This window comes from Burkholderia crassaminum, from assembly GCF_964265005.1.
GTDB lineage: Bacteria > Pseudomonadota > Gammaproteobacteria > Burkholderiales > Burkholderiaceae > Burkholderia.
The window spans coordinates 3,129,814-3,185,626 of sequence record NZ_OZ183799.1 but is presented as its reverse complement, the minus strand read 5'-3'; the positions used below and the strand labels follow the sequence as shown (position 1 = coordinate 3,185,626).

The following is a 55,813-nucleotide window of genomic DNA, read 5'->3' as shown; positions in this document are numbered from 1 at the left end:
CGCCGAGCGCGAAGTCACCGGCCGGGTGGAACGGCGGGTTCGGCACCATCACGAGGTGCATCGCCGGCGAGTCGAGCGCGGCCATCCGGGCAGCGCGCGGCGCGAGCGTCCGGTAGTCGAACGCGCAGTACACGTCGCCGCTGACCGCCGCGAACACGACCGGTTGCCCGTCGCGCTCGAGCCGCGGCAACGCCTGCGCGATGCCGCCCGCGGTTTCCAGTGCCTCGCCCTCGGCCGAATACGCAAGCCGCACGCCCCAGCGCGAACCGTCGCCGAGCGCGGCCTCGATCTGTTCGCCGAGCCATGCATGGTTGATCACGATCGTCTCGATGCCCGCGCGCGCGAGCGCTTCGATCTGCCACACGATCAGCGGCTTGCCGCCCGCTTCGAGGAGCGGCTTCGGGCGGGTGTCGGTGAGCGGGCGCATCCGTTCGCCGCGCCCGGCGGCGAAAATCATCGCCGTGGTCAGGGTAGTGCTCATGTTCGGCCGGGTATCAGGGCGCTATGGGGCAGTCAGAACGTATAGCCGACGTCGGCCGGCGCGTTGCCCTCGAGCTCGTCGAGCAGCTTCGCGAACGGCACGAGCGGGCGGTAGCGCAGCGCGACCTTGCGCGCATACGTGATGAAGCGCGGCAGGTCGTTCAGGTAATGCGGCTTGCCGTCGCGGTAGTTGATCCGCGCGAACAGGCCGAGCACCTTGATGTGGCGCTGCAGCCCGATCCATTCGAGCTGGCGGTAGAACTCGCCGAAATCGGGATCGACCGGCAGGCCGGCCTTTTTCGCCTTTTCCCAGTAGTACGCGAAGCAGTCGAGCTCGAACTCCTCGTCCCAGCTGATGAAGGCGTCGCGCAGCAGCGACACGACGTCGTACGTCAGCGGCCCGTAGACGGCGTCCTGGAAATCGAGGATGCCCGGATTCGGCTCGCACACCATCAGGTTGCGCGGCATGAAGTCGCGCAGCATGAAACCCTGCGGCTGCGCGTGCGCGCTGGCGACCAGCAGCGCGAAGGTGCGGTCGAGCGTGCCGCGCATCGCGTCGGTGACGGGCTTGCCGAGGTGGCGGCCGACGAACCATTCGGGCATCAGCTCCATCTCGCGGCGCAGGAAGGCCTCGTCGAACGGCGGCAGCACGTCGGGCAACGACCTGAGCTGGAAGCGGATCAGCGCGTCGAGCGCCGCGCGCATCAGCGGCTTTGCGGCGGCCGGGTCGGCCGGATCGAGCACCGAGATGTACGACGTGCGGCCGAGATCGGTCACGAGCATGAAGCCCGCGTCGAAATCGTGGGCCAGAACTTCCGGCACGTGGTCGCCGGCCGCGTCGAGCAGCTGCGCGACCTGGACGAATTCACGGCACTTCTCGGGCGGCGGCGCGTCGACGGCGATCAGCGTGCCGCCGGCGCTCGTGGCCGATGCGATACGGAAATAGCGGCGGAAACTGGCGTCCGACGACGCGGGCGCGAGGGTCGACAGGTCGAGCGCGTAGCGTTCGGCAAGCGGGTGCAGCCACGCGGTGAGCGCTTCGAGGCGGGCGTCGGGCTGGGATGCGGCGGATGGGGGCGTCATGAAACTCGGAGGAGGGGGGAACGTCTTGCCATATAATACCCCACGACTTTTTTGACGCGCCCCGCGTCAGCTTTCCGCCGTGCAGGCCCGCCGCCTGTCGCGCCGTCACCCGATCGCCTCCCCGGTTTGCGCTCAGCCGCAGTCGCGGTGCGACGGCGCGGCCCGCCGTGCGCGAATGTGCCGCGACGGCGCGGTTGACAAGGGGCGATTCGCCAAACGATAGATGCCGCCCAAACCGCTATTCCCGAATGTTTTCCCCGGTGACGGGGCGCCGCGCAAACGGCGGCTCGCGCTCGCGCTCCTGGCCGTGCCCGGCCTCGTGCCGGCCGTGTCGTACGCGCAGCTGTCGGGCGCGGCCGCGCAGCCGCAGCCGCTCGACTCGCCGTGGGATCTGCGTCTCGCGCCCCAGCTCGAGGATCGTCCGCTGAAGGACGGCGCGAAGCCGGCCACCTTCGTGATCGCCGACCACACGAGCGGCACGGCCGAGCAGGATCTTGCCGCGAAGGGCTCCGCCGAGTTGCGGCGTGGCGACGCCGTCGTGAAGGCCGACGCGATCCACTACGATCAGGATACCGACATGGCCGATGCGTACGGCCAGGTCCGGGTGAACAATTCCGGCACGTCGTTCGTGGGCCCCGAGGCGCACCTGAAGATCGAGGCGAACCAGGGCTTCATGACGGCGCCGAAGTACCACTTCAACATGACGGGCGGCTCGGGCAGCGCCGAGCGCGTCGACATGGTCGACAACGAGCGCTCGGTGTTCGTCAACGGCACCTACACCGCGTGCCAGTGCTCGACGAACCCCGCGTGGTACATCAAGGGCAGCCGCTTCGACTTCGACACGGGCGCCGACGAAGGCACCGCGCGCAACGGCGTGCTGTTCTTCCAGGGCGTGCCGATCTTCGCGAGCCCGTGGATGACGTTCCCGCTGTCGGGCGACCGGCGCAGCGGCCTGCTGCCGCCGACGTTCTCGATGAACTCGAGCAACGGCTTCGAGCTGACGCTGCCGTACTACTTCAACATTGCGCCGAACCGCGACCTGACGCTCACGCCGCGCATCATCTCGCGGCGCGGCGCGATGATGGAAGCGACGTTCCGCTACCTGTCGCCGTCGTATTCGGGCACGTTTACGGCCAATTACCTGCCGGATGACCGGCTTGCGCACCGCAACCGCTACGCGATCTACTGGCAGCACCAGCAGAACTTCGGCGGCGGCTTCGGCGGCTACGTCTACTACAACAAGGTCTCGGACAATCTGTATCCCGAAGACCTTGGGTCGATGAACCAGTTCATCAACGGGACGCAGACGCTGTACCAGCAGGAAGCGGGCCTCACGTACAACAACGGCCCGTGGTCGGTGCTCGCGCGCTACCAGCACTGGCAGACGCTGCCGCCGTCGATCGCGCCGTACAGCCGCGAGCCGCAGTTGAACGTGAAGTACACGAAGTACAACGTCGGCGGCTTCGACTTCGGCGCGGAAGCCGACTATTCGCGGTTCCGCATCACGACGGCCGATGCGACCCAGGGCGACCGGATCGTCTTCAACCCGTATATCGCGTACGGCGTGTACGGCCCCGGCTACTTCGTCGTGCCGAAGGTCCAGTACCACTTCGCGTCGTACGACCTGAACTACCTGTCGTCGACCACGCCGAACAGCCCGAAGCGCTTCACCGAGTCGATCCCGACCGTGAGCTTCGATTCGGGCCTGATCTTCGACCGCTCGGTGCGCCTGTTCGGGCAGGACTTCATCCAGACCCTCGAGCCGCGCCTGTACTACGTGTACACGCCGTATCGCGACCAGTCGAACGCACCGCTGTTCGACACCGCGGAATCGGACTTCGGCCTTGCGGAGATCTACCAGCCGAACACGTTCGTCGGCAACGACCGGATCGCCGATGCGAACCGGATCACGGCCGGCCTGACGTCGCGCTTCATCGATCCGCGCACCGGCGACGAGCGCGCGCGTTTCGTGATCGCGCAGCAGTACTACTTCGCCGATCAGCGCGTCACGCTGAATTCCGGCCAGAGCGCCGTGCTGGCGCGCCACTCGGACCTGATCGTCGGCGCCGCGCTGAAGCTCGGCTCGGGTTTCATGTCCGAGACGGCGTTCCAGTACAACCAGAACAACAACCAGCTCGTGAAGTCGAGCGTCGGTTTCGGCTACAGCCCGGGCGAGCGCCGCGTGATCAACGTCGGCTACCGCTATACGCGTTCGAACACCACGCTCGACAACCAGCCGATCAACCAGTTCCTGGTGTCCGCGCAATGGCCGCTCACGCGCCGCCTGTATGCGATCGGCCGCTTCAACTACGACCTCGCCGGCGATCGCGTGGTCGACGGTCTGGTCGGCTTACAATACGACGCGGATTGCTGGGCGCTCGGGGTCGGGGTGCAGCGGGCTGCGAACGGCATCAATTCGTCGGGACAGCAGAACTCGTCGACGCGCTTCATGATGCAGTTGACGCTCAAGGGCCTGTCGACCGTCGACAACGGCCTCGTGTCCGCATTCCGCGCCGGGGTGCCGGGCTACACGCCGCTGCCGCCGCCGCCGCCGCCGATGTCCCGCTTCAGCAACTACGAGTAACGCCGGCTTGTCTGCACCGGTCAGCACGATTTCAATGGAGTTCCAGTGGCAATGAAGAAAACCCTTCGTTTCGCGGCAGTCGTGTCCAGTCTCGCTGCGGCCGCCGCGCTGCTCGCCGCCGCGCCGGCCGCGGCGCAGGCGCTCGGTTCGCAAGGTGCGCAGCTCGCCGACGAAGTCGTCGCGGTCGTCAACAACGACGTGATCACGGGCCGCGAACTCGACCAGCGCGCCGGCCTGATCGCGCGCCGGCTGCAGCAGCAGAACGCACCCGTGCCGCCGACCGACCAGCTTCGCGCGCAGGTGCTGAACCAGATGGTGCTCGAGCGTATCCAGGTGCAGAAGGCCAAGGACGACGGGATCCGCATCGACGATGCGACGGTGCAGTCCACGCTGCAGCGTCTCGCGCAGGCGAACGGCATGACGCTCGACCAGTACCGCGCACGTCTCGAGGCGCAAGGCGTGCCCTGGAGCATCTTCACGAGCGACGCACGCACCGAACTGATGCTGTCGAAGCTGCGCGAGCGCGAGGTCGACGGCAAGATCACCGTGTCGGACGCCGAGGTCGCGAACTACATCGCGAGCCAGCGCGGGCCGAGCGCGTCGCAGCAGCAGGATCTGCGCTTCCAGCACATCTTCATCAAGGCACCGACCAACGCGCCGCAGGCCGACATCGAAGCCGCGCAGAAGAAGGCTGACGCGTTGCTGCAGCAGGCGAAGTCGGGTGCCGATTTCGAGAAGCTCGCGAAGAACAATTCGGAAGCGAACGACGCAAAGAAGGGCGGTGACCTCGGCTTCAAGTCGCCGAGCGCGCTGCCGGCCGACGTCGTCGACGCCGCATCGAAGCTGCGTCCGGGCCAGGTCAACCCGACGCTGATCCGCGTGCCGGACGGCTTCGAGATCGTGCGTCTCGTCGATCGTCGCCAGAGCCAGGGCGCGTCCGCCGCGGCACCGAAGATCGTCCAGACGCACGTGCGCCACATCCTGTTGCGCGTGGGCGAAGGCAAGTCGGAAGGCCAGGCGCGCCAGCAACTCGCCGATATCCGCAGCCAGGTCGAGGCCGGCGGCGATTTCGCGAAGTTCGCGCGCACCTACTCGCAGGACGGTTCTGCGTCGCAGGGCGGCGATCTCGGCTGGATCAGCCCGGGCGAGACCGTGCCGGAATTCGAGCGCGCAATGAACAACCTGCAGGACGGCCAGATCAGCCAGCCGATCCGTACCGAGTACGGCTATCACCTGATCCAGGTGCTGAGCCGCCGCGACGCGGAAGGTTCGGTGCAGCAGCAGATGGATATCGCGCGTCAGGCGATCGGCCAGCGCAAGGCCGAGCAGGCTTATGCCGACTGGCTGCGCGAGCTGCGTGATTCGTCGTACGTGCAGTACAAGATCGGCGGCGTCGGCCCGGCGAACTGAGCGAGCTTCAGATGACCACGCCCGCGCTGCAGATCGCGATCACGACCGGCGAACCCGCAGGGGTCGGCCCGGAACTGACCGTGCAGGCGCTGCGTGATGCCGCGCAGCGTTGGCCCGACGCGCATTTCACCGTGCTCGGCGATGCGGCGCTGCTTGACGCGCGTGCGGCGGCCGTCGGCGCCGACCGGGCCACGCTGGCCGGCAGCGGGCCGGTGTCGGTCGCGCATCACGCGCTCGCCGTGCCCGCGCAGGCGGGCAAGCTGGACGCGGCGAACGGCCCGTACGTGCTCGGGCTGCTCGACGCGGCGATCGACGGCGCGTTGGCCGGCCGGTACGACGCGATCGTCACCGCGCCGCTGCAGAAGAGCACGATCAACGATGCGGGCGTGCCGTTCACCGGCCATACCGAATACCTGGCGGAGCGCACGCATACGCCGCGTGTCGTGATGATGCTGGCCGGTACCGGCCACCAGCCGCTGCGCGTCGCGCTCGCGACCACGCACCTGCCGCTGAAGGACGTGTCGGCCGCGCTGACGATCGACGGGCTCGTCGAGACGCTCGCGATCATCGATCGCGACCTGCGGCGCGACTTCGGTCTGGCCGCGCCGCGCATTCTCGTGACGGGCCTGAACCCGCACGCGGGCGAGAACGGTTATCTCGGCCGCGAGGAGATCGACGTGATCTCGCCGGCGCTGGCCCGCGCGAACGCGCAGGGCATCGACGCGCGCGGCCCGTATCCGGCCGACACGCTGTTCCAGCCGCGCCATCTCGCCGATGCCGATTGCGTGCTCGCGATGTTCCATGACCAGGGTCTGCCCGTGCTGAAGTATGCGACGTTCGGCGAGGGCATCAACGTGACGCTCGGGCTGCCGATCATTCGCACGTCGGTCGATCACGGCACGGCACTCGATCTGGCCGGCACGGGCCGCGCTGATCCGGGCAGCATGATCGCGGCGCTCGACACGGCCGTCACGATGGCGCGCCACCGCCGCACGGCCTGACGCGGCCCGGCTTCCCCTCATTCGTCGTATTTTTCGTTTTACTCAGTCGATGTCGAACAGCAGACAGCACCAAGGCCATTTCGCGCGCAAGCGCTTCGGGCAGAACTTCCTCGTCGATCACGGCGTGATCGACTCGATCGTCTCGACGATCGGCCCCGCGCGCGGCCAGCGCATGGTCGAGATCGGCCCCGGGCTCGGCGCGCTGACCGGGCCGCTGATCGAGCGTCTCGCGACGCCCGAGGCGCCGCTGCATGCGGTCGAGCTCGACCGTGACCTGATCGGGCGCCTGCAGCAACGCTTCGGCGCGCTGCTTGAACTGCACGCAGGCGACGCGCTCGCGTTCGACTTCCGTTCGCTCGCGGCACCCGGCGACAAGCCGTCGCTGCGGATCGTCGGCAACCTGCCGTACAACATTTCAAGCCCGCTGCTGTTTCACCTGATGACGTTCGCCGATGCGGTCATCGACCAGCATTTCATGCTGCAGAACGAAGTCGTCGAACGGATGGTCGCGGAGCCGGGCACGAAGGCGTTTTCGCGTCTGTCGGTGATGCTGCAGTATCGCTACGTGATGGAAAAGATGCTCGACGTGCCGCCGGAATCGTTCCAGCCGCCGCCGAAGGTCGATTCGGCGATCGTCCGGATGATTCCGTACGAGCCGCACGAACTGCCGGATGTCGATCCCGTGCTGCTCGGCGAAGTCGTCACCGCCGCGTTTTCGCAGCGCCGCAAGATGCTGCGCAATACGCTCGGCGACTATCGCGAGACGATCGATTTCGACGCGCTCGGCTTCGATCTAGCGCGCCGTGCGGAGGATGTGAGCGTGGCCGAATACGTCGGCGTGGCGCAGGCGCTGGCGAAGGTGCGCAAGGCCGCAGAGTAACGGCAGCGCGCGCGTCATGCGCGTGTCGCACGCCGGCTCGAGGTTCACAAGGCTGCCCAGGCGGGCGGCCTTTTTCATTTTCCCCGCGCCGTTTTCGTCGATGTCGGATCGCGACCGGGCGGCGTTACGCGCGCCTGCGTGGCGGCGCGTTGACGAGTGCGATGCCGGTCAGCACGAGCGCGGCCGCGGACATGAAGCGCCAGCCGACCGATTCGCCGAGCAGCAGCACGCCGAACGCGACGCCGAAGAGCGGCGACAGGAACGTGAAGACGGACAACCGCGACGCGCTGTAGCGCGTCAGCAGCCAGAACCACGACAGGTAGCTGACGAACGCGACGATCACCGACTGGTACGCGAGGCTCGCTACCGCGACCGGCGTGACGTGTGCGAACGATACCTGGCCGAACAGTGCGGCAAGTGCGATCAGCACGACCGCCGATACCGCGAGCTGGTAGAACAGCGTCTTGCTCGCGCTCGCCCGCGCGAGCGCCGTCGAGCGCACGACGACGGTCGTCGCGGCCCACATCGCGCCGCCGAGGATTCCGAGCGCGTCGCCGGCGAGCCCGGCCAGCACGGATGCGCCGGGGGTGCGCGGCTTCAGGAAGCCGTCCGCGAACGCGAGGGCGATGCCGGCGAACGCGAGGCCGACACCGGCCCACTGCGTACGCTGCAGCCGTTCGCCCGGTGCGAACAGGTGCAGGCCGAGCGCGGTGAAGCACGGTGCCGTGTACAGGAAGATCGCCATGTGCGACGCGCTCGTCAGCGTCAGCCCGAAGAACACGCAGATGAATTCGCCGGCGAACAGCGCACCGGCCGCGAGGCCCGCACCGAACGTGCCGTCCGCCTGAAACAGCGGCGTACCGCGCGAGCGGGCCCAGCCCCACAGCAGCACCGCCGCGATCACCGAGCGCAGCCCGGCCTGGAACATCGGCGCGATCGCGGCGTTCGTGCTCTTGATCGCGACCTGCTGGAAGCCCCAGATCGCGCACAGCAGCAGCATCAGGCCGACAGCGCGCATGTCGAGCGCGCGGCGCACGGGGGCAGCGGCGAGCGTGCTCATCGGCGAACCTCGCCGGTTCGGTACGGCGGCTGCGAGATCGGGAGGGTGGCGCATCCGGCGCGCTCGAATCGGCGGTTTCGCACGGCAGTGTGGCGGTAGGGAAGAGTGGGTGGTCGCGTTCGGGCGGTGTGTCGCATGCCCGCTTTTGGTGCGAGGTGGAAGGATGTTACCCGATCGGCACGGTAGCCGGGCGAGCCGGATCGTGCTGTTTTGCGCCGTTGCGCCTGCACCGGTCGGTGCCGATGGGCCGTATAGGCCGGGCTCCGGCCAGACGCCCCCGGCTGGGCGCCCCCGGCTAGGCGCCCCCGGCTAGGCGCCCCCGGCTAGGCGCCCCCGGCGAAGTTCACCCGACTCTGGTAGAGTTCCCGGTTCTGGAAAGTCCCCACAGGAGTACAACACATGCGATTGCTGCATACGATGCTGCGAGTCGGCGATCTCGACCGCTCGATCAAGTTCTACACCGAATTGCTCGGCATGAAGGTGCTGCGCCGCGACGACTATCCGGAAGGCAAGTTCACGCTCGCATTCGTCGGCTACGAGGACGAAAGCACGGGCACCGTGATCGAGCTGACCCATAACTGGGATACGCCGGCCTACGATCTCGGCAACGGCTTCGGCCACCTCGCGCTGGAAGTCGACGACGCGTACGCGGCCTGCGACAAGATCAAGGCGCAAGGCGGCAAGGTCACGCGCGAAGCGGGCCCGATGAAGCACGGCACGACCGTGATCGCGTTCGTCGAGGATCCGGATGGCTACAAGATCGAGTTCATCCAGAAGAAGGCGCACTGAGCGCCGGATGAACCGGGCCGCGGCGTGCGATGTGCGCCGCGGCCGCAAAAAAGGGCGGTGCGGGTTACCCGCATCGCCCTTTTTCGTTGGCGGCGAAGCCGTGCGCGTCAAAGCGACGGCAGCAGCTCGGGCGGGTGATGCTTGAGCGTGTGACGCGCTTCGCGGAACTCGGGGAAGATCGATTCGACGGTCTGCCAGAAGGCCGGGCTGTGGTTCATTTCGCGCAGGTGCGACAGCTCGTGCGCGACGACGTAGTCGACGATCGACATCGGGAAATGGATCAGCCGCCAGTTCAGGCGGATCTTGCCGTCGCTGGAGCAGCTGCCCCAACGCGTCGCGGCCGACGACAGCGCGTACATCGCATACGTGACGCCGAGCTTCTCCGCGTAGACCGCGAGGCGTTCACCGAAGATCCGCCTGGCTTCGCCCTGCAGCCAGCCCTGCACGCGATCCTTGATCTGCTGCATGTCGGCCTGCACGGGCAGCGGCAGCGAGAGCCGCAGCGCATCGGCATCGAATGCGACGGCGCCTGCGCCGAGCGCGATCGTCACCGTCTTGCCGAGATACGGTAGCTGCGCGCCGTCGCGCCAGTCGATCTGCGGCAGCGCACGCTGTTCGGTGCGCGTCTTCCACTCCGCGAGCTTCGCGAAGATCCAGCGTTGTTTCTCGGAGATCGCGGCTTCGATGTCGGCGAGCGTGACCCAGCGCGGCGCGGTGATCGACAGCCCGCTGCCGTCGATCGTGAAGCCGATCGTGCGGCGCGCCGAGCGCTTCAGGCGGTATTCGAGCACACGGCTGTCGAGTGCGAACGTCCGCACGCGCGAGCGGTCGGGCGCCGGGCCCGGATCGAGCGGCGCGGCCGGTGCCGCTTCGGTCGGTGCGGGCGGGGTGGCGGGCGCCGACGGTGCGGCGGCCGGCCCGTCGAAGAGCGGCAGATCCATCTGGCGATGATCGAGGGCCACGACGGCAGGCCGTGGCCGCGGACGCTGTTTCATCAGTTCGCTTCTTTTTGTCGTACGCAACGGCTGCAACCTGGGGGCGTCAGACACGCGCGGCATCGCGCGTGCCGGCGTTGCCCGCCTGGCGATACGAATCCGGATCGATCCGGCGCATTTCCGCTTCGATCCACGCTTCGACCTGCGAGTTCAATGCATCGGGCGTCAGCCCCTCGCTGGGAATCGGTTTGCCGATCGACACGGTGACGACGCCCGGGAATTTCGTGAACGAGTTGCGCGGCCACACCCGACCTGCATTGTGCGCGATCGGCACGACGGGTGCGCCGGTTTCGATCGCGAAGCGCGCGCCACCCGTCTTGTACTTGCCTTGCTTGCCGACCGGCGTGCGCGTGCCTTCCGGGAACATGATCATCCATGCGCCTTCCGACAGGCGCTTCTTGCCCTGGCGGATCACCGACACGAACGCGTTCTTGCCTTCCTTGCGGTTGATGTTGACCATGTGCAGCAGCCCGAGCGCCCAGCCGAAGAACGGCACGTACAGCAGCTCGCGCTTGAACACGTAGCAGAGCGGCTTGGGCATCAGCGCCGGAAACGCGAGCGTCTCCCACGCGGACTGGTGCTTCGACAGCAGCACGGCCGGGCCGTCGGGCAGGTTCTCGTAGCCTTCGATCCGGTAGCGGATGCCGTTCAGCCAGCGCACGACCCACAGCGTGGACTTGCACCAGCCGGCCGCCATCCAGTAGCGCGCGTCGGGGCGCATGAACGGAAAGGCGATGAAGCACGCGGTGGCGTACGGCACCGTGTACAGGATGAAGTAGATCAGCAGCAGCAGGGAGCGGACGAAGCGCATCGGCGTAAGTCTGGCGTTAGGGAGGATGCGCGCGGTGGCTGCATCACTCGTGTTCGTGTGAAAGGAAATCGAGCGCGAAGGCGCGCAGGTCATCGTGGACCTTCGTGCCGGGCGGCAGGTTGCCGGCGGCGAGCGTCTTCTTGCCCTTGCCGGTGAGCACGAGGTGCGGCCGGAAACCGACCGCGACGCCGGCCTGCAGGTCGCGTAGCGAATCGCCGACGACCGGCGTGTGATCGGGATCGATCTCGAAGCGCTCGGCGATCATCTGCATCATGCCGGGTTTCGGCTTGCGGCAGTCGCAGTGATCCTCGGCCGTGTGCGGGCAGAAGAACACGGCGTCGATACGTGCGCCGACCGCGGCCGCTGCGCGATGCATCTTCAGATGCATCTCGTTGAGCGTGGCCATGTCGAACAGCCCGCGACCGATGCCGGACTGGTTGGTCGCGACGACCACGCGATAACCCGCGTGGTTGAGCCGGGCGATCGCCTCGAGGGCGCCGGGCAGCGCGATCCATTCGTCGGGCGTCTTGATGAACGCATCCGAATCGACGTTGATCACGCCGTCCCGGTCGAGGACGACGAGCTTTCGGTTGGGGCTGGTCGGCATCGTGCGGCCCTTATGCGGCGAGCTTCGAGATGTCGGCGACGCAGTTCATCTGCTGGTGCAGCGCGGACAGCAGCGCGAGACGGTTCGCGCGCAGTGCCGGATCTTCCGCGTTGACCATCACGTCGTTGAAGAACGTGTCGACCGGTGCGCGCAGTGCGGCGAGCGCCGACAGCGCGCCCGTGTACGCACGCGCCTCGAGCTGCGACTGCACGTGCGGCGTCACGGCCGTGAGCTGTTCGTGCAGCGCCTTCTCGGCGGCCTCGACGAGCAGCGCCGGCTGCACCGTGCCGTTCGCGCCGCCTTCCGACTTCTTCAGGATGTTCGAGATCCGCTTGTTCGCGGCCGCGAGCGCTTCGGCTTCCGCGAGGCGCGTGAATTCGCGCACCGCGTCGAGGCGTGCGACGAGATCGTCGACGCGCGTCGGGTTCAGGCTCAGCACCGCATCGATTTCGCCGGCCGAATAGCCGCGCTCGCGCAGCAGGCCGCGCAGGCGATCCATGAAGAACGCGAAGATCGCATCGGTCGACTCGGCGACGCCCGGCACGCCCTCGAAGCGCGCGTGGGCCGTGCGCAGCAGCGACACGAGATCGACCGGCAACTGCTTCTCGAGCAGCAGGCGCAGCACGCCGAGTGCGTGGCGGCGCAGCGCGAACGGATCCTTCTCGCCGGTCGGCGCGAGGCCGATGCCCCAGATGCCGACGATCGTTTCGAGCTTGTCGGCGAGCGCGACGGCGGTCGACACGGGCGTGGTCGGCAGTGCGTCGCCCGAGAAGCGCGGCTGGTAGTGCTCGGCGCAGGCGAGCGCGACGTCGTCGGCTTCGCCGTCGTGGCGCGCGTAGTACGTGCCCATCGTGCCCTGCAGTTCCGGGAACTCGCCGACCATGTCGGTCAGCAGGTCGGCCTTCGCGAGGCGCGCGGCGCGCTTCGCGAGCGCGGCATCGGCGCCGATCGCGGGCGCGATCTCGCCGGCCAGCGCCTCGAGGCGCTCGACGCGCGCGAGCGCCGAACCGAGCTTGTTGTGATACACGACGTTCGCGAGCTGCGGCACGCGGTCGGCGAGCGGCTTCTTCTTGTCCTGCTCGAAGAAGAACTTCGCATCGGCGAGGCGCGGGCGCACGACGCGCTCGTTGCCTTCGATGATCTCGCCCGGCGTCTTCGTCTCGATGTTCGACACGATCAGGAAGCGCGAGCGCAGCTTGCCGGCGACGTCGGTCAGCGCGAAATACTTCTGGTTCGTCTGCATCGTGAGGATCAGGCATTCCTGCGGAACCTGCAGGAATTCGTCCTCGAAGCGGCACGGGTAGACGACTGGCCATTCGACCAGCGACGTCACTTCGTCGAGCAGCGCTTCGGGCATCACGACGGTATCGCCGTTCGCGTGTTCGTTCAGCTGCGTGCGGATCGTTTCACGGCGATCGACGAAATGCGCGATCACGCGGCCTTTGTCGCGCAGCGTGTCGGCGTACGTGCGCGCATGCTGGATCGCGACGAGGCCGTCGGACAGGAAGCGGTGGCCGAGCGTCGTGTCGCCGGCGTCGACGCCGAATGCGGTGACGGGCACGATGCGATCGTCGTGCAGCACCGTCAGGCGATGCACCGGGCGCACGAACTTCACGTCGGAGCCGTCCGGGCGCTGGTAGGTCATCACCTTCGGGATCGGCAGCTTCTCGAGCGTTTCGTCGAGCGCGGCCTGCAGGCCGTCGGCGAGCGTCGCACCGGCTGCCGAATAGTTGATGAAGAACGCTTCGGCTTTGCCGTCCTGCGCGCGCTCGAGATCGGCGATCGACAGGTTCGGGTGGCCGAGCGCCGCGAGCTTCTTCGCGAGCGGGGCGGTCGGCTTGCCTTCGGCGTCGAGCGCGACCGATACGGGCAGGACCTTTTCGCGGACCTGTTTTTCAGGTGCGACGGCGCGCACGTTCTGCACGACGACAGCGAGGCGGCGCGGCGTGGCATAGCGTTCGAACACGAGTTCGCCTTCGACGAGGTCGCGTGCCGCGAGGCGTTGCGCGAGGCCTTCGGCGAATGCGTCGCCGAGGCGCGCGAGGGCCTTCGGCGGCAGCTCTTCGGTCAGCAGTTCGACGAGCAGGGGGGCGGGATGATTGTGCGTCATGATTGGAATGAGTCTCGTCTCGTCAGTCCTGATCGATCTTGCGTTCGACCTTGAGCGGCGGCGCCCACGCCGGCTGTGCGGCGTCCTGGGCGTCGGTGGTGAGGCCCGGCACGCCCGGCGGGTTGCCGAGCATCGGGAAGCCGAGCTTCTCGCGCGAGTCGTAGTAAGCCTGTGCGACGAGACGCGACAGCGCGCGGATGCGGCCGATGTACGCCGCGCGTTCGGTGACCGAGATCGCGCCGCGCGCATCGAGCAGGTTGAACGTGTGGCCGGCCTTGAGCACGAGTTCGTACGCGGGCAGCGCAAGCTGCGCGTCGATCATCTTCTTCGCTTCCGCTTCGTAGCTGTTGAAGAACGTGAACAGCAGGTCGACGTTCGCGTGCTCGAAGTTGTAGGTCGACTGCTCGACCTCGTTCTGGTGATAGACGTCGCCATACGACAGGCGGCGCAGCTCGGGGCCGTTCGGGCCTTGCTCTTCCCACTCCGTCCACACGAGGTCGTACACGTTCTCGACCTTCTGCAGGTACATCGCGAGGCGCTCGAGGCCGTACGTGATCTCGCCGAGCACCGGCTTGCAGTCGAGGCCGCCGACCTGCTGGAAATACGTGAACTGCGTGACTTCCATCCCGTTCAGCCACACTTCCCAGCCGAGGCCCCACGCGCCGAGCGTCGGGTTTTCCCAGTCGTCCTCGACGAAGCGCACGTCGTTCTGCTGCAGGTCGAAGCCGAGCGCCGCGAGCGAGCCGAGGTACAGGTCGAGGATGTTTTCCGGTGCCGGCTTGAGCACGACCTGGTACTGGTAGTAGTGCTGCAGGCGGTTCGGGTTCTCGCCGTAGCGGCCGTCCTTCGGGCGGCGCGACGGCTGCACGTACGCGGCGCGCCACGGCTCGGGGCCGATCGCGCGCAGGAATGTGTGGACGTGCGACGTGCCTGCGCCGACTTCCATGTCGATGGGCTGGAGCAGGGCGCAACCCTGCTTGTCCCAGTAGGACTGCAGCGTCAGGATGATTTGCTGAAACGTAAGCATGAAGAGCCTTCGTGGCGCTGGCGCTCCGTTGCGGGCGGCGCTCCGGGCGGGGCCCGGAGGGTCGGCTCGCGCGGCGGCGCGGCTTGTTAGTGTGCTGAAACGCGTAATTTTACCGGATCGGCGAGCGGATGCGGCCGGAACGCGGGCAGGCGCACCGTCGGCCCCGTCCGAGTGGCCTGCGCGGGCGTGGCCGGCGCGCGCCCGGCGGCCGCGCGCGGGATGTCGCGACGCGCGTGCCGCACGGCTTCGCACGGGCGTTAAGATGCGCGTATTGCGGTGCGCGCGACGCGTGCCGCGCCACCGCTTGCCGATCCCGACCGCATGGACGATCCGACCGACATCCTCATTCCGCTGCTTCCGCCCTTCCTCGCGCTGCTCGGGCAGGCTGCCGATGCGCAGGCGCGCGGCGAGCGCGCCGCGCACGATCTGTGGCTTGCCGCCGCCGCGCACCTGCATGCGGTCGACGCCGATGCGCTCGCGCAGCTCACCGGCGCGCTCGTCGCGCGGCAGCGCACGGCCGATGCGGTCGCGCTCGCCGAATGCGCGGCGCGCGTGCAGCCGGGCGCGACCGCGTATTTCAATCACGGCTACGCGCTGCAGATGGCGGGGCGTCACGCGGACGCCGTGGCGCCGTATCGCGCGGCGCTGGCGCTCGAAGCCGGGCGGCCGTCGCTGCGCAACAACCTCGCGATCGCGCTGCGGCTGTCGGGCAGCGACCGCGCGGAGGAGATCGCGCTGCTCGACGCGGCCGTGCGCGCCGATCCGCGCGACGTGCAGGCATGGATCAACCTCGTCGTCGCGCGGCTCGCGACGCACGACCTGGACGGCGCGCTCGCGTGCACCGCGCGGCTCGTCGAGCTCGCGCCCGACAACGCGCTCGCGATGAACAACGTCGCGATGGCGATGAAGGAGGCGCAGCGCTGGGACGACGCCGAACGCTTCGCGGCGCGCGCGTGCGAGCTGGCGCCCGACGACGCGTCCTACCGTTTCAACCTGGCGATCATCCAGCTCGTGCGCGGCAACTACGCGGCCGGCTGGCGCGGCCACGAGGCGCGCTGGGACGGCGCGGGCGAGTTGCGCGGCCGCCGCCCGGTGCTGCCGGGCCCGCGCTGGCAGGGCGAGCCGCTCGCCGGCAAGACGCTGCTCGTGTGGGGCGAGCAGGGGCTCGGCGACGTGCTGCAGTTCTGCCGCTTCGTCGCGCCGCTCGCCGAGCGAGTGCATCGCGAAGGCGGCCGGCTCGTATGGAATACGTTCCCGCAGGTGGGCACGCTGATGCAGCGCAGCCTCGGCGCGCATGTGGATGCGTTCAGCGCGGGCGGCGGCGTCGACGTGCTGCCTGCCTTCGATTACGAAGTACCGCTGATTGGCCTGCCGCTGATGCTCGGCATGGAGAACGACACGCTCGCGTCGTCGGTGCCGTATTTGCGTGCCGATCCGCCCGCGCGCGACGCGTGGCGCGCGCGGCTTGCGGGCGACAGCCGGCTGAAGGTCGGGCTCGTGTGGACGGGCAGTGCGGGGCACCAGCGCAATCCGTTCCGGCGCGTCGGGCTCGAGCGCTATGCCGATGCGTTCCGCGGGATCGACGGCGTCGCGTTTCATTCGCTGCAGCCGGGTGCGCAGGCGGAGGTCGCGGCGGCGCGCGCGGCCGGCTTCGCGATCGAGGATTTCACCGCGGAACTGACGAGCTTCGACGATACGGCCGCGTTCATCGGCGCACTGGATCTCGTGATCACCGTGTGCACGTCGGTCGCGCACCTGGCGGGCGCGCTCGGCGCGCGCACCTGGGTGCTGCTCGACGTGAATCCGCACTGGCCGTGGTTGCTCGAACGCAAGGACAGCCCGTGGTACCCGAGCGCCACGCTGTACCGGCAACCGGCGTTCGGCGCGTGGGAGCCGGTGATGGAGGACGTGAGCCGCGACCTGCGGCGCCTGGCTGCGCAGCCGGTTCAATCGGCGGAGTCGGCCGGGCAGGTCTGAGAGGCCAGGGCGGCCAGAGCGGCCGGCCGGTTCGCGGTCGAAGGCCGCTGCATGCGGCGGCGGCCGCCACGCACTGCGCAGCGGCGGCCTGTTGCGTCATTTCGGCGGGGCGTCGCCGTTGTTCCTGCTGTTGTTCCGGCCGTTGCGTCGGCGCAGCCCGGGGCCGAACGTGAAGCCGAACGCGAGCAGGACGAACGACACCGCGAGCACGATGTTGTTGCCGCTCGTCACGTAAGGCGTGAAGCCGCTCGTGCCTTCGATCCGCACGTCGAGCGAGCCGATCGTGAACGGCTTCAGCTGGCCGAGCACGCGGCCGTGCGCATCGATCGCGGCCGTCATCCCGGTGTTCGTCGAGCGCAGCATCGGCCGGCCCGTTTCGAGCGAGCGCATCCGCGCGATCTGCAGGTGCTGGTCGAGCGCGATCGTGTCGCCGAACCACGCGAGGTTCGTCACGTTGACGAGCACGCCCGGCGGCTGCGGGTTGTCGCGGATCGTCGCGGCGATTTCCTCGCCGAACAAGTCCTCGTAGCAGATGTCGGCCATCACGGGCTGGTTGTGCACGAGGAACGGTTTCTGCACCGGCGCGCCGCGCGCGAAGTCGCCGAGCGGCATCTTCATCAGGTCGACGAACCACCGGAAGCCCCACGGAATGAATTCGCCGAAGGGCACGAGGTGGTGCTTGTCGTAGTGATAGATGTCGCGCGAATTCGGCGTCACGCCGTACAGGCTGTTCGTATAGTCGACGTAGTGGCCGTCCTCGGTCACCGATGCACCGACCGCGCCGAACAGCACGGCCGAGCCCGTCGTGTCGCTGAACTTGCGGATCGCGACCGCGAACGGCTCGGGCAACTCCTGGATCATCACCGCGATCGCGGTTTCGGGCGTGACGATCAGGTCGGCCGGCTTCTCGACGATCATCTGCGTGTACATCTTGATCGCCGCGTCGATGCCCGCTTCCTCGAACTTGATGTCCTGCTTCACGTTGCCCTGCAGCAGCCGCACGGTGAGCGGCGCGTTCGCGGGCACGGTCCACGTGACCTGCGACAGCCCGAGACCGGCCGCGATCAGCGCGACCGCGATGCCGGCGGGCGCGGCGATGCGCACGCGCGCATTGCCGGCACGGGGTTCGGCGAGCGGCGACGGCCGGGCGGCGGCGAGCGCCTGCACGACGAGCGCGGCGAACAGCGCGAGCACCCATGCGATCCCGTACACGCCGGCGACCGGCGCGAAGCCCGCGAACGGGCCGTCGACCTGCGGATAGCCGCTGGCGAGCCACGGGAAGCCGGTGAATACGGTGCCGCGCAGCCATTCACCGAGTGCCCATGCGCTCGCGAACGCGAATGCGCCGTGCCAGGTCGGCGAGAACGGCCGCGGGTCGGGCGCGCGGCGATGCCACGCGTGACCTGCGCAGAACGACCACAGCCCGGCGGAGAACGCCGGGTACAGCGACAGGTACAGCGAGAACAGCACGAGCGCGCCGCCCGCGAGCGGCGCGGCCATCTCGCCGTACACGTGCATGCTGATGTAGAGCCACCAGATGCCGCTGATGAAGTTGCCGAAGCCGAACGCGCCGCCGGTGAGCGCGGCGCTGCGCCAGCTCGCGGTGCGCGTGAGCTGCGCGAAAAACCAGACGAATACGACGAGTTGCAGCCAGCCGCCATGCGGCGTGGGCGCGAAGCTGAGCGTATTGGCCGCGCCGGCGAGCAGCGCGGCCGGGTAGTGCCAGCGCGGCAGCGCGCGGCCGGGTGTCGGCGCGAGAAGACCGCCAGCCGGGCGGGACAGGATCGGATCGTCCATGTGAAGCGAAAGTGGGCGAGCGGTTGTGGAACGCGCGGCTGGCGCGCGACGGTCAGTCCTCGTGCGAGGTTTCGGCGCGACGGCTGGCGAGCGGGTTGCGGCGCACCAGCAGCACGTGCACCTGGCGCGCATCGCCGCGCTGGATCTCGAATACGAGGTTGCCGAGCTGCAGCTTCTCGCCGCGATGCGGGACGCGGCCGAAATGATGCGTGATCAGCCCGCCGATCGTATCGACTTCGTCGTCGGGGAAATCGGTGCCGAACGTCTCGTTGAACTGTTCGATCTCGGTGAGCGCGCGCACGCGGTAGCGGCCGTCGGGCCCCGAGATGATGTTGCCGGCTTCCTCGTCGAAATCGTATTCGTCCTCGATGTCGCCGACGATCTGCTCGAGCACGTCCTCGATCGTGATCAGGCCCGCGACGCCGCCGTATTCGTCGACGACGATCGCGAGGTGGTTGCGATTCACGCGGAAGTCGTGCAGCAGCACGTTCAGGCGCTTCGATTCGGGAATGAACACGGCCGGGCGCAGCATCCCGCGCACGTCGAATTCCTCTTCGGCGTAGAAGCGCAGCAGATCCTTCGCGAGCAGCACGCCAATGACGTTGTCGCGGTTCTCCTCGTACACGGGGTAGCGCGAGTGCGCCTTTTCGAGCACGAACGGGATGAAATCCTCAGGCTTGTCGGCGATGTTGATCGCGTCCATCTGTGCGCGCGGCACCATGATGTCGCGCGCGCACAGGTCGGATACCTGGAACACGCCTTCGATCATCGACAGCGAATCGGCGTCGATCAGGTTGCGTTCGTGGGCGTCCTGGAGGATTTCCAGCAGCTCGCCGCGGGATTCGGGCTCGGGCGAGATGAAGTCGGTCAGGCGCTCGAGCAGCGAGCGCTTTTCTTGCGGTTTGTCGGTTGGCTTACGACTGGGATACGAATCGTTCATGGTGGTGCGCCCGGGTCATGCCGGAGCGCGCTGTCACGGAGTAGGCAAGGATACACCAAGGGCACGACGCGACCGTGTCACACCAGCCGCATGGCCAGGGTGGGCAGCGCGCGCGGGCCCCGCTCGCGGACGGCCGCGCCGGGCGCGGCATCGTCCTCGTGTCCATCCTATCTCAGAAAAGGGCGGCGGGGCAGCGGCGGCAAAAACGGGTGTGGAACGGGAGGGGAGCCGTGACGCGGAAAAACGTCCGGCGGAGGCGGTGAGCGGCGGCATTCTGCCGCACGCGGGCCGCGCCCGGTCACGGTTCAGAACCGCATGCCGGCCGAGCAGCCGCCGCCGGCCGCGCCGTTGGTCGCGGCGCCGCCGCAGCCGAGTATTCCGCAGCCGGACAGCGCGACGCTCGCGGCGACGATCAGCGCGGCAACCTTGCATCGCGACCAGCATGACGGTTTCATCGGTCTTGCCCTCGTTCGAATGCGCACACGGCGCGGCAGCGCGTGACGGCAAGCCGGGCGCCGTGCCGCGTCACCGGCATCGCGCGAGCAGCCCTTCCAGTGCGCGATCGGGAATGCCGCTCGCGCGCAGCGCGTCGACCGTGCGGCTGACGTAGTCGAGCGTCGTGCCGTAGCGGCCGGCCGCGCAACCGAACACTTCCTTCACGACGGGATCGGACAGCTTGCCCGTATAGGTCGGCGCGTCGCGGCGCATCACGAACGCGAGTGCGTTCACGCGCTCGCCGTTCTCGAGCGAGCACGGCAGCCACGCAGGCCGGTACGAACCCATCGGCATCTCGCGTTTCCACAACGTTTCGAGGTGCGGCTGCGCGGTCGGGCCGGCGAGCCGGAACGCGATGCCCGAGCACGAGCCGCCGCGATCGAGCGCGAGCACGAGGCCCGGGCGTTCGGGCGTGCCGCGGTTCACTCGCGACCACAGGTAGAGCCCGCGATGATAGCCGTGCACCTTGCCGCGCACGGCGGCGACGGTCGGCAGCCCCGGGTTCCAGATCAGCGAGCCATAGCCGAACAGCCAGAGATCCTGCTGGCCGTCCCAGTCGCGCATCGTGTGCGCGAGCGACGCCGCGAGCTCGTCTTCCGTCAGCAGGCGCCCGTCGCCGATCGACGGCGGGTAGGCGGGCGGGAGCGTCGCGGCGTTGCGCATCGTGCGGACGGCTTACTGGTACGGGTTCGGGAAGCCCAGCTTCGCGAGGATGTCGACTTCGAGCGCTTCCATTTCGGCCGCGTCCTCGTCGCTCGTCTCGTGGTCGTAGCCCTGCGCGTGCAGCGCGCCGTGCACCAGCAGGTGCGCGTAATGGGCCGTGAGCGGCTTGCCCTGGTCGTGCGCTTCCTTCTCGACGACCGGGCAGCACAGCACGAGGTCGCCGATCACGGTGCCGTCGGGCGCCGCGTCGTACGCGAAGGTCAGCACGTTGGTCGGGTAATCCTTGTGGCGGTAGCCGGCGTTCAGCGTGCGGCCTTCGTTTTCGCCGACGAAGCGTACGGTGAGCTGCGCGCTGGCGAACAGCGCCGGTTCGATCCATTCGGCGATCAGCTTGCGCTTGGGCAGCGTCTTGCGCACGTCGCTCGTGATCTCGTCGCCGTACTGCACGGACAGGTCGAGTTCCGGCTCGCGCAGTGCGTCTTCGGTGTCGTCTTCGCGCGGTGCGGGCTCGGCACCCACGTGCAGCGTCACGCTGTCGTAGTGCTCGGGTTGCAGCGCGAGCTTCGCGCGCATGGCCGGATCGTTGTGCTGCGCGACGATCGCGACGGCTGCTTCCCCGGAACTGCCCGACAGGTCGAACATCAGGCTGCGGCCGTCCGGGAAGTCGATTCGCAGCCCTTGCGCGTTGACGGTGCGGGCCTTGCCCTTCGCGTCGAACAGCGAAAGGCGGGGGGAGGCGGGCGCGGCGGACTGGGCGCGCCCGGACTTGCGGGAACGGGAAGATTTCATGACGCGTGCGGCGATTAGGACGCGTTGAGGATACACCAAACGGCCGATCGCACCCGAATTCACGCAGGCGAAAAAAAGCCCGGCGCGCCGTCTGGCGGGCCGGGCCGGGATGTCGGGCCGGTCAGCCGTCCTGGTGCTGCGCGTGGAATTCGTCGTACGCCTCGACGATGCGCGCGACGAGCGGATGGCGCACGACGTCCGCGCTCGTGAAGCGCGTGAGCGCGATGCCGCGTACGCCGTTGAGCACCTGCTGCGCCTCGACGAGGCCGCTCTTGTGGCCGCGCGGCAGGTCGACCTGGCTCGTGTCGCCGGTCACGACCGCCTTCGAGCCGAAGCCGATCCGCGTGAGGAACATCTTCATCTGCTCGGGCGTCGTGTTCTGCGCCTCGTCGAGGATGATGAACGCGTGGTTCAGCGTGCGGCCGCGCATGTACGCGAGCGGCGCGATCTCGATCATCTGGCGTTCGAACATCTTCGCCGTCTTGTCGAAGCCGAGCAGGTCGTACAGCGCGTCGTACAGCGGACGCAGGTACGGGTCGACCTTCTGCGCGAGATCGCCCGGCAGGAAGCCGAGCCGCTCGCCGGCCTCGACGGCCGGGCGCGTCAGCACGATCCGCTTGACCTGGTCGCGCTCGAGCGCGTCGACCGCGCAGGCGACCGCAAGGTAGGTCTTGCCGGTGCCGGCCGGCCCGATGCCGAGCGTCACGTCGTGCGACAGGATCTGCTTCAGGTATTCGCGCTGCGCCGGCGTGCGGCCGCGCAGGTCGGCTCGCCGCGTGTAGAGCTTCGGCGCGGGCTCCTCGTCCGGCTCGCTGGCGTCGAGCTGGACGACGGGGTCGTCGAACGGATGGTCGGGGTCGCCGCGAAAGCGCACATCGAGCGTGTCCTGGCGGCCGTTGCCGGCCGTGTGGCGCACTTCGACCAGCGCGAGCTGGATGTCGTCGACCGACAGCGCATCGCGCGCGCGGTTGTAGAAGTTCTCGAGTGCGGCGAGCGCGAGCTTGGCGCCGCGCCCGCGGATCGCGATCCGGTGGCCGCGTCGTGACAGCGTGACGTCGAGCGCCTGTTCGATCTGCCGCAGGTTCTCGTCGAGCGGGCCGCAGAGGTTGGCGAGGCGCGCGTTGTCGTCGCGCGGCGCGACGAATTCCAGTGCTTGGGTCGGCTTCAAAGTGGCGTCGGGCTCCGGTGGAACGTCAGTGCGTGGCCGCGCTCGCGTCGTCGCTCACGAGCACGAGCTCGCCGCGCAGCGAATGCGGGTATGCGTGGTTGATCTTCACGTCGATCATCTGGCCGATCAGGCGCGGGTGCGATGCGAGCGGTGCCGGGAAATTCACGACCCGGTTGTTCTCGGTGCGGCCCGCGAGCTCGTTCGGGTCCTTGCGCGACGGGCCCTCGACGAGGATCCGCTCGACCTTCCCGACCATCGACTGGCTGATGCGCGCGACGTTTTCCTCGATGGTAGCCTGCAGATGTTGCAGGCGTTTGAGCTTCACATCGCGCGGCGTGTCGTCGTGCAGGTTCGCGGCCGGCGTGCCCGGGCGCGGGCTGTAGATGAACGAGAAGCTGGTGTCGTAGCTCATCTCGTGCACGAGCGCCATCATCTTGTCGAAATCCTCCTCGGTCTCGCCGGGGAAGCCGACGATCATGTCGGTGGACAGCGACAGGTCCGGGCGGATCGCGCGCAGCTTGCGGATCACCGACTTGTATTCGAGCACCGTGTAGCCGCGCTTCATCGCCATCAGGATGCGGTCGGAGCCGTGCTGGACGGGCAGGTGCAGGTGGCTCACGAGCTTCGGCACCTTCGCGTAGGTGTCGATCAGGCGCTGCGTGAATTCCTTCGGGTGCGACGTCGTATAGCGGATCCGCTCGATGCCGGGGATGTCGGCGACGTATTCGATCAGCGTCGCGAAATCGGCGATCTCGGTGGAACCGGCCGTCAGCGCGCCACGATACGCGTTCACGTTCTGGCCGAGCAGCGTGACTTCGCGCACGCCCTGGTCGGCGAGGCCGGCCACTTCGGTCAGCACGTCGTCGAGCGGGCGCGACACTTCATCGCCGCGCGTGTACGGCACCACGCAGTAGCTGCAGTACTTCGAGCAGCCTTCCATGATCGACACGAACGCGCTCGGCCCCTCGACGCGCGCGGGCGGCAGGTGGTCGAACTTCTCGATTTCGGGGAACGAGATGTCGACCTGCGCGCGGCCGCTCTCGCGGCGCGCGTCGATCATCTGCGGCAGGCGGTGCAGGGTTTGCGGGCCGAACACGAGGTCGACGTACGGGGCGCGCGACACGATCGATGCGCCTTCCTGGCTCGCGACGCAGCCGCCGACGCCGATCAGCAGGCCGGGCTTCGCTTCCTTCAGCTCGCGCACGCGGCCGAGATCGGAGAACACCTTCTCCTGCGCCTTTTCACGCACCGAGCACGTGTTGAACAGGATGATGTCCGCGTCTTCCGGCGTATCGGTCTTTTCGAGGCCTTCGGCCGCATTCAGCACGTCCACCATCTTGTCCGAGTCGTACTCGTTCATCTGGCAGCCGAAGGTCTTTACGTAAACTTTCTTGGTCATGGGGGTTCGCCGTTCGCAGTGGTTGACCTGGGGGCGTCGTCAAGAGTGAATCGGGACGGCCCATGCGCCGCACGCGGATGGCGCGCAGCCAGCATGAAAAGCCGTCGGGAAAGCCTTCCATTATAGCTTTTCATGGTGCCCGGGACGGGCCGCGGGTTGCGGTCGTGCGACGCCGCCCGCCGCGTTCCGGCCCCTGAACGGCGGCGCGCCGGCCGTCAGCGGCACGCATTCAGCAGGTCGTCGTGCGCGGCTTCCTCGCGCGCGAAGCGTTCGGCGAGAAAGTCGAGCAGCACGCGCACCCGCGGCGCCATGTAGCGCTTGCCGGGATAGATCGCGTGCAGCGGCGCGCTCTGGTGCCGCCAGTCGGGCAGCAGGACCTTGAGCCGTCCGGCGCGGATGTCGTCGGCGACATCCCAGATCGAGTTCAGCACGATGCCGTGGCCGCGCAGCGCCCACTCGCGGGCGAGGCCGCCGTCGTTGGTCTCGAACGCGGTGGCGAGCGGCACCGTGCAGGTCTGCGTGTCGTCGCCGCGCGTGAAGCGCCACGTGTTCATCGGCCCGGACGCCACCGTGATCACGTTGCACGGAAAGCGGGCCAGATCGTGCGGATCGCGCGGCACGCCGTGGCGTTCGACGAACGACGGCGCCGCGCACGGCACGCGCCGGTCCGCGGCGAGCCGGCGGGCGATCAGCGCGCCGTCGGGCGGCGCGGCGAAACGGATCGCGAGGTCGATCTCGTCCTGCCACAGGTTCACCGTCGAGTCGGACGCCGTCAGCGAGAACGTCACGTCCGGGTAGCGGGCGGTGAATTCGTCGAGCCAGTCGAGCAGCCGGCGGCGGCCGAAATCGGACGTCGCCGACAGCCGCACCCGGCCGGCGACGACATTGCGGCCGGCCTGCAGCAGTGCGTTTGCGTCGTCGAGCGCCTGCAACGCCTGCCGGCAGCCGTTCAGGTACAGGCGGCCCTCGTCGGTGAGCCGCAACTGCCGGGTCGAGCGGTCGAACAGCCGGGTGGCGACCGCCGCCTCGAGCTTGGCGAGGCGCGCGCTCGCGGCAGCCGGCGTGAGGTTCAGCTTGCGCCCGGCGGCGGACAGGCTGCCCAGTTCGGCCGCCTCGACGAACAGCCGGATATCGCCCAGTCGATCCATGCGATTTTCCAGAAATATTTGAAAATGGTTCAAACGCCACGCCAATTATCAAATATCGACGTCTTCGGGACAATGCGCACATCCTGCCTTTTGTGCGGTGCGGCACCGACCGGGCGCCGCGCCCGCCGCCTTCCGGAGAACGTCATGCCCCTTCCGTTACTGGCGCTCGCGATCAGCGCCTTCGCCATCGGTACCACCGAGTTCATCATCATGGGCCTGCTGCCCGAAGTGGCGCACGACCTGGCCGTGTCGCTGCCGTCGGCTGGCCTGCTGGTCACGGGCTACGCGCTCGGTGTCGCGGCCGGCGCGCCGCTGCTCGCGGTGCTGACAAGCCGCATGCCGCGCAAGGCCGCGCTGCTGCTGCTGATGGCGATCTTCATCGTCGGCAACGTGCTGTGCGCGACCGCGTCCGGCTACGCGATGCTGATGGTCGCGCGCGTCGTCACGTCGTTCGCGCATGGGTCGTTCTTCGGGATCGGCGCGGTGGTCGCCGCGTCGCTCGTGCCGGCCGACAAGCGCGCGAGCGCGATCGCGCTGATGTTCACGGGGCTCACGCTGTCGAATGTGCTCGGCGTGCCGTTCGGCACGTTCGTCGGGCAGTTGCTCGGCTGGCGTGCGTCGTTCTGGATCGTCGCCGCGCTCGGCGTGCTGGCGCTCGGCGGCGTCGCCGCGCTCGTGCCGAACCGCCACGACGGCGGGCCGGTCGGCCTCGGTCACGAAGTACGGGTGTTGAAGGAGCCGCAGGTGTGGCTCGCGCTGTTGATGACCGTGCTCGGCTTCGGTGGCGTGTTCGTCGTGTTCACGTACATCGCGCCGATTCTCGAGACCGTGTCGGGTTTCTCGCCGCGCTCGGTCGCGCTGATCCTCGTGCTGTTCGGCGCAGGGCTGACGATCGGCAACACGCTCGGCGGCAAGTTCGCCGACCGTGCGCTGATGCCGTCGCTGATCGTGATCCTCGTCGCGCTGATGGCCGTGATGGCCGTGTTCGCGAAGACGAGCCACCTGCCGGTCGCGGCCGCCGTCACCGTGTTCGTGTGGGGGATCGCCGCGTTCGCGACGGTGCCGCCGCTGCAGGCGCGCATGGTCGAGAAGGCCGCGAGCGCACCGCATCTCGCGTCGACGCTCAATATCGGCGCGTTCAACGTCGGCAATGCGGGCGGTGCGTGGCTCGGCGGTCTTGCGCTGGAACACGGCCTCGCGCTCGATGCGCTGCCGTGGGTCGCGGTCGCGGTGACGTTCGCGGCGCTCGTCGTCACGTGGTTCGCGATGCGGCTCGACGCGCGTGGGCCGGCACGCGGTGCGGCGCCGGCGGCGCAATGAGCGAGCCCGGCGCGACGCGATAGCGGCAGGAAAGGGCGCGCGAGAAACGCATTCCTCCGCGATGCTGATAACGGTGTGAAGATAACTTCGTTTGCCGGTGCAAGGCCGGGTGATAGCGTCTCGATACGCGCCGTTGCTGGCGCAACCCGATTCCGATCCCGGCTTACCCCATCGCAGGGCTGCACAGCGGCCCGGAGGCAATGCTATGTCTTCATCCCTGGCGCTAGTGCGCGACGTGTCTTCCTTCGAGTCCGGTAACGCCGCCGATGCGCGGGCGTCCGCGTCGCTCGACGTTCTCGAGCAGGTCGTCGGCGTGAACCTCGCGCGGTTGCGTGCCGAGCGGCAATTGTCGCTCGATGCGCTCGCGCGGCTGTCCGGCGTGTCGCGCGCGATGCTCGCGCAGATCGAGTCGGCACGCAGCGTGCCGTCCATCAAGGTGCTCTGCAAGATCGCCGCGGCGCTGAAGGTATCGGTCGCTGCTTTCCTGCGCCGCCATGCAGTGAACGGCTTCGAGCATCTGGCGGCCGAGCGCGCGTCGCGCGTCGTCAGTTCGAATGGCCGCTTCTCGGCGCGCGCGCTTTACCCGGAGGGCGAGCCGGCCGCGGCCGAGTTCCACGAGCTGCGGATTGCACCGTTGCATACGGAGCCCGGCGCACGCCGCGCGCCCGGCACGACGGTCAACCTCGTCGTCAGCGAGGGTACGCTGGAACTCAGCGTGCATGACCGCCGCCAGTTGCTCGCGACCGGCGACGCGATCGTGTTCGACGCCGACCAGCCGTACAGCCTGCGCAACCCGGGCGACAGCGAAGCGCGCGCGTTTCGCGTGACGGTGAGCCCCGAGGTGCCGCCGCGCTGGCTCGTGCCCGACGCGGCGCATGCGGCGCACGCAGCGCACGCGGCCGGCTGATCAGGCCGCACGGCGCGGGTGCGTTCCCGTCGTTAGGGCGAGATCGCGGGCCGTCCGTCGGCCGTTTGGACGATGCCGTTAGACGGGGTCGTCAGTAAGGTTTTAAGTGTGGTTCGCTGCGCCGCGCGCGCAGCTGTTGTATGCTTGGCCCGCCGCTGATGGGGTTGTCCCGTCCGGCAATCAGTGCGTCTTCAGGGCGGGGCGAAATTCCCCACCGGCGGTAGGCTGGCGTAAGCCGGCGAGCCCGCGAGCGCCCGCGCATCCGCGCGGGGTCAGCAGATCTGGTCGAATGCCAGAGCCGACGGTCACAGTCCGGATGAGAGAAGATGTGCAGATAGTCATGTCCGCCAGGGCCGCTTCGCCATGCGTGCGAAGCGGGTTGTCGTTCTGTCTGTTTGCAATGCCCTGAAACGTTTTTCGCCCTAATCGTATTTGCGAGGAGCGTTTCACATGTCCTTGATGTCCGTTTCGTCGGCACCTGCCGACGCCTTTGCCGATCTCCCGCTGCTGGATTCCGAACCGGTGCCGCCGCGCATCGCCGCCGCGCTCGATGCGATGCGTGCAGGCCGTGCGGTCGTGCTGCAGGATGACCACGACCGCGAGAACGAAGCCGACCTGATCGTTGCCGCCGAGCGCATCACGCCCGAGACGATGGCGCTGCTGATCCGCGAGTGCAGCGGCATCGTGTGCCTGTGCCTGACCGACGACACGGTGCGCGCGCTCGAGCTGCCGCCGATGGTGCAGACCAACGAGAGCCGCAACGGTACTGCGTTCACCGTCTCGATCGAGGCACGCGAAGGCGTGCATACGGGCGTATCGGCGGCCGATCGCGTGACGACGATCCGCGCGGCGATCGCCGAAGGGGCGAAGCCGCACGACATCGTGCGCCCCGGCCACGTGTTTCCGTTGCGTGCGCAACCGGGCGGCGTGCTGGCACGCCGCGGTCACACCGAAGGCACGGTCGACCTGTCGATCCTCGCGGGCCTGAAGCCGGCCGGCGTGCTGTGCGAGCTGATGAATCCGGACGGCACGATGACGCGCGGCGACGATGTCGAGCGTTTCGCGCAACAGCACGGGCTGCCGATGCTGACGATTGCGGAACTCGTCGAGTTTCGCGAGGCGCTGGCTGCCGCACGCGAGCGCTGCTGCGAACCGGCCTGAGTGACGGGAAAGGGGAAGGCGGGCGCGTTCGCGCGCCCGTGGCACGGCGTGCGTGAACCCGCACACGCCGGATGGGCCCGATCAGCCTGATCGGGCCGGAACAACCGTCAGGACTGTACGTCCCCGAATTCGCCGCGCATGCCGGCTTCGACGAACGCCGGCAGTTCGTCCATCTTGCGCATGATCCGCGTGATGCCCATCGCGCGCAGCGCGTCCGCGTAGTTGTCGGGGATGTGGCTCGCGCCGACGAATGCGATCGTCTTCATGCCCGCCGCACGCGCGGCATTCAGCCCCGATACGCTATCTTCGACGACGATGCAGCGCTCCGGCGCGACGCCGAGCGTTTGCGCCGCATGCAGGTAGACGTCGGGGTAGGGCTTCGGCCGCGCCACCTGCTCGGAGCTGAACACGCGATCGCCGAAGATCTCGGTGAGCGATGCGCGCTTCAGCGAGCTACGCACGCGCACGAGCCGGCTGTTCGACACGACGGCCGCCGGCAGGCTCACCTTCAGCAGCGCGTCGCGCACGCCGGTGATCGGCGCGAGCGATTGCGCCAGCGCGGTCTCGATGTTGTGCTCGATGGTCTCGATGAAGTTCGCGGGCATCTCGATCCCGAAACGGGATTCGATCCCGGCGAGGAAGCGCGACGTCTGCTGGCCGAACGCCGACTTCGCGGCGGCTTCGAAATCGAGATTCGGGAACGTGGCGGACAGCGTATCGAGCAGCACGCGGTCGGCGATGACTTCGCTGTCGACGAGCACGCCGTCGCAGTCGCAGATGAGGTGATCGAGCATGGTGGTGAAGAAGCGGGATGTCGGCGACGCAGATCAATTCGCCATCATACGTGCTTTCATGTGCATGCCGCGCGACGCTTCGGCAAATTTTCCCGATGCGGCCGCGCGCTCGCCGCGTTTCGTCCAGGTGTGCTGCCGATCGTCCGGCGGCGGCGCGCTTGCAGGTTCGCCACCGCCTGCCACCGGTTGTGTCAAAGCTCGATCACGCGCCCCGTTTTCCACGACGTCATTGCGGCCTCGGCGAGTTCGAGCGCGGCGAGCCCGTCGTCGATCGTCGTCCGCACCGGCGTGCCGTCGCGCAGCGCGTCGACGAAGTGCGCGATCTCGGCCGCGTAAGCATGCCGATAGCGCTCGAGGAAGAACGGCTCCGGCACGTCCGTCGCGATGCCGCCCGCGAGCCACGCGCTCACCTCGGTCGGCCGCACGTTGCCGGCCTGCAGCATCCCGTTGCTGCCGAGCAGCTCGAAACGCTGGTCGTAGCCGTAGGCGGCGCGCCGCGACGTGTTGATCTGGCACAGCAGCCCGCGCCGCGTGCGGATCGTCACGGCGGTCGAATCGAGGTCGCCTGCGTCGCGCACGGCCGGATCGGTCAGGCAACTGCCGGTCGCGTGCAGCGTCTGCGCTTCGTCGCCGAGGATCCAGCGGAACACGTCGAAGTCGTGGATCAGCATGTCCTTGAAGATGCCGCCCGAGCTGCGGATGTAGTCGACGGGCGGCGCGCCCGGGTCGCGGCTCGTGACGACCAGCATTTCAGGCGCGCCGATCTCGCCGCACTCGACGCGCGCCTTCAGCGCCGCAAACGTCGGGTCGAAGCGGCGCTGGAAGCCGATCATGCAGGTCACGCCGCTGCGCCGGACGACGTCCGCGCAGGCACGCGAGCGCTCGACGCTCAGGTCGACGGGCTTCTCGCAGAACACGGCCTTGCCTGCGCTCGCCGCTGCGACGATCAGGTCCGCATGCGTGTCGGTGCTCGATGCGATCACCACGGCCCGGACGGCCGGATCGCCGAGCGCGCGCTCGACGTCGGCTACTTGCGCGCCGTGAGCGCGGGCCAGCGCGTCGACCGACGGCGCATGGCGGTCGACCACGTACTTGAGCTGCGCACCGGGATGGCGCGCGAGATTCGCCGCGTGGATCTTGCCGATTCGTCCCGCGCCGAACAATGCGAATTCGATCATTCCGTTCTCCTGTTGATTGCGTGGTGTTCCGCCGGCACGCGGCTCGAGTCGGCCGCGCACCGTGGCGGCGGTCATTGATCCGCCAGTTCGCCGCGCACGTAGTCGATGCTTGCCCGCAACCGCGCCTCGATGTCGCCGGCTTCGGCGATTTCGCTCGCGAACGGCTCGAACGAGAGCGCGCCGCGGTAGCCGCGAGCGAGCAGTTCGCGCAGTTGCCGGATATTGCCGAGCCGGTCGGCGCCGCCGACCAGCACGCGATGGCCGTCGCGCATCCGGTCGACCGGCAGGTCGTCTTCCTCGACGCCCGAGATGTGCACGAGGCCCGTCAGGTTCGGAAAGAAGATGTCTTCGCCCGACAGGTGGTGGTGGAACGTGTCGTGCACGAGCCGGAACACCTGCTCGCCCGCCGCGTCGTAGATGCCTTTCACCGCGTCCGACTTGCGGCGCAGCGCGCATTCCTCGAAGCCGAGCGGCTCGATGAAGCCGAGCAGGCCGCGCGCTTCGAGGATCGGCGCGAGCGCCTTCAGCGCCGTCACGAGATCCGCGTGGCGCACGTCCGCGGCGCGCGTGTCGCCGCGGCTGTTGGTCGGGCACAGCACCAACGCTCGTGCGCCGCATTGCGCCGCATAGTCGGCCAGTTCGGTCGCCTCGTTCGCGCGCTCGGCGTTCCATTGCTCGAAGCGCTGCAGCGCGTTGATCGTCAGGATCGTCACGCCACCCGCTTCGGCCGTCGCGCGCACGGTGGCGGCCGGCGTGCCGTCGTCGATCTCGACGCCGTCGAGATCGTTGCGGATCTCGATCGTGTCGACGCCGAGGCGCTTGCACAGCGCGACATAGCGGTCGAGCGGCAAGCGCGGTGCGCTCATCCGGTTCAGCGAAAAATGGAAGGCTTGCGTCATCGTTCCGTCCTTGGGTCTCGAGTGGGGGGCTGGGTCCGGATCAGGTGCCGGCGCGCGCGATGTCGGCGGCCGGCCGGTTCGCCGGCGGTGCGGCGAGGGCACGCCACGTGTCGCGCAGCCATTGCGCGCACGCGACGTTGTTGTCGAAGATCGAATAGCGCGCGCCGCCGCCGTAGTCGGGAAACGGGATGAACTCGCAGCTGACCTGTTCGATGCGCGCCGGCTGGACGTGGGCCTGTGTGTGCAGCAACTGCCGAAGCGCGGCCTTCCACGTATCGAGTGCCGCCGCGCGCCATGCGCCGTGATAGGCGCCCGACGCGGGGGCGACGAACGGATACTGGATGCCGCGCCCGGGCCTGCCGTCGACGCGGCGCATCCACGGGTTGTCTGGATTGTTCGGCATCACGCTGCGCGCATGCGCATGCCGGACCCAGCCGCGTGCGATCCAGCCGGTGTAGATGGCGTCGGGCGACGCAGGGTCGAGCATCCGTCGGCCGCCGTCGACGGCATCGCGCAGGCCCGATGCATCGAGTTCGGCGCGATTGCCGATCTTGAACAGCAAGTGCGAATGATCGAGCGTGATCCGGAACGGCACGCCGGCCTGTTCGACATGCTGCGCGACGCGTGCGATGCGCGTGAAATCCTCGCTCCACATGTCGACGTGCACTTCGAGGCTCGGCAGGCAGCCGGCCGGCTCGCCGCGTTCATAAGTGCGCAGGTAGAAATCGGCGACCTCGCGGTCGGACAGCGGATGGCCGTCCGCGTGATGCGCGTACAGCTGGCAGTTGAGCACCGTGCTGCCGAAGCGCGCGCCCGCAGCGACGATCTCGGCGACGTGCGCTTCGTCACGTCCTGCGCACCAGATGCCGCCGATCACGCGAATCGGCAGTGCATGGCGTTCGACCAGCGCGAAATACGGCGACAGGTCTTCGCCGCGCGCCGGATTCTTTTCGACGTAGTCGAATACGCCGGCGTCGGCAACCAACCGGAAGCGTGCGGCGGGATCGGGCGACGGCAGGCCGTCGTGTTCGAGCACGCCGTCGAGGTTCACGCCGATGAGGATCGGTTCGGCCATCGTCTCCTGTCCGTCGTTGTCATGGGATTGGCTGCCCAATGTACGGATGCGCGGCGCGGGCTGCATGACAAACGTTGACGAAAAATCGCCAATGCGGCGGTCGATTTTTTCGCAACGCGCATGCGGTGCGACGGGCGGTGCAACAGACCGTGCACCAAGCGGTGGAATTCAGGCCGGCAGGTAGGCGCTCGTCCTCACGTTGGCCGGGCAGAACACACGAAATTCGACCGGGTCGGCCGGCGGAGGCTGTTCGACGATCCCGCACGCGTGCAGCACGTGCTGCAGTGCGGAAATCACCTGGCCGTCCGGATCCTGGTCGATCGCGAGATCCATCGCGCCGGCTTCGATGAAGGTACGGTGCAGGTCGATCATCTCGTGGCCGATCCACACGACGCGGCCGGTGGCGCCGGCCCGGCGCAATGCCGCCTCGATGCCGGCCGAGCCGGCGCCGCTGTTGTAGATCGCGACCACGTCGTCGTGCGTCTGCAGCGCCTTCGTTACGGCCCGGTAGCAGCGGTCGTCCTGGTCGAGCGTCTCGACCGGCTCGTCGTCGCAGCGAACGGCGGCGAACGCTTCGGCGAGCTGGTCGCGGCAGCCGGCCATCCGGTCCGCATGCGCGCGGTAGCCCATGCGCCCGCCGAGCAGCAGCACGCGCCCCGGGCGTGCCGCCAGGCGGCCGATGTAATAGCCGGCCGTGCGTCCGGCCCGGTAGTTGTCGATGCCCGCGAAGTGCACGCGGTCGATGCCGCCGATGTCGGTGACCATCGTGACGACGGTCTCGCCGCGCGCGATCGCGCCGGCCAGCGCGTTGCGCACGCGGGCCGTGTCGCGCGCCGTGACGATCAGCGCCGCGCGCCGGTAGGCGGGCCGCTCGATCAGCGCGGCGGCGCGCTCGTCGTCGGCGGCGGGCAGGATCGTCCGGTGCACGATCACGCGCCGGTCGAGCATCTGCAACGAACGCTGCAGCGCCAGCTGCAGCCGCCGGAAGAATGCCGCGTCGGTATCCGGCAGCAGCACGTCGACGTGGATCAGCCCGTGCCGCGTGTCGGGCAGCTGGCGCGGCACGCCGAGCTGCCGTGCGGCCGCCACCACGCGTTCGCGCGCGTGCGCCGAGACGCTGCCGCGCTCGTTCAGCACGCGGTCGACGGTGGTCGTGCTGACGCCGGCGAGCGCCGCGATCTCGTCGAAGCGCGCGGTGCGCTTGCGCCAGCGCGGCCCGGATTCGCCTGCCATGGTTGTCTCCATCGTGGTGTCGCCATCGAGACGTGGCGATGCGAGGAACGCTAAAGCGATGGCGAAATTTCGTCAACGTTTCGATTGAGCGGGGGAGGCCACGGGCCTAATTTTGATTCCATGCCGAAGCGCTTGCCGCGCTTCCTACGTACAAGGAATCAAGGAGACGCACGTGGTTCATCTCGACGACCAGACGCAAGACCGCACGGCGGCGCGCCGTCAGGCATACCGGATGATCGGCGGCGCCGGCGAGCGCGCGCACGCGGCCGGGCTCGTCAACGCCGAGTGGTACCGATGCCCGGTGCCGCGGCCGTTGATGAAGCAGCTGATGCAGCGCGGCGACGCGCGCGCGATCCGCGACACGCTGATCTGGTACGCGGCGATCGCGATCAGCGGCGTGCTCGCGTGGCTGGCGTGGCGCGCGCATTCGGCATGGGCGATCCCCGCGTTCTTCGTGTACGGCACGCTCTACTGCAGCCCGGCCGACTCGCGCTGGCACGAATGCGGGCATGGCACCGCGTTCCGCACGCGCTGGATGAACGACGTGCTGTACCAGGTCGCGTCGTTCCAGGTGTTCCGCCGCGCGACGGTGTGGCGCTGGAGCCATGCGCGCCATCACACCGATACGCTGGTGGTCGGGCGCGATCCGGAAATCGCCGCGCCGAAGCCGACCGACTGGCGCTCGCTCGCGCTGAACGTCGTCGCGTTGAAGCATGTGGCCGGCGAGCTGCGCAAGATGATCGCGATCGCCTTCACCGGCCAGCTCGACGACGAGGAGCGTACCTACGTGCCCGAATCGGAACGGCCGAAGGTCGTGCGCGAAGCGCGCATCCATCTCGCTGCCCATGCCATCGTGGTCGGTGCGTCGCTCTATTGGCACACGATCCTGCCGCTCCTCTACGTCGGCCTGCCGAGCCTCTACGGCGCGTGGCTGTACCTGTATTTCGGCCTCACGCAGCATGCGGGCATGCCCGAGAACGTGCTCGATCACCGGCGCAACTGCCGGACCGTGATGATGAATCCCGTGTTCCGCTTCCTGTACTGGAACATGAACTATCACGTCGAGCACCACATGTTCCCGATGGTGCCGTTCCACGCGCTGCCGAAGCTGCACGAGGCCGTGAAGGCCGACATGCCGCCGCCGTATCGCAGCACGCTGGCCGCGTATGCCGAGATCGTGCCGGCGCTGGTCCGGCAGACGCGCGACCCGACCGATTACGTCGTGCGGCCCGTGCCGGATGGCGCGCGTGCGTGACCGACATCGAACCTTCCAACCCAGGAGACACGCAACATGACGCAATGGATCGACACCGGCGCGCTCGACGACATCGACGACGAAGACGTCGCGCGCTTCGACCATGCCGGCCACACCTACGCGATCTACCGCATCGACGGCGAAGTCTATGCGAGCGACGGCCTGTGCACGCACGAGCACGTGCATCTCGCGGACGGGCTCGTGATCGACCACGTGATCGAATGCCCGAAACACAACGGGCGTTTCGACGTACGCGACGGCCGACCGCTGTCCGCCCCCGCCTGCGAGAAGCTGCGCACGTATCGCGCGAAGATCGAAGACGGCCGCATCCTGATCGAGGTGTGACGCGATGACGAACGACCGGGTGATGGCGATCGTCGGCGCGGGCCACGCGGGCGGCCGCGCGGCCCAGGTGCTGCGCGAGTCCGGCTGGGATGGTCGGATCGTGCTGATCGGCGCTGAGGCGCACCTGCCGTACGAGCGGCCGCCGTTGTCGAAGGGCGTGCTGACCGGCGAGCGCAGCGCGGCGCAGTGCCGGTTGCGCGATCCGGCGGCGTGGGCGGCCGATCGCATCGAGCCGGTCGTCGCGACGGTCGAGCGCATCGATTCGTACGCACGCGAAGTGCGCGTGTCAGGCGCTCGCGTGTTCGGCTACGACGCGTTGCTGCTCGCGACCGGCGGCCGCGCGCGCCGCCTGGCGATTCCGGGCGCGACGCTCGACGGCGTGTTGGCATTGCGCACGCTCGACGACGCGGCGGCGCTCGGCACGCGGCTCGTGCCCGATGCGCGGGTCGTGCTGATCGGAGGCGGCTTCATCGGACTCGAAGTCGCGGCGTCGGCGCGACTGCGCGGCTGCCGCGTGACGGTGCTCGATGCGGCGTCGCGTCTGCTCGGGCGCGCGGTGCCGGAGGCGATCGCGGCGCGCGTGCATGCGCTTCACGAACAGCAGGGCGTGGCCATTCGCGTGAACCGGAAGCCGCTTGCGATCGAGCGCACGGCGGGCGGCGCGCTGGCCGTCGTGCTCGACGACGGCGACACGCTGATCGCCGACACGGTCGTCGCCGGCATCGGTATCGAACCGGCCGACGAGCTGGCGCGCGATGCGGGCCTCGCAGTCGAGCGCGGCATCGTCGTGAACGCGCGGCTCGAGACGTCGGCGCGCGGCATCTACGCGGCCGGCGACGTCGCGGTGTTCCCGAGTGCGATGTCGGGGCAGCCCGTCAGGCAGGAGACGTGGCACTGCGCGGAGACCCAGGCGCGCATCGCCGCGCGCAACATGCTCGGCGCCGACGAGCCGTATCGCGAGATGCCGTGGTTCTGGTCGGATCAATACGACGCGCAGTTGCAGGTGGCTGGAGAGCCGGCGCTCGGCGAGCGATCGGTCGCGCGCGTGCTCGGCGACGACGCGGAAATCCATTTCCATTTCGATGCCGGTGCGCGGCTCGTCGCCGCGAGCGGCTTCGGCCGCGCGTCAGGGTTCGTCAAGGAAATGCGCGTGGCGAGAATGCTGGTCGAGCGCGGGATCGACGTGAGCCCGGCAGCCGTGGCGGATACGGGCGTGAAGCTGAAGTCGCTGGTGTCGGCCGGGGGCGGCCGATAGCGCAAACGAAGCGGCGGGGGAGCGAAGGAAGGAGCGCGAAGCGCGCGGCGATGGACGCCGCGCGTCTCGGTCAAGCTGCGATCAGGCCATCGCGTGCAGGTGCAGGTACAGGCCGGCCGCCGCGGCGCCGCCCAGCAGCGGGCCGACGACGGGCACCCACGCATAGCGCCAGTCGCTGTCGCGCTTGCCGGGGATCGGCAGCAGCGCGTGCATGATGCGCGGCGACAGGTCGCGCGCGGGGCTCATCGCATAGCCGGTTGCGCCGCCCAACGAGATGCCGATACCGAGCACCAGCAGGCCGACGGGCAGTGCGTCGAGCGCGCCGAGGCCGACCTGCGGCGACGCGAGGTACAGCACGCCGAGGATCAGCACGAACGTGCAGATCGCTTCGGTCAGCAGGTTGTGCGTGACGCTGCGGATTGCGGGCGCCGTGCAGAACACCGCGAGCTTGAGGTCCGGATTGGTCTCTTTCGCGAAGTGCTGCCGATAGGCGAGCCACACGAGCAGCGAACCGGCCATGCCGCCGAGCATCTGCGCGAGGATGTAGCCGCCGACCTTCGACCACGCGAACTTGCCGGCGAGCGCGAGACTGATCGTCACGACCGGGTTCAGGTGCGCGCCGCTGAACGGCGCGGTCACGTAGACGGCGACGAATACGGCCATCGCCCAACCCCACACGATCACGATCAGGTCGGCGCCGTTGCCCTTGGTCTTGGCGAGCAGCACGTTAGCGACCGCACCGTTGCCGAGCAGCATGAGGATCGCGGCGCCGATGAATTCTGCAATATAAGGTGACATGGTTGTCTCTCGTATGTCACGGCGGACTCGCGCGTTGCGCGGTCCGCCAGTGTTGTTGTATTTCGTAGGGAGTGCTGCCGGTTACTGCGTGTCGTCGGCCCACGCCTTCGCGGCGCGTACCGCACGCTGCCAGCCGGCCATGCAGCTTTCGACCTGCTCCTTCTGCATCGACGGCGAGAAGCGGCGATCGAGCTGCCACTGGTCGCGCACTTCGTCGAGGTTCTTCCAGTAGCCGATCGCGAGGCCCGCGAGGTAGGCCGCGCCGAGCGCGGTCGTCTCGGTGATCTGCGGACGCACCGCATCGACGCCGAGCAGGTCCGCCTGGAACTGCATCAGCAGGTCGTTCGCGCTCGCGCCGCCGTCGACACGCAGCTCGCCGATGCTGATGCCCGAATCGGCTTCCATCGCGGCCAGCACGTCGAGCGACTGGTACGCGATCGAATCGAGCGCCGCCCGTGCGAGGTGTGCGGAGGTCGTGCCGCGCGTGACGCCGAACACCGAGCCGCGCGCCCGTGCGTTCCAGTGCGGTGCGCCGAGGCCGGCGAACGCGGGCACCAGGTAGACGCCGTCGGTGTGCGGCACGCTCGCGGCGAGCGCTTCGATTTCAGCGGCCGACTTGATGATGCCGACGCCGTCGCGCAGCCACTGCACCACCGCGCCCGCGATGAAGATGCTGCCTTCCAGCGCGTACTGCACGTTGTCGCCGATCTGCCAGGCGATCGTCGTGACGAGGTTGTTCTTCGATTCGATCGGCTTGTCGCCGGTGTTCATCATCAGGAAGCAGCCGGTGCCGTAGGTGTTCTTCACCATGCCCGACGTCGTGCACATCTGGCCGAACAGGGCGGCCTGCTGGTCGCCGGCGATGCCCGCGAGCGGGATCTTCGACGCGAACACGGTGGTCTTCGTGTGGCCGTAGATTTCCGACGATGCCTTCACTTCCGGCAGCATGCTGCGCGGGATGTCGAGCAGCTCGAGCAGTTCGTTGTCCCACTCGCGCGTGTGGATGTTGAACAGCATCGTGCGCGACGCGTTCGTCACGTCGGTCACGTGCAGTTCGTGCTTCGTGAAGTTCCACACGAGCCAGCTGTCGACGGTGCCGAACGCGAGCTTGCCCTGCCTGGCCTTCTCGCGTGCGCCGGGCACGTTGTCGAGGATCCAGCGGATCTTGGTCCCTGAGAAGTACGAATCGATCGGCAGGCCGGTCTTCGCGCGCACCTTCGCTTCGAGGCCCTGTGCTTTCAGCGAGTCGCAGAAGTCGGCCGTGCGGCGATCCTGCCAGACGATCGCGTTGTAGACGGGCTGGCCCGTCTCGCGATCCCAGACGATCGTGGTTTCACGCTGGTTGGTGATGCCGATCGCGGCGATCGACGTGCCGTTCAGGCCCGTGCGCGTGACGGCTTCGGCGGCGACGCCGGCTTGCGTCGACCAGATTTCCTGCGGGTCGTGCTCGACCCAGCCGGGTTGCGGGTAGATCTGCTCGAATTCCTTCTGGGCGATCGATACGATATTGCCCTGGCGATCGAACAGCATCGCGCGGGAACTCGTGGTGCCCTGGTCAAGCGCGAGGATGTACTGATCCTGCATGTCTCTCATCTCCATCCGTGGATTTGGCTTAGTTGTGATGCGCGCCGCATGTGGAGCGGCGCGTCGGTAAGTCAACGTCGGTACGGCAACTGCAACTGCATTCGGATCAGGCGTGCGGCGCGTGCGCGGCGGCGAACCACGCGTCGACGGCGGCCGTCACCGCGTCGAGCGAGCCCGGCGTGACGTGCAGGCCGAGCTTCGAGCGGCGCCACAGCACGTCCTGCGCGCAGGTCGCCCATTCGGCGTCGCGCAGGTAACGCAGTTCGGCATCGTGGATGCCCGGTGCGATTTCGGTGCCGAGATCGGCGAGCGACTTCGCACCGTCGATCACGCGCTCCGCACGCGTGCCGTACGCACGTGCATAGCGGCGGGCGAGCGCGGCGGGCAGCCACGGGTGGCGTTTCGCGAACGCGGCGGCGAACACGTCGAACTTCGCGTTCGCGATGTCGCCGCCCGGCAGCGCGACGCCGGCCGTCCAGGTTTTCCCGTCGCGGCCGAGCGCGCGGCACAGCATGTCGCCGGCTTCTTCCGCGAGCTTGCGGAACGTCGTGATCTTGCCGCCGAACACCGACAGCAGCGGGGCGCCCGCGCCGTCGTCCAGCTCGAGGCGGTAGTCGCGCGTGACGGCCGATGCGTTCGCGGCGTTCTCGTCTTCCAGCAGCGGGCGCACGCCCGAGTAGGTCCAGTGCACGTCGGCCGGCGAGATCTTGCGCTTGAAGTAGCGGTTGATCGAATCGCACAGGTACTGCGTTTCGTCGCGATCGATCGCAACCTTCGCGGGATCGTTCGTGTATTCGACGTCGGTCGTGCCGATCAGCGTGAAATCGTGTTCGTACGGAATCGCGAAGATGATCCGCTTGTCCGGGTTCTGGAAGATGTACGCGTGATCGTGATCGAACAGGCGGCGCGTGACGATGTGGCTGCCCTTCACGAGCCGCACGCTGTGATGCGCGCCGCGGCCGAGCGCGCCGTGCAGCAGTTCGCCGACCCACGGGCCGGCCGCGTTCGCGATCGCGCGCGCATGCACGACGCGGATCGAACCGTCGGCGTGCTGCAGCCGCGCTTCCCATTCGTCGCCGCGACGTTCGGCGGATACCAGCTTCGTGCGCGTCAGGATCTCGGCGCCGCGCTCCTTCGCATCCATCGCGTTCAGCACGACGAGGCGCGCGTCGTCGACCCAGCCGTCCGAATACACGAAGCCGCGCTTGATCGAATCGATCAGCGGCGCACCGGCCGCATGGCGGCGCATGTCGATGCCGCGCGAGCCGGGCAGCAGTTCGCGTTTCGCGAGGTGATCGTAGAGGAACAGGCCGATACGGATCAGCCAGGCCGGACGCAGGTTCGGCATGTGCGGCATCACGAAGCGCAGCGGCCCCATGATGTGCGGCGCCGCGCGCAGCAGCGTCTCGCGCTCCTGCAGCGCCTTGCGCACGAGCCCGAACTCGTTGTACTCGAGGTAGCGCAGGCCGCCGTGAATCAGCTTCGTGCTGCACGACGACGTGTGCGACGCGAGATCGTCCTGCTCGCAGAGCATGACCGACAGGCCGCGGCCGGCCGCATCGCGCGCGATGCCCGCGCCGTTGATGCCGCCGCCGACGACGAGCAGATCGTAGCGATTCGGTTGGGTCACCTGCTGTCCTTATCGTCTGAGGGAAATGGTTGAACAGAAAATGTTCGAATTCGAAATTTAACGAACGAAATCGAAAAAGTAAAGTTCGATAAAGCGGGGCCAGTAGCGCGCCGTGCGATCCCGGACGATACTGACGGAATCGACCGTTTCGCGAGGTGAATCATGCGTATTGGGATGTGGGCCGGCGCGTGCGCCGTCCTTCTGGCGGGGTGCAGCGCGGGTATGCCGCCGCTCACGGGCAACTGGCGGGCGCCATCGTTCGTCGACCTGCAGACGTCGTGCGGCGGCACGGCGCGCGACTGGGGCGCGGACGCGCAGCCGGTCTATTCGACGCTGTACGACGCGTACGTGGCGAAACGGTATCGCGGGCTGACCGAAGCGAACTATTGTGCGTTCGTAAACGAACTTTCTACGCACTATGCGGCACCCGACGCGGCGGCGCGTGCCGGCTGGATCGCGTATTTCAACGGTGCGCGCGCACAGGCCATCAGTTGGCGGGCGGCGGTCGATCCGACGCTGCGCGGCGGTTGAAGCCGGCTGCGGTGAGCGGGCGGAGCAAGCGGAAGCGACCGCGTGGCCGGGAATCAGGCCACGCGGTCAGGTCAGGAACAGCGGAATTTCACGAATAGCGGTATTTGATGGATCGCAGCGCGGCGTCGCCGCTCTCGGTCACGCAGTATTTGCGCCCCGAGCCGAGCCCTTCCAGGCGAACGAGCTGCTGTTCGAGCAGGATGTCCAGTTCATCCCGATCCATGTCGCGCTGATCAGGCGCGTCCTTCACAAGCAATAGCGTGGCGAATTCATGCGGACTCAGCATCGTTCTCTCCATGGCAATCGGACTGCCCGCGCGGCCGGCGCACACGCCGACGCGCGATACCCCGCGGGGTATGGCTTGGGGGGAAAGCTGTATTCGCCGGCCCTGCGGTTCGCACACGCCCTGGCACAGGCGGATCGGGCGAACGGGCCGGGGAACTGGAGTCTAGTCGAGCCCGCAGGCAACGACAAATCGTGCCCCGTTAATTTTCCGTTTGACAGGAACGCCCGCCGCAAGCGGTCCGCATGAAGCGCCAACTTCTTGATTTCACTTGAAGTTTCAGGTGCGGTGCAGCATCGCAATCGTCACTCCGCGACGTATACCTGCGTGCCGGCGGCGGCCACCGTGTCGGCCATCTCGGGCGGCAGCGGCTTGTCGGTGAAGAGCGCGTGCACCTGGCTCAGGTGGCCCTGGCGCACCAGTGCCGGGCGGCCGACCTTCGAGTGGTCGGTCACGAGATAGACCGTGCGCGCATGCTGCATGATCGCCTCGGCCACACGCACCTCGCGCGTGTCGAAGTCGCGCAGCGTGCCGTCGGCCTCGATCGCCGACGTGCCGATGATCGCGTAGTCGACCTTGAACTGGCGGATGAAGTCGATCGCGAGCTCGCCGACGATGCCCTTGTCCCACGGCCGCACGATGCCGCCCGTGATCAGCACCTCGCAGTCGGGATAGCCGCTCATCATCGACGCGACGTTCAGGTTGTTCGTGATCACGTGCAGCCCGTGGTGGCGGTTCAGCGCGCGTGCGACTTCCTCGGTGGTCGTGCCGAGGTTGATGAACAGCGATGCCTGGTCGGGAATGTGCGACGCCGCGAGTGCCGCGATGCGGCGCTTCTCGTCGTGGAACATCCGCTGGCGCGCCGTGTACGACACGTTCTCCGAGCTGGTCGGCAGGCTCGCGCCGCCGTGGTAGCGGCGCAGCAGGTTCAGGTCGGCGAGCCAGTTCACGTCGCGACGGATCGTCTGCGGTGTCACCGCGAAGTGCGCGGCGAGATCGTCGACGGTCACGAAGCCGTCGCGCTGCACCCATTCGAGCAGTTCCTGCTGGCGCGCGTTGAGGGTGAGGCGGGGATCTCGGGTCATGGCTCGATGGTCGTGTCGTGAGACGGAGCGGGTATTGTAAGGGCGGCAACGGCGTTAGGCCGGCCCGGCCGACCGGGTTGCCCGCCATTCATGCGGAAATTGCATTGATTCATGTGACAAATGAATTTGTGCGATTGCGCTGATCGCGCTGCAATGGCGGATTGCCCGCGCACGCGGGTGCGCGCACGGCGCGTTCATTCAGCTTTCGACGAGGTGGCACCGATGACTGGCTTCAACTGGCACAACCCGTATCCGACGACCCGCATTCCGGTGTTCGCGCGCAACGTCGTGTCGACGTCGCATCCGCTCGCCGCGCAGGCCGGGTTGCGGATGCTGTGGAAGGGCGGCAATGCGGTCGACGCGGCGCTGGCCGCGGCGGCGGCGATCACGGTCGTCGAGCCCGTGTCGTGCGGGCTCGGCGGAGATGCGTTCGCGCTCGTGTGGGACGGCGAACGGTTGTCCGGGCTGAACGCGTCGGGCGTCGCGCCGGCCGCGTGGAACGTCGACTATTTCCGCCAGCGCCACGGCGAGGCGGCGAACGGCATCGCGAACAAGCCGACGCGCGGCTGGGATACCGTCACCGTACCGGGCGTGATCGCGGGCTGGGAAGCGCTGCATGCGAAGTTCGGTTCGCTGCCGTTCGCGGACCTGCTCGAACCGGCAATCGAGATCGCGGAGCGCGGCTATGCGGTCCCGCCGATCGTCGCGCACAAGTGGGCGGCCGCCGTGCCCGAATTGCAGGGGCTGCCGGGCTTCGCCGAGACCTTCATGCCGCGCGGCCGCGCGCCGCTCGTCGGCGAGCGCGTGTGCCTGCCCGGTCATGCGCAGACGCTGCGCACGCTCGCGAAGGAGGGCGCTCGCGCGTTCTACGAGGGCGCGCTCGCCGAGCGTATTGCCGCGTTCTCCCGCGAAGGCGGCGGCGCGCTGACCGCGGCCGACCTGCGTGCTTACCGGCCGGAATGGGTCGAGCCGATCGGCAAGCGCTTCGGCCGTCACACGATCCACGAGATTCCGCCGAACGGGCAGGGCATCGCTGCGCTGATCGCGCTCGGCATCGCCGAGCACGCGGGCGTGACGGAATGGCCAGTCGATTCGGTCGACTCGCAGCATCTGCAGATCGAGGCGATGAAGCTCGCGTTCGCGGATGTCTATCGCTACGTCGCCGATCCGCGCGCGATGGAGGTCACGCCCGAGCAGATGCTCGACGACGCGTATCTCGCCGAACGCGCGAAGCTGATCGATCCCGCGCGCGCGACGCACTTTGGCGCTGGCCGGCCGCATTCGGGCGGCACGATCTACCTGTCGGCGGCCGACGAGCGCGGGATGATGGTGAGCTTCATTCAGTCGAACTACATGGGTTTCGGTTCGGGGCTCGTCGTGCCCGGCACCGGCATCGCGCTGCAGAATCGCGGGCACGGCTTCTCGATGGACCCGGCCTCGCCGAACGTCGTCGCGGGCGGCAAGCGGCCGTTCCACACGATCATCCCGGCATTCGTCACCGAGGAGGTCGACGGCCGCACGGAGGCCGTGATGAGCTTCGGCGTGATGGGCGGCGACATGCAGCCGCAAGGGCACTTGCAGACCGTCGTGCGGATGCTCGGCTACGGGCAGCAACCGCAGGCCGCCTGTGACGCGCCGCGCTGGAAGGTCAACCGCGACTTCACGCTCGACGTCGAGGCAACGATGAATCGCGCGACTGTCGATGCGCTGGCCGCACGCGGCCATACGATCAAGTCGATCGACGATCCTTACATGGATTTCGGTTCGGGGCAGTTCATCTGGCGTCTCGATCGCGACGATCGCGAGCGCGGCTACGTGGCCGCGAGCGACAGCCGTCGCGACGGTCTGGCGGCAGGTTTCTGACCGATTGCGGCCGGCTTTCGCCGGCATTTCGTGTGCTTCACGGGCGGCCGAACGGCCGCCCGTTTCGTTTGCCGCGGCCCGTATCGTCGAGCGGGCGCAAGCGGTTTGAAGGACTCGTCTAACGAACGGCAACAGACGCCGCGGAACTGCGCTTGTCGGGTATGGTCAGTGCTCTGGAGCACGAACATCAAAGTCCGGCTAAGATGCCAGCATGGTTCGGCCGGACCAATCCACTATAAACGCAAGTAAAACGCCGCCTGCGGGTCGGTTGGCGCCTGTGCCGGAGGCATGGGCCGGCCCCCGCGCGACGACTGGGAGCGCACCACCATGGACACCAAAACGACGCATGTGATGCCGTGGCGAATCGAGGATATCGACCTGAACCGGATCGATCGTCAGCGAGCCGCCGCGAACGAGGATCTGTTGCTGCTGTTGTGCGCGTCGTCGTTCATCGAAAGCGGCTCGGATCTCTACACGAGCAATCTGAGCCAGTTCTTCAACGACGATCCGGAAGTCTCCGCATGGCTCAACAATGCATGGGAGCACGAAGAATTGCAGCACGGGCGCGCGCTGAAGGCGTACATCGCGCACGTGTGGCCCGAGTTCGACTGGGATACCGCGTTCGCGAATTTCTTCGCCGAGTATTCGTTGACCTGCAAGGTCGAGGCATTCGAGAAGACCCGCGCACTCGAGATGGTCGCGCGCTGCGTCGTCGAGACGGGCACGGCCACGCTCTATCGCGCGATCAACGAATGCTCGGACGAGCCCGTGCTGAAGGAAATCACCGACAACATCCGCACGGACGAAGTGCGTCACTACAAGCACTTCTTCAAGTTCTTCAAGAAGTACAACCAGCTCGAAGGCAATGGCCGGCTCGCGGTGCTCGGCGCGCTGGCGCGCCGCGTGATGGAAATCAAGAACGAGGATTCCGAGATCGCGCTGCGCCACGTGTTCGCGGTCCGCTATCCGGATCGCGTCGGCGACAGCCAGTACAACCGCGAGCGTGCCGCGCGCATCAGCCGGCTCGTGCGGCGCAACCTGTCGGCCGACATGTGCGTGAAGATGCTGCTCAAGCCGCTCGACCTGCCCGCGAAGATCCAGCCGGGCGTCCACTATCCGCTCACGAAGATCACGCGGCACGTGTTCCTGCGCTGATCGCCGCGGCGCGGCCCGTCGCGCGTATGCTGCGGCTGCTTCATCCGCTTTCCACCGGGGCCACGCCATCATGACCGATACCCATCGCCACGCGCTCGAACAATGGACGTTCGATGCGTGGCCGCCGGCCGTCGTCTCGCTGTTCGACGGCACCGCGCTCGAGCGTCATGCCGACTTCGCCGCATCGCTGATCGTCGCGACCGACGATGGCCAGTTGCGCACGACGCTGCTCGGCGTCGGCGAGATCTATGCGCACGATGCGCGCACGCTGCTGCTCGCGCTCTGGCCGCAATCGCGTGCGGCGCGCGCGATTACGCAACGGCGCACGGCCGCGCTGACGCTGGTCGCGGACGGTGCGTTCTTTCAGGCGCAAATGAGGATTGAGCCGCTCGAAGGGGACTTCGGCGGCCTCGCCGGATTCGCTGCGACGATCGCGCACGGCGATGCGCAGCGGGTCGGCTATGCGCGTCTCGCGACAGGCGTCACGTTCACGTTGGAAGGGGAGCGCGCCGCGGTGCTCGAACGCTGGCAACGCCAGGTCGAGCACCTGCGGCGCGCGGCCGCGCGGCTTCAGTGACCGCGCTGGCCGCTGCGCGACGAACGGTTGCGGTTCGGGTGCGCGGCGTTGCCGTTCGCGGGGCGCGCGCCGTTGCCGCCGCCCGCCGGGCGTCCGCCGTTGCCGCCGGCGCCGCCTTGCGTGCGCGGCTTCGCGGCTTTCTGCTGCGATGCCTTCGGTTGTGCGTTGCCGTCGCGTTTCGCGACCGGCTGGCCTGAGCCGCCCGCACGCGGCTGGCGATTGCCGCCACCACCACCGCCGCCACCGCCACGCGGCTGCTGTTGCCCGCGACGCTGCTGGATCGGCTCCGGCTTCACGTTCGGATCGGGTTCGAAGCCCGCGATCACTTCCTGCGGAATCTCGCGCTTGATCAGTCGCTCGATGTCGCGCAGCAACTGCTTTTCGTCGACGCACACGAGCGACACGGCTTCGCCGGTCGCGCCTGCGCGGCCGGTGCGGCCGATCCGGTGCACGTAGTCTTCCGGCACGTTCGGCAGGTCGAAGTTGACGACGTGGGGCAACTGGTCGATGTCGATCCCGCGCGCGGCGATATCGGTCGCGACGAGCACCTGCAGCGTGCTGTTCTTGAACTCCGCCAGTGCGCGCGTGCGGGCCGACTGGCTCTTGTTGCCGTGGATCGCCATCGCGCTGATGCCGTCCTTCGTCAGTTGCTCGGCAAGCCGGTTCGCGCCGTGCTTGGTGCGCGTGAACACGAGCACCTGGAACCAGTTGTGTTCGCGGATCAGGTGCGTGAGCAGTTCGCGCTTGCGGTCGCGGTCGACCGGGTGGATCTTCTGCGCGACGCTCTCGGCGGTCGTGTTGCGGCGTGCGACCTCGATCAGCGCGGGCGAGTCGAGCAGGCTGTCGGCGAGCGCCTTGATTTCATCGGAGAACGTGGCCGAGAACAGCAGGTTCTGGCGCTGCGGCGGCAGCTTCGCGAGCACGCGTTTGATGTCGTGGATGAAGCCCATGTCGAGCATCCGGTCGGCTTCGTCGAGCACGAGGATGTCGAGATTCGACAGATCGATGGTCTTCTGCTGCATGTGATCGAGCAGGCGGCCCGGCGTCGCGACGACGATGTCGACACCGCGCTTGAGCGCATCGATCTGCGGATTGATGCTGACGCCGCCGAACATCACGGCCGAGCGCAGCTTCAGGTACTTGCTGTAGGCACGGACGCTTTCCTCGACCTGTGCGGCGAGTTCGCGCGTCGGCGTGAGGATCAGGGCGCGCACGGCGCGCTTCGCGCTTCGGTTGTCCGTGTAGAACGTGTGCAGGCGTTGCAGGATCGGCAGCGTGAAGCCGGCGGTCTTGCCGGTGCCGGTTTGCGCGCCGGCGAGCAGGTCGCCGCCGCCGAGGACGGCAGGGATCGCCTGCTGCTGGATCGGAGTCGGCGACGTGTAGCCGAGCTCGTTGACCGCCTTGACCAGCGGTTCGGCCAGGCCGAGAGATTCGAAAGACATAGATACCACTCTTGAGTTTTATGATCGGCGACACCTCGCGCGGCCCGCGCGGGGACTGGCGTCGCAAAAAGCAAAGGGGCGCGGCTGCGGTTTCCCGCAGCCGCGCCCCGTTTGCGTCACGCGTTATTTAGTCAAGCGGCGCGGAACGCAGGTCACTCACCTGTTGTGGCGAGATCGGCGTACCGTTGTTGCCCCACGACATCCGGATGTACGTTACCACTGCTGCGACTTCCTGGTTCGACAGCGACTGCGCGAACGGCGGCATGCCGTACGGACGCGGGTTCTTGAACGTGCTCGGCGGATAGCCACCATTCAGCACCATGCGGATCGGGTTGACCGCCGATTCCATCATGATCGAGTGGTTGGCCGCGAGCGGCGGATAGGCCGGCGGCTTGCCGGCGCCGGTTTCGGCGTGGCAGGTCGCGCAGTTGTCCGCGTAGATCTTCTTGCCCTGGTCGAACAGCGCGTTGCCGAACTGCTTCGACGGCTCGTACTGCATGTTCTTCGGCGCTTCAGCCTTCTGCGGGATCGACTTCAGGTACGTCGACATCGCGCGCGTATCTTCGTCGCTCATGTACTGCAGGCTGTTGTGGACCACGTCCGCCATCGGGCCGAACACCGCACCCTTGTGCGACACGCCGGCTTGCAGCAGGTCGGACAGCTCCTGCACGTGCCAGTCGCCGAGGCCGAGTTCCTTGTCGTTCGTCAGCGACGGCGCATACCAGTTCTGCAGCGGGATCAGGCCGCCGGCGAACGCCGACGAGCTCACCGGGCCGCCCATCATGTTGATCGACGTGTGGCACATCGAGCAGTGGCCGAGGCCTTCGACGAGGTAAGCACCGCGGTTCCACTCGACCGACTTCGTCGGATCCGGCTTGTACTCGCCTTCCTTGAAGAACAGCGTGCGCCAGCCGATCAGCAGGTTGCGGTTGTTGAACGGGAACTTCAGTTCGTGCGGACGGCTCGGCACCGACACCGGTGCGACCGAACGCAGGTATGCGTAGATCGCGTCCGAATCAGCGCGCGTGACCTTCGTGTAGCTCGCGAACGGGAAGCCCGGGTAGAGCAGGCTGCCGTCCTTCGAGCGACCCGTGTGCATCGCGCGGTAGAAGTCGTCCGACGTCCACTTGCCGATGCCGGCCTGGTCGTCCGGCGTGATGTTCGGCGTGTACATCGTGCCGAACGGCGTTGCCATCGGCAGGCCGCCCGCGAACGACTTGCCGCCGCGCACGGTGTGGCACGCGATACAGTCGCCGACGCGCGCGAGGTATTCGCCCTTCTTGATCAGCGCGGCCTGGTCGGCCGGCGTGGCCGCGACGGCGGAAGCGCCGTGCAGCGTGTCGTTGCCCGGCCACAGGACCGGGACGAGGGCAGCGGCCGCGACGATCGCGGCGGCCGAGATTGCAAACAGGGACTTGCGTTTCATTGTGTCTGTCTCCCTTGCCTTATTGCGGTTCGCTGCCGCAGGCGAGCGGAGTCTTCATCGAACGCGCCGGTGCCGGCACGGGGTTGGCGGGCGCCGGTTGCGCGGCGAGCCATGCGGTCACGGCCGTCACGTCTTCGTCGGAAAGCTTCGCAGCGACGTCATGCATGCAATCGGGCGCCTTCGCGTGGCGGTTGCCCGAACGCCATGCACCGATCTGCGCGCTCAGGTAGTCGGCGTGCAGGCCGACCAAGCCCGGGATCGCCGGCTGCATGCCGGTCAGCGTCGCGCCGTGGCAGGCCACGCAGGCCGGCAGCTTGCGGGACGGATCGCCTTGCGTGACGAGCTGCTTGCCGCGCGCGAGCGTCGCGGCCGGCAGCGTCGGCTTCGCCGGCGCCGGGTACGGCGGGCGTTCGGCCGAGAAGTGCTCGGCCATCTCGCGCAGGTAGTCGTCGTTCAGGTACGTCAGCAGGTAGTTCATCGGCGGGTACTTGCGCCGGCCGTCACGGAAGTTGACGAGCTGGTTGTACAGGTACTCGGCCGGCTTGCCGGCAAGACGCGGGAAGTAGTCGTTGTCCGTGCCCTGGCCGTGGACGCCATGGCAGGCCGTACAGCCGCGCACGCGCTCGGCCATGGTATCGGGTGCCTTGAGCGGCGCCTGCTGGGCGTGCGCTTGCTCCGTGGGCTTGGTCTGCGCTTGGGCAGCGCTCATAAGGCCCGCGCTGCCGAACATCAGAACGGCGAGCAGCGGACGGAAGAGGCGTCTTGAAGACACACGAGACTCCATGTTTATTCGACGGGGACCTGTTGTCCGGGCTACGATCGGCTCGGCGCATGACGGCAAGGCAGCCGGGCTGCTGCGACGCGGCATTCTATCATCGATGGGTAATGACGGCTATTTGGCAAAAGGACAGCGGTTCCTGTCCGTTTGCGACTTGCGACAATTTGACGCGCATTACACCGTGCCTGGTTGAACCGGCGTGCGTTTTCACCATCGAAGACCGTACACTCGCGGGTCGCGCGGCGCCGCCTCCGCCGCAGGTCCAGTCATTTCTCCCGTTTCCGGATTCATCGATGACGTTTTCTACCGTGCCGTTGCCTTCCTCACGCTGTCTGTCCCGTAGCCGCCGCTCCGTCGGCCTGCCGCTTTCGGGAGGGTGCGCGCGATGAAGTTCGACAGCTTGTGGATCGGTCAGGTCGCGCTCGCGGCACTGATGGACGCCGCGTTCGCGATGGCGGTCGGCTCGGCGCTGCTCAAGGCATGGCTCGGCAAGGACGGTGCACGTCCGGTCGTCGCGCCGTCGCATCCCGCGTGGCTGCGCGCGCAACATTCGCTGGCTGCGGCGGCGCTGGCGCTGGTGCTCGCGGATCTCGGCTGGCTCGTCTACGAGGCCGCGACGATGAGCGGTGCGGGGCTCGGCGGCGCGTTCGCCGCGATTCCCGTCATGCTCACGCAGACGCATACGGGCTTCGCATGGAGCGTCGCGTTCGCCGGCGCCGTGGTGCTCGCGATCGTCGCACTGGCGAAGCCGGAAGGCCCGGTCGCGCACGCGGTGCTGTGGCTCGCGGTGATCGTGGTCGCGGCCGGCAAGGCCTCGCTCGGCCATGCGGCCGATACGGGCGCGCTGTCCGCGGCGGTCGGCGTGCAGACGCTGCACCTGCTCGCGACGGCCGTGTGGGGCGGCCTCGTGCTCGCGGGCGGGCTCGCGGTGCTGCCGGCGCTCGGTTCGTCGGTCGCACGCGGCGCGCTGATCCGCATCGGCCAGCACCTGTCGCGTACGTCGATCATCGCAGTCGTCTTCGTGCTCGGCACCGGTGCGCTCAATGCGATCCGCGGGCTCGGCGGTTCGCTTGCGCCGCTCGACGGCAGCACGTGGGGGCGCTTGTTGCTGCTGAAGCTGCTGCTCGTCGCGCTCGCGCTCGTGCTCGGCGGCCTGAACCGCTTCTCGGCGCTGCCGCGCCTGCGCCGTACTGCGTCGACCGAGGATGCGCACACGTTCCGCAACATCCTGCATCTCGAAGCGCTGACGATGATCGGCGTGTTTGTCGCGGCCGCCGTGCTGTCGTTCAGCGTGCCGGGGTTCGCGGCCCTCGGCTGACGGCCGGTTTCGCGCGGCATGGCACGGCGCGACGCTAGGCCGCCGATGCCATCCGGCACGTGCCGCACGTCGCGCCGAGCATGAAAAAAACGGCTGCCTGTCGGGCAGCCGTTTTCGAGTCGATACTTGCCGCGGCTTACCGCGCGGGCGCGCAGCCGCGCGCACTGCGCATCGCGCTCACCACTCGGCGACGCTGCCGTCCGCGTGACGCCACACCGGGTTGCGCCAGCGGTGGCCCGTCTTCGCCATCTCGCGCACCTTCTCCTCGTTCACGTCGATGCCGAGCCCCGGGCCTTGCGGGATCGCGACGAAGCCGTCCTCGTAGCGGAACACTTCGGGGTTGCGCAGGTAGTCGAGCAGGTCGTTGCCCTGGTTGTAGTGGATGCCGAGGCTCTGCTCCTGGATGAACGCGTTGTAGCTGACCGCGTCGAGCTGCAGGCACGCGGCGAGCGCAATCGGTCCGAGCGGGCAGTGCAGCGCGAGCGCAACGTCGTAGCTCTCCGCGAGCGTCGCGATCTTGCGGCACTCGGTAATGCCGCCCGCGTGCGACGCGTCGGGCTGGATGATGTCGACGTAGCCGCCCGCGAGGATGTGCTTGAAGTCCCAGCGCGAATAGAGCCGCTCGCCGAGCGCGATCGGCGTGTTGGTCTGGTTGACGATGTCGCGCAGCGCCTCGGCGTTCTCCGACAGCACCGGTTCCTCGATGAACATCAGCTTGTACGGGTCGAGCTCCTTCGCCAGCACCTTGGCCATCGGCTTGTGCACGCGGCCATGGAAGTCGACGCCGATCCCGACGTGCGGGCCGACCGCGTCACGCACCGCCGCGACGTTCGCGATCACCTGCTCGACCTTGTCGTAGGTATCGACGATCTGCAGCTCCTCGGAGCCGTTCATCTTCACGGCCTTGAAGCCGCGCTCGACCACCGCGCGCGCGTTGTTCGCGACGTCGCTCGGCCGGTCGCCGCCGATCCACGAATACACCTTGATGCGGTCGCGCACCTGGCCGCCGAGCAGCGCATGCACGGGCACGCCGTGATGCTTGCCCTTGATGTCCCATAGCGCCTGGTCGACGCCCGCGATCGCGCTCATCATGATCGGGCCGCCGCGATAGAAGCCCGCGCGGTACATCACCTGCCAGTGATCCTCGATCAGCAGCGGGTCGCGGCCGACGAGGTAGTCGGCCAGCTCCTGCACGGCGGCTTCGACCGTGTGCGCGCGGCCTTCGACGACCGGCTCGCCCCAGCCGACGATGCCCTCGTCGGTTTCGATCTTGAGGAACAACCAGCGCGGCGGGACGACGAAGGTTTCGAGGCGGGTGATTTTCACGATGCGGGTCTCCAGGGTTGACCGGCGCGGGCAGAGTCGGGCGCGGTGCACGGTCGCGTGCTTTCGCGGTTATCCTAGCGTAGCCCGATGAAAAATAGTATTAATAGCATTATTGCGCAGATAGTGGGCAGCCGGCTCGCCCGGGTACCGGCATAACGGAGAACGATCATTCGACGCGACCTGCATGGACAGACGGCCTTCCGGCTTGCCACGGCGATCCTGCGCGGCGACTACCCGCCCGAGTCGCTGCTGCCGAGGGAACCCGACCTGATGGAGATGTACGGCGTGAGCCGCACGGTGATGCGCGAGGCGCTGCGTACGCTCACGTCGAAGGGGCTCGTCGAATCGCGGCCGAAGATCGGCACGCGCGTGCGGCCGCGCGGCGTCTGGAACCTGCTCGACGCCGACCTGCTCGACTGGTATGCGCGCGTCGCGCCGCCGCTCGCGTTTGCGCTGAAGCTGCAGGAGATGCGCGAGATGGTCGAGCCGTACGCGGCTGCGCTCGCCGCGCGCATGCATACACCGGAAACGTTCGATGCGATCGACGGCGCGGCGCGCGCGATGGCCGCCGCGCGCAATGTCGACGAATGGGTGCGCGCCGACCTGCGCTTTCACCTGAGCGTGCTCGAGGCCGGCGGTAACGAGCTGCTGGTGCCGCTCGGCACGCTGATCGATCGCACGCTCGAGGCGCAACTGCATCTGAATGCGCGCCGCGCGGACGTGTACAACGCGTCGCTCGCCGAGCACACGGCCGTCAGCGACGCGATTCGCGTGCGCGACGAGGACGGTGCGCGCCGCGCGATGGCGGCGCTGCTCGCGGTGACGCGCGCGCGGATCGAGATGTCGTGAGCGGAAACGGCGGGCGGTGCGGCGCCGTCAGGCGCTCGCGCAGCCGCCCGGCTTGTGGATGCGCTCGGTCGACGCCGGGTATTTCGCGAGCAGGCTCGCCGGCCGCCGCGGGCGCACGACGAAGTCGCCGCCGCAGTTCGGGCAGCGGCCTTTCAGCACCTCGTCGGCGCAGGTCGCGCAGAACGTGCATTCGAACGTACAGATGCGGGCCTCCGTCGAATCGGGCGGCAGGTCCTTGTCGCAGCATTCGCAGCCGGGGCGCAGTTCGAGCATGACGGTTTTCCTTGGTTTTGACAGGGGCGGGACGGGCGCCGCCGGACATTGCGTGCGGCGCATGTGCGCGCTACTGTACCCGCTTGGATCGGCCTGGCCAACGGTGTCCTGCCGGGGCGCCGTCGATGCGCACGGGCCGCACCGGGAGACGACCATGCTTTATCGCGGAAGCTGTCACTGCTCAGACGTGAAGTTCGAGGTGGAAGGCGACCTGCAAGGCGTGATGGCGTGCAACTGCTCGATCTGCCAGCGCAAGGGCGCGCTGATGTGGTTCGTGCCGCGCGATCACATGACGCTCCTCACGCCCGACGAGCATCTCGCCACTTACATGTTCAACAAGCACGTCATCAAGCATCGCTTCTGCAAGCGCTGCGGGATTCACACGTTCGGCGAGGGCGTTCATCCGAACGGCACCGCGATGGCCGCGATCAACGTGCGCTGTCTCGAAGGTGTCGATCTCGATGCGCTGCCGGTCACGCACTACGACGGCCGCTCGCACTGAGCGGCGCGTCGGCGCATGAACGCTCGCGCGGCCGTCAGGACGGTTGCGCGGCAGCGGCACCCGGCGCGGGCGTTTCCGCTTGGCGGGCGGCGCCCGCGGTGCGCGCGCCGGTGCCGGCCGGGCGTTCGATCAGCGGCGCGAGCGCCGGCGCCATCGACTTCAGCAACTGCACGGCCATCGCGCTCGTGAAGTCGTAGCGTGCCGCATACGGTTCGTGCGCCGTTGCCGTCAGGACCCCGAAGAACCGGTCGCCGAGCACGAATACGAACGTGCCGCTGCGGTTCACCTTGCGCGACTCGATCAGCCGCGCGCCGCGCGCATAGACGTTGAAGCGCTGGTCGCCCGTCCCGGTCTTGCCGTACACGTCGAGCGTCTTGCCGTCGGGCAGCGTGAAACCGCCCGCGAGGCGGCGCGCGGTGCCGTTAAGCACGACGTCGCGCAGCAGCGTGTGCGCCACGGTGACGATCTCCGGCGACAGCATCGTCTGCGGCTGCGCGGCCGCGCGCACGAAGCGCGTTTCGTACGGCGTGCCCTGCGCGAAGTCGAGCCGCGTAATCGTCTCGGTCGGCGCTTTCTGGCCGCCGTTCGCGATCAGGCCGATCAGTTTCGCGAGTGCGTCGGGCTGGTCGCCCGATGCACCGATCGCGGCCGCGTACGACGGCGTGACTTCCGCGAACGGGTAGCCGAGCGCGCGCCACGATTTCGTGATTTCCGCGTACGCGCGCAACTCGACCATGCGACGGATGCGACGGTCCTGGGTCGCGTGGTAGCGCGTCTTGTACAACCACGAGTAGGTGTAGAAACGCGCATCGCGGCTGTCGCGCTGGACCTCGGCGAGCGTCGCCGCCGGGTGGGCGCGCAGGTAGTTGAGCGTCCACAGCGCGAGCGGATGCACGCTCGCGATATAGCCGCGATCGTTGAGGTTGAAGCGGTCGATCGCATACTTCGCGTAGAGCTTCGCGAGGTCGTCATCGGACAGCGTCGCGGCCGGCGTGCCCTTCAGTTGCGCGCGCATCTGCGCGTCGAACCACGCGAGCGATTCGTTCGGCGCGACGCTGCGCAGCACCGTGGCGATCTTCGGCGGCGACTTGCGCACGTCCTTCAGCATCAGCGCGAGCGCATCGTCGGGCGCCTTGCCCGCATAGCGCGTGTAGTAGCGCTTCACGTAAACCTGGCTTTCGCCGTCGACGAACTGCTGCAGGTAATGCTGGCGCTGCTCGGGGTCTCCGAGCCACGACGACGACGGGCCGGCCGCCTGCAGCGTCTCGTAGTGGACGATGTCGCGCATCAGCCGCACGAACACGAGGTTGACCGAATGCTCGAACGCCGCGTGCAGCGTCAGGATGCGGCCGTTGTCCGACTTCTCGAAGTTCGAGAACACCTGTGCGCCGCCGCCCGTGTAGAACACGTCGGGGCTCGCCGAATACTTGCGTTCGACGGCCGCGTCGAGCATCGCCTGCAGCGAGCGGTCGCGCGTATGCGACAGGTAGTCGAGCGCCCAGTGCGACAGCCCGTCGATCGGGTCGGGCTTCACGCGGGCCAGCTCCGCGTTCGACAGGTTCGCGTAGCGCGCATGCAGGTCGGACACGATCTGCAGGTAGGTGATCAGCGTGCGCAGTTTCGCGGTCGAGCCGAGGTTGATGCGGCCGCCGCGATTGACGTCGAACGGCTCGTTCACGCTGTCGGTCTGCACCCGCAGCAGGTTCGCGCCGTTGCGGTGTTCGTACAGCGTGAAGCTGTACGTGAGGTGCGACGGAT

Annotated in this window: 51 protein-coding genes and 1 riboswitch (2 of these 52 running past the window's edge); of the genes, 19 read left to right on the top strand and 32 right to left on the bottom strand. The window is 68.1% G+C overall.

Annotated features, from left to right (window positions below; all coding sequences use genetic code 11):
• Together murU and ACPTTF_RS14775 are read right to left on the bottom strand one after the other, a co-directional pair.
• A protein-coding gene (gene murU, locus ACPTTF_RS14780; RefSeq protein WP_423371579.1) for an N-acetylmuramate alpha-1-phosphate uridylyltransferase MurU crosses the window boundary here: on the bottom strand, positions 1-481 show its 5' portion. It extends 239 nt beyond the left edge of the window; 481 of the gene's 720 nt are visible here — the first part of the coding sequence; it begins with the start codon at positions 479-481; its stop codon lies beyond the left edge, outside the window.
• 32 nt (positions 482-513) lie between these two features.
• A complete protein-coding gene (locus tag ACPTTF_RS14775; protein WP_423371578.1) occupies positions 514-1,563 on the bottom strand; it encodes an aminoglycoside phosphotransferase family protein in 1,050 nt (349 codons plus the stop codon).
• A gap of 223 nt (positions 1,564-1,786) precedes the next feature.
• Between ACPTTF_RS14775 and ACPTTF_RS14770 the strand changes: the two genes are divergently transcribed.
• Genes ACPTTF_RS14770 through rsmA form a run of 4 tightly spaced genes read left to right on the top strand, consistent with a single transcriptional unit; the run spans position 1,787 to position 7,438 of the window.
• Complete coding sequence (locus ACPTTF_RS14770) at positions 1,787-4,147, top strand: LPS-assembly protein LptD (protein WP_423371577.1); 2,361 nt, start codon at positions 1,787-1,789, stop codon at positions 4,145-4,147.
• Positions 4,148-4,198: 51 nt separating this feature from the next.
• Positions 4,199-5,557 (top strand): peptidylprolyl isomerase, encoded by a 1,359-nt coding sequence (locus tag ACPTTF_RS14765; protein WP_166963539.1) that lies wholly within the window; start codon positions 4,199-4,201, stop codon positions 5,555-5,557.
• 11 nt (positions 5,558-5,568) lie between these two features.
• Positions 5,569-6,558, top strand: coding sequence for a 4-hydroxythreonine-4-phosphate dehydrogenase PdxA (pdxA, locus tag ACPTTF_RS14760; RefSeq protein ID WP_423371576.1), 990 nt, complete (start codon positions 5,569-5,571; stop codon positions 6,556-6,558).
• Between the two features lie 49 nt (positions 6,559-6,607).
• Positions 6,608-7,438, top strand: coding sequence for a 16S rRNA (adenine(1518)-N(6)/adenine(1519)-N(6))-dimethyltransferase RsmA (gene rsmA, locus ACPTTF_RS14755; RefSeq protein ID WP_423371575.1), 831 nt, complete (start codon positions 6,608-6,610; stop codon positions 7,436-7,438).
• Positions 7,439-7,562: 124 nt separating this feature from the next.
• On the opposite strand, the gene ACPTTF_RS14750 is transcribed toward rsmA, so the two are convergent.
• Positions 7,563-8,498 carry a DMT family transporter gene (locus tag ACPTTF_RS14750; protein ID WP_166963533.1) on the bottom strand — a complete coding sequence of 312 codons (936 nt, stop codon included), beginning with the start codon at positions 8,496-8,498 and terminating at the stop codon, positions 7,563-7,565.
• A gap of 399 nt (positions 8,499-8,897) precedes the next feature.
• On the opposite strand from ACPTTF_RS14750, the gene gloA reads away from it, so the two are divergent.
• Positions 8,898-9,287: a lactoylglutathione lyase gene (gloA, locus tag ACPTTF_RS14745; protein WP_166963531.1), complete on the top strand. Its 390-nt coding sequence runs from the start codon at positions 8,898-8,900 to the stop codon at positions 9,285-9,287.
• A gap of 107 nt (positions 9,288-9,394) precedes the next feature.
• Here gloA and ACPTTF_RS14740 read toward each other — a convergent pair whose 3' ends face one another.
• From ACPTTF_RS14740 to glyQ, 5 genes are read right to left on the bottom strand one after another with little or no spacing between them, the layout of a single operon-like run.
• Complete coding sequence (locus ACPTTF_RS14740; RefSeq protein ID WP_166963529.1) at positions 9,395-10,282, bottom strand: M48 family metallopeptidase; 888 nt, start codon at positions 10,280-10,282, stop codon at positions 9,395-9,397.
• Between the two features lie 46 nt (positions 10,283-10,328).
• Positions 10,329-11,093, bottom strand: a complete 765-nt coding sequence (locus ACPTTF_RS14735) for a lysophospholipid acyltransferase family protein (RefSeq protein ID WP_423371574.1) — start codon at positions 11,091-11,093, stop codon at positions 10,329-10,331.
• Between the two features lie 43 nt (positions 11,094-11,136).
• A complete protein-coding gene (gene gmhB, locus ACPTTF_RS14730) occupies positions 11,137-11,700 on the bottom strand; it encodes a D-glycero-beta-D-manno-heptose 1,7-bisphosphate 7-phosphatase (RefSeq protein WP_166963525.1) in 564 nt (187 codons plus the stop codon).
• A gap of 10 nt (positions 11,701-11,710) precedes the next feature.
• Complete coding sequence (glyS, locus tag ACPTTF_RS14725) at positions 11,711-13,810, bottom strand: glycine--tRNA ligase subunit beta (protein WP_423371573.1); 2,100 nt, start codon at positions 13,808-13,810, stop codon at positions 11,711-11,713.
• 22 nt (positions 13,811-13,832) lie between these two features.
• Positions 13,833-14,837 carry a glycine--tRNA ligase subunit alpha gene (glyQ, locus tag ACPTTF_RS14720; protein ID WP_166963521.1) on the bottom strand — a complete coding sequence of 335 codons (1,005 nt, stop codon included), beginning with the start codon at positions 14,835-14,837 and terminating at the stop codon, positions 13,833-13,835.
• 321 nt (positions 14,838-15,158) lie between these two features.
• Here glyQ and ACPTTF_RS14715 point away from each other — a divergent pair, with 321 nt between their 5' ends.
• A complete protein-coding gene (locus ACPTTF_RS14715) occupies positions 15,159-16,814 on the top strand; it encodes a hypothetical protein (RefSeq protein ID WP_423371572.1) in 1,656 nt (551 codons plus the stop codon).
• Between the two features lie 96 nt (positions 16,815-16,910).
• Here ACPTTF_RS14715 and lnt read toward each other — a convergent pair whose 3' ends face one another.
• From lnt to ACPTTF_RS14675, 8 genes are all read right to left on the bottom strand, one after another.
• Positions 16,911-18,611, bottom strand: coding sequence for an apolipoprotein N-acyltransferase (lnt, locus tag ACPTTF_RS14710; protein WP_423371571.1), 1,701 nt, complete (start codon positions 18,609-18,611; stop codon positions 16,911-16,913).
• 52 nt (positions 18,612-18,663) lie between these two features.
• Complete coding sequence (locus tag ACPTTF_RS14705) at positions 18,664-19,551, bottom strand: HlyC/CorC family transporter (protein ID WP_021160150.1); 888 nt, start codon at positions 19,549-19,551, stop codon at positions 18,664-18,666.
• A gap of 305 nt (positions 19,552-19,856) precedes the next feature.
• Positions 19,857-20,006, bottom strand: coding sequence for a hypothetical protein (locus ACPTTF_RS14700; RefSeq protein ID WP_423371570.1), 150 nt, complete (start codon positions 20,004-20,006; stop codon positions 19,857-19,859).
• 70 nt (positions 20,007-20,076) lie between these two features.
• The gene (locus tag ACPTTF_RS14695; RefSeq protein ID WP_166963509.1) at positions 20,077-20,709 is read right to left on the bottom strand and encodes a gamma-glutamylcyclotransferase; all 633 of its coding nucleotides are present in this window, start codon (positions 20,707-20,709) and stop codon (positions 20,077-20,079) included.
• A 12-nt stretch (positions 20,710-20,721) separates the two neighbouring features.
• Entirely contained in the window at positions 20,722-21,498 is a 777-nt protein-coding gene (ybeY, locus tag ACPTTF_RS14690; RefSeq protein ID WP_423371569.1) for an rRNA maturation RNase YbeY, read from the bottom strand.
• Between the two features lie 121 nt (positions 21,499-21,619).
• A complete protein-coding gene (locus ACPTTF_RS14685) occupies positions 21,620-22,666 on the bottom strand; it encodes a PhoH family protein (protein WP_166963506.1) in 1,047 nt (348 codons plus the stop codon).
• Between the two features lie 25 nt (positions 22,667-22,691).
• Complete coding sequence (gene miaB, locus ACPTTF_RS14680; protein WP_423371568.1) at positions 22,692-24,065, bottom strand: tRNA (N6-isopentenyl adenosine(37)-C2)-methylthiotransferase MiaB; 1,374 nt, start codon at positions 24,063-24,065, stop codon at positions 22,692-22,694.
• 215 nt (positions 24,066-24,280) lie between these two features.
• Complete coding sequence (locus ACPTTF_RS14675) at positions 24,281-25,213, bottom strand: LysR family transcriptional regulator (RefSeq protein WP_166963503.1); 933 nt, start codon at positions 25,211-25,213, stop codon at positions 24,281-24,283.
• A gap of 144 nt (positions 25,214-25,357) precedes the next feature.
• On the opposite strand from ACPTTF_RS14675, the gene ACPTTF_RS14670 reads away from it, so the two are divergent.
• The 3 genes from ACPTTF_RS14670 (at position 25,358) to ribB (ending at position 28,601) form a co-directional block, all read left to right on the top strand.
• Positions 25,358-26,533 carry an MFS transporter gene (locus tag ACPTTF_RS14670; protein WP_423371567.1) on the top strand — a complete coding sequence of 392 codons (1,176 nt, stop codon included), beginning with the start codon at positions 25,358-25,360 and terminating at the stop codon, positions 26,531-26,533.
• Positions 26,534-26,738: 205 nt separating this feature from the next.
• The gene (locus ACPTTF_RS14665) at positions 26,739-27,440 is read left to right on the top strand and encodes a helix-turn-helix domain-containing protein (RefSeq protein WP_166963501.1); all 702 of its coding nucleotides are present in this window, start codon (positions 26,739-26,741) and stop codon (positions 27,438-27,440) included.
• 183 nt (positions 27,441-27,623) lie between these two features.
• Positions 27,624-27,772: riboswitch (FMN riboswitch) on the top strand.
• A 118-nt stretch (positions 27,773-27,890) separates the two neighbouring features.
• A complete protein-coding gene (ribB, locus tag ACPTTF_RS14660) occupies positions 27,891-28,601 on the top strand; it encodes a 3,4-dihydroxy-2-butanone-4-phosphate synthase (RefSeq protein WP_085042345.1) in 711 nt (236 codons plus the stop codon).
• Positions 28,602-28,708: 107 nt separating this feature from the next.
• Here the strand turns inward: ribB and ACPTTF_RS14655 are convergent, their stop codons facing one another.
• From ACPTTF_RS14655 to ACPTTF_RS14635, 5 genes are all read right to left on the bottom strand, one after another.
• The gene (locus ACPTTF_RS14655; protein WP_423371566.1) at positions 28,709-29,395 is read right to left on the bottom strand and encodes an HAD family hydrolase; all 687 of its coding nucleotides are present in this window, start codon (positions 29,393-29,395) and stop codon (positions 28,709-28,711) included.
• A 191-nt stretch (positions 29,396-29,586) separates the two neighbouring features.
• On the bottom strand, positions 29,587-30,573 hold the full coding sequence (iolG, locus tag ACPTTF_RS14650) for an inositol 2-dehydrogenase (protein WP_423371565.1): 987 nt from the start codon (positions 30,571-30,573) through the stop codon (positions 29,587-29,589).
• A 71-nt stretch (positions 30,574-30,644) separates the two neighbouring features.
• Complete coding sequence (locus ACPTTF_RS14645; protein ID WP_423371564.1) at positions 30,645-31,472, bottom strand: TIM barrel protein; 828 nt, start codon at positions 31,470-31,472, stop codon at positions 30,645-30,647.
• 40 nt (positions 31,473-31,512) lie between these two features.
• A complete protein-coding gene (locus ACPTTF_RS14640; protein ID WP_423371563.1) occupies positions 31,513-32,547 on the bottom strand; it encodes a xylose isomerase in 1,035 nt (344 codons plus the stop codon).
• A 168-nt stretch (positions 32,548-32,715) separates the two neighbouring features.
• Entirely contained in the window at positions 32,716-33,780 is a 1,065-nt protein-coding gene (locus tag ACPTTF_RS14635; RefSeq protein WP_423371562.1) for a LacI family DNA-binding transcriptional regulator, read from the bottom strand.
• Between the two features lie 232 nt (positions 33,781-34,012).
• On the opposite strand from ACPTTF_RS14635, the gene ACPTTF_RS14630 reads away from it, so the two are divergent.
• From ACPTTF_RS14630 to ACPTTF_RS14620, 3 genes are read left to right on the top strand one after another with little or no spacing between them, the layout of a single operon-like run.
• Positions 34,013-35,035, top strand: coding sequence for a fatty acid desaturase family protein (locus tag ACPTTF_RS14630; protein WP_423371893.1), 1,023 nt, complete (start codon positions 34,013-34,015; stop codon positions 35,033-35,035).
• A 36-nt stretch (positions 35,036-35,071) separates the two neighbouring features.
• Positions 35,072-35,380: a non-heme iron oxygenase ferredoxin subunit gene (locus tag ACPTTF_RS14625; protein ID WP_011353115.1), complete on the top strand. Its 309-nt coding sequence runs from the start codon at positions 35,072-35,074 to the stop codon at positions 35,378-35,380.
• A 4-nt stretch (positions 35,381-35,384) separates the two neighbouring features.
• Entirely contained in the window at positions 35,385-36,635 is a 1,251-nt protein-coding gene (locus ACPTTF_RS14620; protein WP_423371561.1) for an NAD(P)/FAD-dependent oxidoreductase, read from the top strand.
• Between the two features lie 81 nt (positions 36,636-36,716).
• Here ACPTTF_RS14620 and ACPTTF_RS14615 read toward each other — a convergent pair whose 3' ends face one another.
• The 3 genes from ACPTTF_RS14615 to glpD all read right to left on the bottom strand — a co-directional run bounded on the left by ACPTTF_RS14615 (position 36,717) and on the right by glpD (position 40,647).
• Positions 36,717-37,433 (bottom strand): MIP/aquaporin family protein, encoded by a 717-nt coding sequence (locus ACPTTF_RS14615; RefSeq protein ID WP_423371560.1) that lies wholly within the window; start codon positions 37,431-37,433, stop codon positions 36,717-36,719.
• Positions 37,434-37,514: 81 nt separating this feature from the next.
• Positions 37,515-39,017 (bottom strand): glycerol kinase GlpK, encoded by a 1,503-nt coding sequence (gene glpK, locus ACPTTF_RS14610; protein WP_166963492.1) that lies wholly within the window; start codon positions 39,015-39,017, stop codon positions 37,515-37,517.
• A gap of 106 nt (positions 39,018-39,123) precedes the next feature.
• A complete protein-coding gene (glpD, locus tag ACPTTF_RS14605) occupies positions 39,124-40,647 on the bottom strand; it encodes a glycerol-3-phosphate dehydrogenase (protein WP_423371559.1) in 1,524 nt (507 codons plus the stop codon).
• 162 nt (positions 40,648-40,809) lie between these two features.
• Between glpD and ACPTTF_RS14600 the strand changes: the two genes are divergently transcribed.
• A complete protein-coding gene (locus ACPTTF_RS14600; RefSeq protein ID WP_423371558.1) occupies positions 40,810-41,178 on the top strand; it encodes a hypothetical protein in 369 nt (122 codons plus the stop codon).
• A gap of 88 nt (positions 41,179-41,266) precedes the next feature.
• On the opposite strand, the gene ACPTTF_RS14595 is transcribed toward ACPTTF_RS14600, so the two are convergent.
• Both ACPTTF_RS14595 and ACPTTF_RS14590 read right to left on the bottom strand, forming a co-directional pair.
• Positions 41,267-41,464 (bottom strand): hypothetical protein, encoded by a 198-nt coding sequence (locus tag ACPTTF_RS14595; RefSeq protein WP_166963486.1) that lies wholly within the window; start codon positions 41,462-41,464, stop codon positions 41,267-41,269.
• A 302-nt stretch (positions 41,465-41,766) separates the two neighbouring features.
• The gene (locus ACPTTF_RS14590; RefSeq protein WP_006493999.1) at positions 41,767-42,546 is read right to left on the bottom strand and encodes a DeoR/GlpR family DNA-binding transcription regulator; all 780 of its coding nucleotides are present in this window, start codon (positions 42,544-42,546) and stop codon (positions 41,767-41,769) included.
• Between the two features lie 222 nt (positions 42,547-42,768).
• Between ACPTTF_RS14590 and ACPTTF_RS14585 the strand changes: the two genes are divergently transcribed.
• From ACPTTF_RS14585 to ACPTTF_RS14575, 3 genes are all read left to right on the top strand, one after another.
• Positions 42,769-44,409 carry a gamma-glutamyltransferase family protein gene (locus ACPTTF_RS14585; RefSeq protein WP_423371557.1) on the top strand — a complete coding sequence of 547 codons (1,641 nt, stop codon included), beginning with the start codon at positions 42,769-42,771 and terminating at the stop codon, positions 44,407-44,409.
• Positions 44,410-44,736: 327 nt separating this feature from the next.
• Positions 44,737-45,564 (top strand): ferritin-like domain-containing protein, encoded by an 828-nt coding sequence (locus ACPTTF_RS14580; protein ID WP_166963482.1) that lies wholly within the window; start codon positions 44,737-44,739, stop codon positions 45,562-45,564.
• Between the two features lie 70 nt (positions 45,565-45,634).
• Entirely contained in the window at positions 45,635-46,141 is a 507-nt protein-coding gene (locus ACPTTF_RS14575) for a hypothetical protein (protein ID WP_166963480.1), read from the top strand.
• On the opposite strand, the gene ACPTTF_RS14570 is transcribed toward ACPTTF_RS14575, so the two are convergent.
• From ACPTTF_RS14570 to ACPTTF_RS14560, 3 genes are all read right to left on the bottom strand, one after another.
• Positions 46,135-47,583 (bottom strand): DEAD/DEAH box helicase, encoded by a 1,449-nt coding sequence (locus ACPTTF_RS14570; protein WP_423371556.1) that lies wholly within the window; start codon positions 47,581-47,583, stop codon positions 46,135-46,137. The genes ACPTTF_RS14575 and ACPTTF_RS14570 overlap by 7 nt on opposite strands.
• Before the next feature lie 127 nt (positions 47,584-47,710).
• Positions 47,711-49,009 (bottom strand): c-type cytochrome, encoded by a 1,299-nt coding sequence (locus ACPTTF_RS14565; protein ID WP_166963476.1) that lies wholly within the window; start codon positions 49,007-49,009, stop codon positions 47,711-47,713.
• Positions 49,010-49,028: 19 nt separating this feature from the next.
• Positions 49,029-49,793, bottom strand: coding sequence for a c-type cytochrome (locus ACPTTF_RS14560; RefSeq protein ID WP_423371555.1), 765 nt, complete (start codon positions 49,791-49,793; stop codon positions 49,029-49,031).
• A gap of 379 nt (positions 49,794-50,172) precedes the next feature.
• Here ACPTTF_RS14560 and ACPTTF_RS14555 point away from each other — a divergent pair, with 379 nt between their 5' ends.
• The gene (locus tag ACPTTF_RS14555; protein ID WP_166963472.1) at positions 50,173-51,105 is read left to right on the top strand and encodes a CopD family protein; all 933 of its coding nucleotides are present in this window, start codon (positions 50,173-50,175) and stop codon (positions 51,103-51,105) included.
• Between the two features lie 177 nt (positions 51,106-51,282).
• On the opposite strand, the gene dgoD is transcribed toward ACPTTF_RS14555, so the two are convergent.
• Positions 51,283-52,431, bottom strand: coding sequence for a galactonate dehydratase (dgoD, locus tag ACPTTF_RS14550; protein WP_021160175.1), 1,149 nt, complete (start codon positions 52,429-52,431; stop codon positions 51,283-51,285).
• Positions 52,432-52,596: 165 nt separating this feature from the next.
• Between dgoD and ACPTTF_RS14545 the strand changes: the two genes are divergently transcribed.
• Complete coding sequence (locus ACPTTF_RS14545; RefSeq protein ID WP_050781594.1) at positions 52,597-53,280, top strand: FadR/GntR family transcriptional regulator; 684 nt, start codon at positions 52,597-52,599, stop codon at positions 53,278-53,280.
• 27 nt (positions 53,281-53,307) lie between these two features.
• On the opposite strand, the gene ACPTTF_RS14540 is transcribed toward ACPTTF_RS14545, so the two are convergent.
• The gene (locus tag ACPTTF_RS14540) at positions 53,308-53,553 is read right to left on the bottom strand and encodes a DUF1272 domain-containing protein (RefSeq protein ID WP_423371554.1); all 246 of its coding nucleotides are present in this window, start codon (positions 53,551-53,553) and stop codon (positions 53,308-53,310) included.
• Positions 53,554-53,707: 154 nt separating this feature from the next.
• On the opposite strand from ACPTTF_RS14540, the gene ACPTTF_RS14535 reads away from it, so the two are divergent.
• A complete protein-coding gene (locus ACPTTF_RS14535; protein WP_423371553.1) occupies positions 53,708-54,055 on the top strand; it encodes a GFA family protein in 348 nt (115 codons plus the stop codon).
• A 34-nt stretch (positions 54,056-54,089) separates the two neighbouring features.
• Here the strand turns inward: ACPTTF_RS14535 and ACPTTF_RS14530 are convergent, their stop codons facing one another.
• Positions 54,090-55,813, bottom strand: partial view of a transglycosylase domain-containing protein gene (locus ACPTTF_RS14530; protein WP_423371552.1) — the 3' portion only. The gene runs 1,384 nt beyond the window's last position; only the last 1,724 of its 3,108 coding nucleotides appear in the window; its start codon lies off the right edge, out of view; the stop codon is at positions 54,090-54,092.

What these genes read in the sequence shown, in the direction of transcription:
- ACPTTF_RS14775 (WP_423371578.1), bottom strand. Translation starts at nt 1,563, where the DNA reads ATGACGCCCCCATCCGCCGCATCCCAGCCCGACGCCCGCCTCGAAGCG.
- ACPTTF_RS14770 (WP_423371577.1), top strand. Translation starts at nt 1,787, where the DNA reads ATGCCGCCCAAACCGCTATTCCCGAATGTTTTCCCCGGTGACGGGGCG.
- ACPTTF_RS14765 (WP_166963539.1), top strand. Translation starts at nt 4,199, where the DNA reads ATGAAGAAAACCCTTCGTTTCGCGGCAGTCGTGTCCAGTCTCGCTGCG.
- pdxA (WP_423371576.1), top strand. Translation starts at nt 5,569, where the DNA reads ATGACCACGCCCGCGCTGCAGATCGCGATCACGACCGGCGAACCCGCA.
- rsmA (WP_423371575.1), top strand. Translation starts at nt 6,608, where the DNA reads ATGTCGAACAGCAGACAGCACCAAGGCCATTTCGCGCGCAAGCGCTTC.
- ACPTTF_RS14750 (WP_166963533.1), bottom strand. Translation starts at nt 8,498, where the DNA reads ATGAGCACGCTCGCCGCTGCCCCCGTGCGCCGCGCGCTCGACATGCGC.
- gloA (WP_166963531.1), top strand. Translation starts at nt 8,898, where the DNA reads ATGCGATTGCTGCATACGATGCTGCGAGTCGGCGATCTCGACCGCTCG.
- ACPTTF_RS14740 (WP_166963529.1), bottom strand. Translation starts at nt 10,282, where the DNA reads ATGAAACAGCGTCCGCGGCCACGGCCTGCCGTCGTGGCCCTCGATCAT.
- ACPTTF_RS14735 (WP_423371574.1), bottom strand. Translation starts at nt 11,093, where the DNA reads ATGCGCTTCGTCCGCTCCCTGCTGCTGCTGATCTACTTCATCCTGTAC.
- gmhB (WP_166963525.1), bottom strand. Translation starts at nt 11,700, where the DNA reads ATGCCGACCAGCCCCAACCGAAAGCTCGTCGTCCTCGACCGGGACGGC.
- glyS (WP_423371573.1), bottom strand. Translation starts at nt 13,810, where the DNA reads ATGACGCACAATCATCCCGCCCCCCTGCTCGTCGAACTGCTGACCGAA.
- glyQ (WP_166963521.1), bottom strand. Translation starts at nt 14,837, where the DNA reads ATGCTTACGTTTCAGCAAATCATCCTGACGCTGCAGTCCTACTGGGAC.
- ACPTTF_RS14715 (WP_423371572.1), top strand. Translation starts at nt 15,159, where the DNA reads ATGGACGATCCGACCGACATCCTCATTCCGCTGCTTCCGCCCTTCCTC.
- lnt (WP_423371571.1), bottom strand. Translation starts at nt 18,611, where the DNA reads ATGGACGATCCGATCCTGTCCCGCCCGGCTGGCGGTCTTCTCGCGCCG.
- ACPTTF_RS14705 (WP_021160150.1), bottom strand. Translation starts at nt 19,551, where the DNA reads ATGAACGATTCGTATCCCAGTCGTAAGCCAACCGACAAACCGCAAGAA.
- ACPTTF_RS14700 (WP_423371570.1), bottom strand. Translation starts at nt 20,006, where the DNA reads ATGAAACCGTCATGCTGGTCGCGATGCAAGGTTGCCGCGCTGATCGTC.
- ACPTTF_RS14695 (WP_166963509.1), bottom strand. Translation starts at nt 20,709, where the DNA reads ATGCGCAACGCCGCGACGCTCCCGCCCGCCTACCCGCCGTCGATCGGC.
- ybeY (WP_423371569.1), bottom strand. Translation starts at nt 21,498, where the DNA reads ATGAAATCTTCCCGTTCCCGCAAGTCCGGGCGCGCCCAGTCCGCCGCG.
- miaB (WP_423371568.1), bottom strand. Translation starts at nt 24,065, where the DNA reads ATGACCAAGAAAGTTTACGTAAAGACCTTCGGCTGCCAGATGAACGAG.
- ACPTTF_RS14675 (WP_166963503.1), bottom strand. Translation starts at nt 25,213, where the DNA reads ATGGATCGACTGGGCGATATCCGGCTGTTCGTCGAGGCGGCCGAACTG.
- ACPTTF_RS14670 (WP_423371567.1), top strand. Translation starts at nt 25,358, where the DNA reads ATGCCCCTTCCGTTACTGGCGCTCGCGATCAGCGCCTTCGCCATCGGT.
- ACPTTF_RS14665 (WP_166963501.1), top strand. Translation starts at nt 26,739, where the DNA reads ATGTCTTCATCCCTGGCGCTAGTGCGCGACGTGTCTTCCTTCGAGTCC.
- ribB (WP_085042345.1), top strand. Translation starts at nt 27,891, where the DNA reads ATGTCCTTGATGTCCGTTTCGTCGGCACCTGCCGACGCCTTTGCCGAT.
- ACPTTF_RS14655 (WP_423371566.1), bottom strand. Translation starts at nt 29,395, where the DNA reads ATGCTCGATCACCTCATCTGCGACTGCGACGGCGTGCTCGTCGACAGC.
- iolG (WP_423371565.1), bottom strand. Translation starts at nt 30,573, where the DNA reads ATGATCGAATTCGCATTGTTCGGCGCGGGACGAATCGGCAAGATCCAC.
- ACPTTF_RS14645 (WP_423371564.1), bottom strand. Translation starts at nt 31,472, where the DNA reads ATGACGCAAGCCTTCCATTTTTCGCTGAACCGGATGAGCGCACCGCGC.
- ACPTTF_RS14640 (WP_423371563.1), bottom strand. Translation starts at nt 32,547, where the DNA reads ATGGCCGAACCGATCCTCATCGGCGTGAACCTCGACGGCGTGCTCGAA.
- ACPTTF_RS14635 (WP_423371562.1), bottom strand. Translation starts at nt 33,780, where the DNA reads ATGGCAGGCGAATCCGGGCCGCGCTGGCGCAAGCGCACCGCGCGCTTC.
- ACPTTF_RS14630 (WP_423371893.1), top strand. Translation starts at nt 34,013, where the DNA reads ATGATCGGCGGCGCCGGCGAGCGCGCGCACGCGGCCGGGCTCGTCAAC.
- ACPTTF_RS14625 (WP_011353115.1), top strand. Translation starts at nt 35,072, where the DNA reads ATGACGCAATGGATCGACACCGGCGCGCTCGACGACATCGACGACGAA.
- ACPTTF_RS14620 (WP_423371561.1), top strand. Translation starts at nt 35,385, where the DNA reads ATGACGAACGACCGGGTGATGGCGATCGTCGGCGCGGGCCACGCGGGC.
- ACPTTF_RS14615 (WP_423371560.1), bottom strand. Translation starts at nt 37,433, where the DNA reads ATGTCACCTTATATTGCAGAATTCATCGGCGCCGCGATCCTCATGCTG.
- glpK (WP_166963492.1), bottom strand. Translation starts at nt 39,017, where the DNA reads ATGCAGGATCAGTACATCCTCGCGCTTGACCAGGGCACCACGAGTTCC.
- ACPTTF_RS14600 (WP_423371558.1), top strand. Translation starts at nt 40,810, where the DNA reads ATGCGTATTGGGATGTGGGCCGGCGCGTGCGCCGTCCTTCTGGCGGGG.
- ACPTTF_RS14595 (WP_166963486.1), bottom strand. Translation starts at nt 41,464, where the DNA reads ATGCTGAGTCCGCATGAATTCGCCACGCTATTGCTTGTGAAGGACGCG.
- ACPTTF_RS14590 (WP_006493999.1), bottom strand. Translation starts at nt 42,546, where the DNA reads ATGACCCGAGATCCCCGCCTCACCCTCAACGCGCGCCAGCAGGAACTG.
- ACPTTF_RS14585 (WP_423371557.1), top strand. Translation starts at nt 42,769, where the DNA reads ATGACTGGCTTCAACTGGCACAACCCGTATCCGACGACCCGCATTCCG.
- ACPTTF_RS14580 (WP_166963482.1), top strand. Translation starts at nt 44,737, where the DNA reads ATGGACACCAAAACGACGCATGTGATGCCGTGGCGAATCGAGGATATC.
- ACPTTF_RS14575 (WP_166963480.1), top strand. Translation starts at nt 45,635, where the DNA reads ATGACCGATACCCATCGCCACGCGCTCGAACAATGGACGTTCGATGCG.
- ACPTTF_RS14570 (WP_423371556.1), bottom strand. Translation starts at nt 47,583, where the DNA reads ATGTCTTTCGAATCTCTCGGCCTGGCCGAACCGCTGGTCAAGGCGGTC.
- ACPTTF_RS14565 (WP_166963476.1), bottom strand. Translation starts at nt 49,009, where the DNA reads ATGAAACGCAAGTCCCTGTTTGCAATCTCGGCCGCCGCGATCGTCGCG.
- ACPTTF_RS14560 (WP_423371555.1), bottom strand. Translation starts at nt 49,793, where the DNA reads ATGGAGTCTCGTGTGTCTTCAAGACGCCTCTTCCGTCCGCTGCTCGCC.
- ACPTTF_RS14555 (WP_166963472.1), top strand. Translation starts at nt 50,173, where the DNA reads ATGAAGTTCGACAGCTTGTGGATCGGTCAGGTCGCGCTCGCGGCACTG.
- ACPTTF_RS14540 (WP_423371554.1), bottom strand. Translation starts at nt 53,553, where the DNA reads ATGCTCGAACTGCGCCCCGGCTGCGAATGCTGCGACAAGGACCTGCCG.
- ACPTTF_RS14535 (WP_423371553.1), top strand. Translation starts at nt 53,708, where the DNA reads ATGCTTTATCGCGGAAGCTGTCACTGCTCAGACGTGAAGTTCGAGGTG.